59 protein-coding genes and 1 riboswitch (2 of these 60 cut by a window edge) are annotated in these 57671 nt (G+C 49.8%); of the genes, 33 read left to right on the top strand and 26 right to left on the bottom strand.

Annotated elements, in window-relative coordinates; genetic code table 11:
• The 3 genes from Undi14_RS05080 to Undi14_RS05070 form a co-directional block, all read left to right on the top strand.
• Window positions 1–507: the 3' end of a DUF748 domain-containing protein gene (locus tag Undi14_RS05080; protein ID WP_200178442.1), read on the top strand. 3207 nt of this gene lie to the left of the window's left edge; only the last 507 of its 3714 coding nucleotides appear in the window; its start codon lies off the left edge, out of view; its stop codon occupies window positions 505–507.
• Between the two features lie 150 nt (window positions 508–657).
• The gene (locus Undi14_RS05075; RefSeq protein WP_186883241.1) at window positions 658–1050 is read left to right on the top strand and encodes a response regulator; all 393 of its coding nucleotides are present in this window, start codon (window positions 658–660) and stop codon (window positions 1048–1050) included.
• Window positions 1051–2703 (top strand): diguanylate cyclase, encoded by a 1653-nt coding sequence (locus Undi14_RS05070; protein WP_200178440.1) that lies wholly within the window; start codon window positions 1051–1053, stop codon window positions 2701–2703.
• Between the two features lie 122 nt (window positions 2704–2825).
• On the opposite strand, the gene parC is transcribed toward Undi14_RS05070, so the two are convergent.
• Together parC and Undi14_RS05060 are read right to left on the bottom strand one after the other, a co-directional pair.
• Entirely contained in the window at window positions 2826–5141 is a 2316-nt protein-coding gene (parC, locus tag Undi14_RS05065; RefSeq protein WP_200178437.1) for a DNA topoisomerase IV subunit A, read from the bottom strand.
• Window positions 5142–5305: 164 nt separating this feature from the next.
• Window positions 5306–7297, bottom strand: coding sequence for a DNA topoisomerase IV subunit B (locus Undi14_RS05060; protein WP_200178436.1), 1992 nt, complete (start codon window positions 7295–7297; stop codon window positions 5306–5308).
• A gap of 135 nt (window positions 7298–7432) precedes the next feature.
• On the opposite strand from Undi14_RS05060, the gene Undi14_RS05055 reads away from it, so the two are divergent.
• Window positions 7433–8266 (top strand): PleD family two-component system response regulator, encoded by an 834-nt coding sequence (locus Undi14_RS05055; protein WP_200178433.1) that lies wholly within the window; start codon window positions 7433–7435, stop codon window positions 8264–8266.
• 9 nt (window positions 8267–8275) lie between these two features.
• Here Undi14_RS05055 and Undi14_RS05050 read toward each other — a convergent pair whose 3' ends face one another.
• Together Undi14_RS05050 and Undi14_RS05045 are read right to left on the bottom strand one after the other, a co-directional pair.
• The gene (locus Undi14_RS05050; protein ID WP_200178431.1) at window positions 8276–9445 is read right to left on the bottom strand and encodes a VWA domain-containing protein; all 1170 of its coding nucleotides are present in this window, start codon (window positions 9443–9445) and stop codon (window positions 8276–8278) included.
• 11 nt (window positions 9446–9456) lie between these two features.
• Entirely contained in the window at window positions 9457–10050 is a 594-nt protein-coding gene (locus tag Undi14_RS05045; RefSeq protein WP_370589913.1) for a GNAT family N-acetyltransferase, read from the bottom strand.
• Window positions 10051–10293: 243 nt separating this feature from the next.
• Here Undi14_RS05045 and rpsT point away from each other — a divergent pair, with 243 nt between their 5' ends.
• Window positions 10294–10557 (top strand): 30S ribosomal protein S20, encoded by a 264-nt coding sequence (gene rpsT / locus Undi14_RS05040; RefSeq protein WP_186883248.1) that lies wholly within the window; start codon window positions 10294–10296, stop codon window positions 10555–10557.
• Window positions 10558–10689: 132 nt separating this feature from the next.
• On the opposite strand, the gene Undi14_RS05035 is transcribed toward rpsT, so the two are convergent.
• From Undi14_RS05035 to Undi14_RS05025, 3 genes are all read right to left on the bottom strand, one after another.
• Complete coding sequence (locus Undi14_RS05035; RefSeq protein WP_223826993.1) at window positions 10690–11079, bottom strand: DUF192 domain-containing protein; 390 nt, start codon at window positions 11077–11079, stop codon at window positions 10690–10692.
• 172 nt (window positions 11080–11251) lie between these two features.
• Window positions 11252–11452, bottom strand: a complete 201-nt coding sequence (locus tag Undi14_RS05030) for a hypothetical protein (protein ID WP_186896672.1) — start codon at window positions 11450–11452, stop codon at window positions 11252–11254.
• Window positions 11453–11596: 144 nt separating this feature from the next.
• Window positions 11597–12142, bottom strand: coding sequence for a pseudouridine synthase (locus tag Undi14_RS05025; RefSeq protein ID WP_190479569.1), 546 nt, complete (start codon window positions 12140–12142; stop codon window positions 11597–11599).
• 182 nt (window positions 12143–12324) lie between these two features.
• Between Undi14_RS05025 and icd the strand changes: the two genes are divergently transcribed.
• Window positions 12325–13578: an NADP-dependent isocitrate dehydrogenase gene (icd, locus tag Undi14_RS05020; RefSeq protein WP_200178426.1), complete on the top strand. Its 1254-nt coding sequence runs from the start codon at window positions 12325–12327 to the stop codon at window positions 13576–13578.
• Window positions 13579–13662: 84 nt separating this feature from the next.
• On the opposite strand, the gene Undi14_RS05015 is transcribed toward icd, so the two are convergent.
• The 3 genes from Undi14_RS05015 to Undi14_RS05005 all read right to left on the bottom strand — a co-directional run bounded on the left by Undi14_RS05015 (window position 13663) and on the right by Undi14_RS05005 (window position 15967).
• Window positions 13663–14283, bottom strand: coding sequence for a response regulator transcription factor (locus tag Undi14_RS05015; protein WP_200179203.1), 621 nt, complete (start codon window positions 14281–14283; stop codon window positions 13663–13665).
• Window positions 14283–15647, bottom strand: a complete 1365-nt coding sequence (locus Undi14_RS05010) for a cache domain-containing protein (RefSeq protein WP_200178421.1) — start codon at window positions 15645–15647, stop codon at window positions 14283–14285. The genes Undi14_RS05015 and Undi14_RS05010 overlap by 1 nt, the downstream gene beginning before the upstream one ends.
• 116 nt (window positions 15648–15763) lie before the next feature.
• Window positions 15764–15967, bottom strand: coding sequence for a cold-shock protein (locus tag Undi14_RS05005; RefSeq protein WP_186883254.1), 204 nt, complete (start codon window positions 15965–15967; stop codon window positions 15764–15766).
• Between the two features lie 386 nt (window positions 15968–16353).
• Here Undi14_RS05005 and clpS point away from each other — a divergent pair, with 386 nt between their 5' ends.
• The 3 genes from clpS (at window position 16354) to Undi14_RS04990 (ending at window position 19314) form a co-directional block, all read left to right on the top strand.
• Entirely contained in the window at window positions 16354–16662 is a 309-nt protein-coding gene (clpS, locus tag Undi14_RS05000) for an ATP-dependent Clp protease adapter ClpS (RefSeq protein WP_200178418.1), read from the top strand.
• Complete coding sequence (clpA, locus tag Undi14_RS04995) at window positions 16659–18959, top strand: ATP-dependent Clp protease ATP-binding subunit ClpA (protein WP_186896669.1); 2301 nt, start codon at window positions 16659–16661, stop codon at window positions 18957–18959. The genes clpS and clpA overlap by 4 nt, the downstream gene beginning before the upstream one ends.
• A 76-nt stretch (window positions 18960–19035) precedes the next feature.
• Window positions 19036–19314 (top strand): hypothetical protein, encoded by a 279-nt coding sequence (locus Undi14_RS04990; RefSeq protein ID WP_186883257.1) that lies wholly within the window; start codon window positions 19036–19038, stop codon window positions 19312–19314.
• 200 nt (window positions 19315–19514) lie between these two features.
• On the opposite strand, the gene dut is transcribed toward Undi14_RS04990, so the two are convergent.
• From dut to Undi14_RS04950, 9 genes are all read right to left on the bottom strand, one after another.
• Window positions 19515–19964: a dUTP diphosphatase gene (dut, locus tag Undi14_RS04985; RefSeq protein ID WP_200178417.1), complete on the bottom strand. Its 450-nt coding sequence runs from the start codon at window positions 19962–19964 to the stop codon at window positions 19515–19517.
• A gap of 47 nt (window positions 19965–20011) precedes the next feature.
• Entirely contained in the window at window positions 20012–21214 is a 1203-nt protein-coding gene (gene coaBC, locus Undi14_RS04980) for a bifunctional phosphopantothenoylcysteine decarboxylase/phosphopantothenate--cysteine ligase CoaBC (protein ID WP_200179202.1), read from the bottom strand.
• An 18-nt stretch (window positions 21215–21232) separates the two neighbouring features.
• Window positions 21233–21751 (bottom strand): signal peptidase II, encoded by a 519-nt coding sequence (gene lspA / locus Undi14_RS04975; RefSeq protein ID WP_200178416.1) that lies wholly within the window; start codon window positions 21749–21751, stop codon window positions 21233–21235.
• Between the two features lie 53 nt (window positions 21752–21804).
• On the bottom strand, window positions 21805–21936 hold the full coding sequence (locus tag Undi14_RS18380) for a hypothetical protein (RefSeq protein WP_255520370.1): 132 nt from the start codon (window positions 21934–21936) through the stop codon (window positions 21805–21807).
• Between the two features lie 55 nt (window positions 21937–21991).
• The gene (ileS, locus tag Undi14_RS04970) at window positions 21992–24865 is read right to left on the bottom strand and encodes an isoleucine--tRNA ligase (protein ID WP_200178414.1); all 2874 of its coding nucleotides are present in this window, start codon (window positions 24863–24865) and stop codon (window positions 21992–21994) included.
• A 52-nt stretch (window positions 24866–24917) separates the two neighbouring features.
• On the bottom strand, window positions 24918–25898 hold the full coding sequence (locus Undi14_RS04965) for a bifunctional riboflavin kinase/FAD synthetase (protein ID WP_200178410.1): 981 nt from the start codon (window positions 25896–25898) through the stop codon (window positions 24918–24920).
• A gap of 205 nt (window positions 25899–26103) precedes the next feature.
• Window positions 26104–26316, bottom strand: a complete 213-nt coding sequence (locus Undi14_RS04960; protein WP_200178408.1) for a hypothetical protein — start codon at window positions 26314–26316, stop codon at window positions 26104–26106.
• 109 nt (window positions 26317–26425) lie between these two features.
• Window positions 26426–27562, bottom strand: a complete 1137-nt coding sequence (locus Undi14_RS04955) for a class I SAM-dependent methyltransferase (RefSeq protein WP_200178406.1) — start codon at window positions 27560–27562, stop codon at window positions 26426–26428.
• A 416-nt stretch (window positions 27563–27978) separates the two neighbouring features.
• Window positions 27979–28632, bottom strand: a complete 654-nt coding sequence (locus Undi14_RS04950) for a DUF5610 domain-containing protein (RefSeq protein WP_234030428.1) — start codon at window positions 28630–28632, stop codon at window positions 27979–27981.
• A gap of 286 nt (window positions 28633–28918) precedes the next feature.
• Between Undi14_RS04950 and Undi14_RS04945 the strand changes: the two genes are divergently transcribed.
• Window positions 28919–29161: a DUF3079 domain-containing protein gene (locus Undi14_RS04945; RefSeq protein WP_200178405.1), complete on the top strand. Its 243-nt coding sequence runs from the start codon at window positions 28919–28921 to the stop codon at window positions 29159–29161.
• A gap of 54 nt (window positions 29162–29215) precedes the next feature.
• Here Undi14_RS04945 and Undi14_RS04940 read toward each other — a convergent pair whose 3' ends face one another.
• From Undi14_RS04940 to speE, 5 genes are read right to left on the bottom strand one after another with little or no spacing between them, the layout of a single operon-like run.
• Window positions 29216–29941 (bottom strand): 16S rRNA (uracil(1498)-N(3))-methyltransferase, encoded by a 726-nt coding sequence (locus tag Undi14_RS04940; protein ID WP_200178404.1) that lies wholly within the window; start codon window positions 29939–29941, stop codon window positions 29216–29218.
• Between the two features lie 24 nt (window positions 29942–29965).
• Window positions 29966–30373, bottom strand: a complete 408-nt coding sequence (locus Undi14_RS04935) for a DUF350 domain-containing protein (RefSeq protein ID WP_200178402.1) — start codon at window positions 30371–30373, stop codon at window positions 29966–29968.
• Window positions 30374–30377: 4 nt separating this feature from the next.
• Window positions 30378–31511: a glutathionylspermidine synthase family protein gene (locus Undi14_RS04930; protein ID WP_200178400.1), complete on the bottom strand. Its 1134-nt coding sequence runs from the start codon at window positions 31509–31511 to the stop codon at window positions 30378–30380.
• Entirely contained in the window at window positions 31511–31978 is a 468-nt protein-coding gene (locus Undi14_RS04925) for a hypothetical protein (protein ID WP_200178394.1), read from the bottom strand. The genes Undi14_RS04930 and Undi14_RS04925 overlap by 1 nt, the downstream gene beginning before the upstream one ends.
• Window positions 31979–31991: 13 nt before the next feature.
• Window positions 31992–33251 carry a polyamine aminopropyltransferase gene (gene speE, locus Undi14_RS04920; protein WP_200178393.1) on the bottom strand — a complete coding sequence of 420 codons (1260 nt, stop codon included), beginning with the start codon at window positions 33249–33251 and terminating at the stop codon, window positions 31992–31994.
• Window positions 33252–33398: 147 nt separating this feature from the next.
• Between speE and tkt the strand changes: the two genes are divergently transcribed.
• The 5 genes from tkt (at window position 33399) to Undi14_RS04895 (ending at window position 38671) form a co-directional block, all read left to right on the top strand.
• Window positions 33399–35408, top strand: coding sequence for a transketolase (tkt, locus tag Undi14_RS04915; protein ID WP_370589912.1), 2010 nt, complete (start codon window positions 33399–33401; stop codon window positions 35406–35408).
• Window positions 35409–35413: 5 nt separating this feature from the next.
• Window positions 35414–36022 carry a GNAT family N-acetyltransferase gene (locus Undi14_RS04910; RefSeq protein ID WP_200178391.1) on the top strand — a complete coding sequence of 203 codons (609 nt, stop codon included), beginning with the start codon at window positions 35414–35416 and terminating at the stop codon, window positions 36020–36022.
• 67 nt (window positions 36023–36089) lie between these two features.
• Complete coding sequence (gene gap, locus Undi14_RS04905) at window positions 36090–37106, top strand: type I glyceraldehyde-3-phosphate dehydrogenase (protein WP_186883268.1); 1017 nt, start codon at window positions 36090–36092, stop codon at window positions 37104–37106.
• 179 nt (window positions 37107–37285) lie between these two features.
• The gene (gene lepB / locus Undi14_RS04900; RefSeq protein ID WP_200178389.1) at window positions 37286–37969 is read left to right on the top strand and encodes a signal peptidase I; all 684 of its coding nucleotides are present in this window, start codon (window positions 37286–37288) and stop codon (window positions 37967–37969) included.
• Between the two features lie 243 nt (window positions 37970–38212).
• Complete coding sequence (locus tag Undi14_RS04895; protein WP_186883270.1) at window positions 38213–38671, top strand: cache domain-containing protein; 459 nt, start codon at window positions 38213–38215, stop codon at window positions 38669–38671.
• A gap of 106 nt (window positions 38672–38777) precedes the next feature.
• On the opposite strand, the gene Undi14_RS04890 is transcribed toward Undi14_RS04895, so the two are convergent.
• A complete protein-coding gene (locus Undi14_RS04890; RefSeq protein WP_186883271.1) occupies window positions 38778–39557 on the bottom strand; it encodes an IclR family transcriptional regulator in 780 nt (259 codons plus the stop codon).
• A gap of 316 nt (window positions 39558–39873) precedes the next feature.
• Between Undi14_RS04890 and Undi14_RS04885 the strand changes: the two genes are divergently transcribed.
• The 18 genes from Undi14_RS04885 (at window position 39874) to Undi14_RS04800 (ending at window position 57164) form a co-directional block, all read left to right on the top strand.
• Window positions 39874–40272 carry a diacylglycerol kinase gene (locus tag Undi14_RS04885; RefSeq protein ID WP_186883272.1) on the top strand — a complete coding sequence of 133 codons (399 nt, stop codon included), beginning with the start codon at window positions 39874–39876 and terminating at the stop codon, window positions 40270–40272.
• A gap of 7 nt (window positions 40273–40279) precedes the next feature.
• Window positions 40280–41314, top strand: a complete 1035-nt coding sequence (gene cobT, locus Undi14_RS04880) for a nicotinate-nucleotide--dimethylbenzimidazole phosphoribosyltransferase (protein ID WP_200178387.1) — start codon at window positions 40280–40282, stop codon at window positions 41312–41314.
• Window positions 41314–42114, top strand: coding sequence for an adenosylcobinamide-GDP ribazoletransferase (locus Undi14_RS04875; RefSeq protein ID WP_200178385.1), 801 nt, complete (start codon window positions 41314–41316; stop codon window positions 42112–42114). Before cobT ends, Undi14_RS04875 begins: the two co-directional genes overlap by 1 nt.
• Before the next feature lie 21 nt (window positions 42115–42135).
• Window positions 42136–42681 (top strand): histidine phosphatase family protein, encoded by a 546-nt coding sequence (locus tag Undi14_RS04870; RefSeq protein ID WP_234030473.1) that lies wholly within the window; start codon window positions 42136–42138, stop codon window positions 42679–42681.
• Window positions 42682–42691: 10 nt separating this feature from the next.
• Window positions 42692–43102 (top strand): PilZ domain-containing protein, encoded by a 411-nt coding sequence (locus Undi14_RS04865; protein WP_200178381.1) that lies wholly within the window; start codon window positions 42692–42694, stop codon window positions 43100–43102.
• 67 nt (window positions 43103–43169) lie between these two features.
• Window positions 43170–43502, top strand: a riboswitch (cobalamin riboswitch).
• A 109-nt stretch (window positions 43503–43611) separates the two neighbouring features.
• The gene (locus tag Undi14_RS04860) at window positions 43612–45468 is read left to right on the top strand and encodes a TonB-dependent receptor domain-containing protein (RefSeq protein WP_200178379.1); all 1857 of its coding nucleotides are present in this window, start codon (window positions 43612–43614) and stop codon (window positions 45466–45468) included.
• Window positions 45469–45730: 262 nt separating this feature from the next.
• Window positions 45731–46750, top strand: a complete 1020-nt coding sequence (locus tag Undi14_RS04855) for an iron ABC transporter permease (RefSeq protein ID WP_200178378.1) — start codon at window positions 45731–45733, stop codon at window positions 46748–46750.
• A 19-nt stretch (window positions 46751–46769) separates the two neighbouring features.
• Window positions 46770–47531, top strand: a complete 762-nt coding sequence (locus Undi14_RS04850; RefSeq protein WP_200178377.1) for an ABC transporter ATP-binding protein — start codon at window positions 46770–46772, stop codon at window positions 47529–47531.
• 6 nt (window positions 47532–47537) lie between these two features.
• Window positions 47538–48182 (top strand): cob(I)yrinic acid a,c-diamide adenosyltransferase, encoded by a 645-nt coding sequence (cobO, locus tag Undi14_RS04845; RefSeq protein ID WP_200178376.1) that lies wholly within the window; start codon window positions 47538–47540, stop codon window positions 48180–48182.
• Complete coding sequence (locus Undi14_RS04840) at window positions 48176–49477, top strand: cobyrinate a,c-diamide synthase (RefSeq protein ID WP_200178375.1); 1302 nt, start codon at window positions 48176–48178, stop codon at window positions 49475–49477. The genes cobO and Undi14_RS04840 overlap by 7 nt, the downstream gene beginning before the upstream one ends.
• Window position 49478: 1 nt before the next feature.
• Window positions 49479–50048 (top strand): bifunctional adenosylcobinamide kinase/adenosylcobinamide-phosphate guanylyltransferase, encoded by a 570-nt coding sequence (gene cobU / locus Undi14_RS04835; RefSeq protein ID WP_200178370.1) that lies wholly within the window; start codon window positions 49479–49481, stop codon window positions 50046–50048.
• Window positions 50048–50995: an adenosylcobinamide-phosphate synthase CbiB gene (gene cbiB, locus Undi14_RS04830; RefSeq protein WP_200179199.1), complete on the top strand. Its 948-nt coding sequence runs from the start codon at window positions 50048–50050 to the stop codon at window positions 50993–50995. Before cobU ends, cbiB begins: the two co-directional genes overlap by 1 nt.
• A complete protein-coding gene (gene cobD / locus Undi14_RS04825) occupies window positions 50988–51998 on the top strand; it encodes a threonine-phosphate decarboxylase CobD (RefSeq protein ID WP_200178368.1) in 1011 nt (336 codons plus the stop codon). Before cbiB ends, cobD begins: the two co-directional genes overlap by 8 nt.
• Window positions 51995–52993: a cobalamin-binding protein gene (locus Undi14_RS04820; RefSeq protein WP_200178364.1), complete on the top strand. Its 999-nt coding sequence runs from the start codon at window positions 51995–51997 to the stop codon at window positions 52991–52993. The genes cobD and Undi14_RS04820 overlap by 4 nt, the downstream gene beginning before the upstream one ends.
• Window positions 52990–53838, top strand: coding sequence for a cobalamin-binding protein (locus Undi14_RS04815; protein ID WP_200178363.1), 849 nt, complete (start codon window positions 52990–52992; stop codon window positions 53836–53838). The genes Undi14_RS04820 and Undi14_RS04815 overlap by 4 nt, the downstream gene beginning before the upstream one ends.
• An 83-nt stretch (window positions 53839–53921) precedes the next feature.
• Window positions 53922–55373, top strand: a complete 1452-nt coding sequence (locus tag Undi14_RS04810; RefSeq protein ID WP_234030427.1) for a cobyric acid synthase — start codon at window positions 53922–53924, stop codon at window positions 55371–55373.
• Window positions 55374–55529: 156 nt separating this feature from the next.
• Complete coding sequence (gene budA / locus Undi14_RS04805; RefSeq protein ID WP_200178362.1) at window positions 55530–56309, top strand: acetolactate decarboxylase; 780 nt, start codon at window positions 55530–55532, stop codon at window positions 56307–56309.
• Window positions 56310–56426: 117 nt separating this feature from the next.
• Window positions 56427–57164, top strand: coding sequence for a hypothetical protein (locus Undi14_RS04800; protein ID WP_200178361.1), 738 nt, complete (start codon window positions 56427–56429; stop codon window positions 57162–57164).
• Window positions 57165–57308: 144 nt separating this feature from the next.
• Here the strand turns inward: Undi14_RS04800 and Undi14_RS04795 are convergent, their stop codons facing one another.
• On the bottom strand, window positions 57309–57671 hold the 3' portion of the coding sequence (locus Undi14_RS04795) for a tetratricopeptide repeat protein (RefSeq protein WP_200178360.1). It continues 348 nt past the right edge of the window; the window shows 363 of its 711 coding nt (coding positions 349–711); the start codon falls outside the window, past its right edge — the gene reads right to left on this strand; it ends in the stop codon at window positions 57309–57311.

Below are 57671 nucleotides of genomic sequence, written 5' to 3'. Positions count from 1 at the left end.
ACAGAAAAACTCGATAGTTTGGCGAAAGCATTGAAGGAACGCGCCAGTCTGCAGCTGGATATTACAGGTCGTGTGGACGTCAAGAGCGATACTGAAGGTGTGCGGCGTGAAATGCTGGAGAGCCGGTTGCGCGAAGCTAAATGGCGTGAACTTGGCCGGAAAAATCGCGGTATCAAAGCGGAGTCGCTGACATTGACGGCAGACGAACGACATAAATTTCTGCAATCCTTATACGATGCTGCAAAATTCAATAAGCCACGGAATGTGCTGGGGCTGGCTAAAACACTGCCAGACGCAGAGGCGGAACAATTGTTATTGCAAAATCTGACGGTGGATACCGATGATTTACGGGACTTGGCACAAAGACGCGCAGATACTGTGCGCGATTATCTCGAAGATGTGGCGCTGGTGAGTCGCGAACGCATGTTCCTGATCGCCCCTAAACTGAATGCGGACGGCATCAAAGATAAGGGCGCTCCTAACCGCGTCGATTTTTCATTGAAGTAATCTGATCTCAGGCGCAGATTTATAACTACGATGATGCTGCGATTAAAGTCCTGCAGAACCGGATATTGTTCTTTGCTGACGGATTGTTTTGAGCATCATCTTGATTTATGCTGATCTGACGGGCGTAACAATTTTGTTTAAGGAGTGAGAATGACATCTGCAAACCTGGTCAACATTTTGTATGTTGAGGACGACTCCGATATACAGACGGTGGCGCAGATTGCCCTTGAAGTTGTTGGCGGCTTTGTTCTGAAGACCTGCAGCTCAGGCAGTCAGGCACTGTCAGAGGTAAAGGCAGGTTTTGTGCCGGATTTGCTGTTGCTCGATGTTATGATGCCCAATATGGACGGACCAACGACATTGGCAGAGTTACGTCAATTGCCAGTGACGGCGACGACGCCGGTGGTTTTTATGACGGCGAAAGTGCAGACCTCAGAATTGGAACTGTATTATTCTTTAGGTGCCATCGGCGTGATCGCTAAACCTTTTGATCCTATGGAATTGTCCGCACAGGTCGCTAAACTCTGGCAGGAAAGAAAATAGATGTCAGAAAAAATGGATAACCTGCAAGAAAAACTGCGTAAGCTGGAAGCGCTTTTTTTGCAGAAATTACCCTCCCGGTTTGACGAGATCACTGGTGCATTAGGGCAGTATTTGCACAACCCGCAGGACAAAGAGTCACTGACGGCTTTGCATCGTCATCTGCATACGATGGCCGGTTCCGCAGGCACTTTCGGCTTTGAAGAGTTGGGTGTGCAGGCGCGGGTGTTTGAGTCGCGTCTGAAGCCATTATTAAGCGGCACAGAGTGGAGTCAGACTGAGCTGGACGATTACGCCCGTGATATTCGCGATTACTTTGCTGCCGCACTCAACAATCTCAACAAGGAACATGCGCCGGGTGATATCGCATCCGCAGACGCGAGCGAAGCGGCTTCGCCCGATAATCAGTCGCGGCTGATTTATCTGGTCAATCAGGATTGTCGGCAAAATCAGGAAATTACGACCCAACTTGAGCATTTTGGTTACGAGACCGTCAGCGTGGAACAGTCGAAAAATCTGGCTTTGGCGGTGGCGCGACGACGCCCGGATGTCATTGTGATCGATATGGGGTCTGCCGAAGATGGCACTGGCGGGGTCGAAGAAATAAAGAAAGTAGAACAACTGCAACGCTTGCGTATTCCAACGATTTTTATTTCGAAGTCGAGTAGTTTTGATTCTCGCCTGATGGCAGTGCACGCCAAGGGCGATGGCTATTTTACGAAGCCAGTCGATGTCGTCGAGCTGACTGAAAGAATCGATACCATCTTGCAGCGTGATGAGACGAAAGGCTACCGGATACTGATCGTCGATGATGATGTGGTGACGGCGAATTATTACGGTGCGATTTTGCGCAATGCCGGCATGATCGTGCAATTGCTGAATGAGCCAACCCGGATATTGTCTGTCATGACAGATTTCCGCCCTGAGCTGTTGCTGCTCGATGTCTACATGCCGTTGTGCAGTGGCATTGAATTGTCGCATCTGATTCGTCAGGACAATTCGTACGTGGATGTGCCTATCGTATTTTTATCCAGCGAGGCTGACCCACAGAAACAGCTGGAAGCCGTGCGTGCTGGTGCGGATGATTTCATTACCAAACCGGTGGCGCCGGATTATCTGATCTCTTCGCTGGCAACGCGGGCCGAGCGCTATCGTTCTTTGCGTGCGCTCATTATGCGCGATGGTCTGACTGGCTTGTATAACCACACTGCGATCAAAGAACATCTTGCCGCCGAGATTTTGCAGGCGCATCGCAATGCGACGCCACTGGCATTGGCGATGATTGATCTCGATTATTTCAAGCAGGTGAATGACCAGCATGGGCACGCTGCCGGCGACCATGTATTACGTATGTTGGCGCGTTTGTTGCGCCAGCGTCTGCGCCGTACCGATATCGTCGGGCGTTATGGTGGTGAAGAGTTTGCTGTTATTTTTCCGCATACCGATGCGAGTACCGCACGCCGGGTGCTGGATCAGGTCCGCATCGCATTTGCGAAGATTCTTCAGCATTCAGAAAACAGGGAGTTTTCTTCAACGTTTTCTGCTGGTATTGCAGATCTGGAGTTATCTGGCGATGTCGATACCTTGTTTGATGCGGCCGATGCGGCGATGTATGTTTCCAAACAAAGCGGACGCAATTGCATTACGATCGCCTGAGGTCTGAGGTTTGTTCTATAGCTGCCAGTCTTGCTAAGGAAAACGACTTCTTAAAATAAAAAAGCCTGAACATCGTTCAGGCTTTTTTTATCGGTATCAGCTTAGCTTAGCTCAGACTTAACTTAGCCCAGCTTTTGCAAGCTGCTGGCCTTGATTTTCGCTTCCAGCGGCTTGCCTTTGCGGGCGCGTTTGTTGATATGAACAGACAGGGCATTGGCGCTCAGATTCACTTCCTGCACTTTGCCGCCGCGTCCGGTTCCCGTTACCCTGACGCCTTTCTGGCTGATTGCCTGCGCCGCCAGCAGGGCTTCTTTTTCTTCGAGTTCCATCAGAATTACGCCGCGTCCACCACTCGACAATTGCTTGATTTCATTCAGACCGAAGACCAGCAAACGGCCATTTTCAGACAAGCAGGCAATCGCGCTGGCATCTTCGTTGATGACTGCTGGCGGCAGTGGCAAATCGTTTTCTTCCAGCGTCATAAAGGCTTTGCCAGCCTTCATACGACCAACCATGTCACCCACTTTCGCGGTGAAGCCATAACCGGCATCCGATGCCAGTAATAAACCGGTTTCATTGCTGCCTGCGAAGTAATGCAGAATTTTTGTACCGGCAGCGAGATCGATCAGCGTTGTAATCGGGACGCCGTCGCCACGCGCGCCGGGCAGGGCTGCAACCGCTACAGAATAGACCCGGCCATTCGAGCCAAAGACCAGTAAATGATCAACCGTGCGGCATTCAAACGTACCATACAGACTGTCACCCGCCTTGAACGTGAACTGGCTGGCTTCATGTCCGTGACCAGTGCGGGCGCGCACCCAGCCTTTATCCGAGATGACGACCGTGACTGGCTCATCGACCACTTTTTGCTCTACCGATGCGCGTACCGCTTCTTCTATCAGCGTTCGGCGTGCATCGCCAAATTGCTTCGCATCGGCTTCGATTTCTTTAATCAGGGTTTTCTTCATCGACGCAGGATTGTCGAGCAAGTCATGCAGGCCCGCTTTTTCTTTACGCAGCTCTGCCAACTCTTGCTGAATTTTAATGGCTTCCAGCCTTGCTAACTGACGCAAGCGAATTTCCAGGATATCTTCTGCCTGCCGGTCGGATAAGCGGAAAGCCTGTATCAGCGCGGGTTTCGGCTCATCCGACTCGCGGATGATGCGGATCACTTCATCGATATTCAGTAAAACTGCTTCGCGACCTTCGAGAATATGGATGCGGTCATCGACTTTTTTCAGACGAAATTGGGTGCGACGTGTGACGGTCGTGAAACGGAATGCAATCCACTCGCTGATGATATCGAGCAAGCCTTTCTGGCGTGGGCGACCATCGCCACCGATCATCACCAGATTGATCGATGCCGAACTTTCCAGCGAGGTATGGGCGAGCAACATCTGCATGAACTCGGCCTGATCCTGATTTTTCGATTTCGGTTCCAGCACCAGACGCACAGGCGCATCTTTGCCCGATTCATCACGCACCGTATCGAGTACCGACAAGATCACTTGCTTTAACGCGACCTGTTCTGGCGACAGTGTTTTTTTACCGGTTTTGATTTTCGGATTGGTCAGTTCTTCGATTTCTTCCAATACCTTTTGCGACGACACTCCTGGCGGTAATTCGGTCACCACCGCTTGCCACTGACCGCGCGCCATGTCTTCTATCTTCCAGCGGGCGCGCACTTTCATGCTGCCGCGACCACTGGCATACATCTCGGCAATCGCCGATGCCGGTGTGATGATTTGTCCGCCGCCGGGGAAATCCGGGCCGGGAATATATTCCATCAACTCCGCCTGTTTCATTGCGGGGTTACGGATCAGCGCCACGGCAGCTTTGGCGACTTCGGTCAGATTATGCGAAGGAATCTCCGTCGCCAGACCGACCGCGATACCAGAGGCACCGTTCAGCAACACCATAGGCAAACGCGCAGGCAGCAGCTTGGGTTCTTCGGTGGTGCCGTCATAATTCGGTTGGAAATCGACGGTGCCCTGATCAATTTCATCCATCAGTAATTTAGCAATCGGTGTCAGGCGCGCTTCGGTGTAACGCATCGCGGCGGCACCATCGCCATCGCGTGAACCGAAGTTACCCTGACCATCGATCAGCGGATAACGCAGCGAAAAATCCTGCGCCATCCGTACCAGCGCGTCATACACAGACTGATCGCCATGCGGATGCAGCTTACCGAGCACATCACCGACCACCGCAGCCGATTTACGCGGTTTGGCCGACGAATTCAGACCGAGTTCGTTCATCGCAAACAGGATGCGGCGCTGCACCGGTTTCTGACCATCGCAGACGTCCGGCAAGGCGCGTCCTTTGACGACGGAAATTGCATAATCAAGATAAGCACGTTCGGCGAAACTCGCCAGCGTCAGTGCTTCGCCATCGCCTGGCGGCGGTGTCTGTTCAAATAAATTCGCTTGTTCGCTCATAGTTTTTTATTCTTTGTTGCATCCGGCAAAATGCCACTTTGTTTGCCGATATTCGTAATTTTTGGGGAGTATGTCTGAAAATACACCTTATGTCCGCATATTCATTGGGGTGTTTACATATACTGGGGGGGAGTATTTTCAGACCTTAAAAAGCATTCAGCGCCTTAAATATCGGCCTCGACAGCATTACCGTGTTCTTCTATCCAGGCACGACGGGCCGCAGCTTCGCCTTTTCCCATCAGCATGTTGAAGCGCCCCTCGGAAAAATCCTGATCGAATTCACCCAGGCTGACCGGCAGCAAGCGGCGGGTGTCTGGATTCATCGTGGTTTCCCATAACTGTTCTGCATTCATTTCACCCAGACCTTTGAAGCGGGAAATATTCCATGCGCCGTCCTTGACGCCTTCCTTGCGTAACTTGTCTTCTATCGACGTCAGCTCGGCACTGTCCAGCGCATAGATTTTTTGTGCCTGTTTTTTGCCACGTGCCGGCGCATCAACGCGGAACAGTGGCGGCCGCGCAACGCAGATATGGCCGCGGGCAATCAGTTGGGGGAAATGTTTGAAAAACAGTGTCAGCAACAGCACCTGAATGTGTGAACCATCGACGTCCGCATCAGACAAAATACAGATCTTGCCGTAACGCAGATTCGAGAGATCGACATTATCGTTAGCTCCATGCGGATCGACACCGATAGCGACCGAAATATCGTGAATTTCATTGTTCGCAAACAGGCGGTCACGTTCCGATTCCCAGGTGTTCAGCACCTTGCCGCGTAAAGGCAGGATCGCCTGAAATTCTTTGTCGCGCCCCATTTTTGCTGAGCCACCAGCGGAATCCCCTTCGACTAAAAATAATTCATTACGGGTAATGTCGCTGGATTCGCAGTCGGTCAGTTTGCCCGGTAAAACGGCAACGCCAGAGGATTTTTTCTTTTCCACTTTTTGCGCAGAACGCAAGCGTGATTGCGCTTGTTTGATCACCAGTTCAGCGAGTTTTTTACCGTAATCCACGTGCGAGTTGAGCCACAATTCCAGCGGTGGTTTGGTGAATGAAGACACCAGCCGCACCGCATCGCGCGAATTCAGACGCTCTTTAATCTGCCCCTGAAATTGCGGGTCCAGCACTTTAGCTGACAGCACAAATGAGACGCGCGCAAACACATCTTCTGGCAATAGTTTCACGCCTTTCGGTAGCAGCGAATGCATTTCGGCAAAGCTCTTGACCGCGCCGAATAAGCCTTCGCGCAGGCCGGATTCATGCGTACCACCAGCTGGCGTCGGAATCAGATTCACATACGATTCACGCACTACATTGCCTTCTTCGGTCCAGGCCACGACCCACGATGCGCCTTCGCCTTCGGCAAAACCTTCGGTGTCCGCGCTGGCGAATTGCTCACCTTCGAACAGCGGAATCAGTGGTTCACCATGCGAATACTGGGCCAGCGCTTCGGTCAGATAACCACGCAAGCCCTGATCGTATTGCCAGGTTTGCGATTCACCGGTTTTGGCATTGCTCAGCGTGACTTTCACGCCCGGCAGCAAGACCGCTTTTGAGCGCAGCAAACGCTGTAACTCACCTTGCGGTATATTCGCGGAATCGAAATATTTTGCATCGGGCCAGATACTGACGCGGGTGCCGCTCTTTTTATCGCCACGGGGAATAGGCTGGCTGCGCAGTGGTTCAATGACATCGCCATCAGCAAAGGTCAGCTGATGTAAGCCAGCTTCACGCCAGACGGTAATTTCCAGGCGTTTGGATAGCGCGTTTGTGACAGAGACCCCAACGCCGTGCAGACCGCCGGAAAACGCATAGGCTCCGCCGGAACCTTTGTCGAATTTACCGCCGGCGTGCAAACGTGTGAATACAATTTCGACAGTGGGAACACCTTCGTCCGGATGTAGTCCAACCGGAATGCCGCGGCCATCATCCTCAACGCTGATGCTGCCGTCGGTGTTCAGAGTGACTTGTATATGTTTGCAATGACCGCCCAAAGCTTCATCGGACGCATTGTCGATGACTTCCTGGATAATGTGCAGCGGGTTTTCGGTGCGGGTATACATGCCCGGTCTTTGTTTAACCGGTTCCAGCCCTTTGAGGACGCGGATGGATGATTCGCTATAGTCGGACGGAGTCGTATTTTTTTTAGTGGCCATGCAAATAGAAATCTGTTGTTTTGGTTAAAGTGCAATAATATTTTGCAATTTTTAAATACGGAATACATGATTTTAGATGTATTCTTGCATACGTTTTGGCAGCTATTGTAGCTGTAATAGGTAGATGGATAAACGATGTCAATAAAAACTCCAACGATCGCGATCCGACTGCTTGGATTTTCCGCCAAAGAGGAAGAAACTTTTTCTGCAGTACTCGCGGTAGCACGCGAGACTGGTTACAGCTATACGTGTCTGAGGACGGGGTGCGTCCAGGATCCGGACATGTATATCGTCAATGCCAGCAATATCAAAGCGATTGCAACACTTTCCGACCTTAATCCCGGCGATGCGATGCCGGTGTTGTTAATTGGTAAAACCGATATTGATTTACCTTATCAGGTGATGCCAAAGCCTATCCGCTGGCGCAATATTTTCGGCATTCTTGATGAGCTGATCAATAAACGTGAACTGTTACTACATACTTTAGCTGCGCACACCATCAATTTAACCGTGCATGAGCGGCGCGCCCATAAACGCATAGATTTTGATCTTACCGATCCACAGGTGTATCAAAAAATGCGTGATACGCCGATGGCGAAGGGCGGCATTCTGGTCGTTGATAAGGACACGCAATTCCGTGAATACGTGGCGGCCATTATGGATCATTACGGCATTACTGTTACGCTGGCGGCCGATGAGCGCAGCGCCCTGATGCTGGATCGGAACAACCAGCATGCGCTGACCTTAATCAATACATCAACCCCGAATGTCGATCCTTATCAATTATGTGATGGGCTGAAAAAACAAAATCACGGTTTAAAGACTTCCGTGATTTTTTTAATCGATCAATCTTTTGATTACAAACTCGGGCTGGCGGAGCGGGTGCGTTGCGACGGTTTTCTGGTAAAACCATTGTCCCGTCGTGTTCTGCTCAGTACGATCAGAAAATACTTACACTTATTTAAATAAGCCCGGCGCTTACTTGCTCAGTAATCGCATTCCCCGTTCCAGTCCTTCTATGGTGACCGGAAACATGCGGTTGCTCATGACCTGACGAATAACCGAAATAGACTGCCGGTATTGCCACAAGCCTTCCGGTTCGGGATTGAGCCAGATATATTTGGGAAATGTCGTTGCAAAACGTTGTAGCCAGACAGCACCAGCTTCTTCGTTGTTGTATTCGACTGAGCCGCCCGGTTGCAGAATTTCATACGGACTCATAGTGGCATCGCCAACGAAGATGAGCTTGGTATCCGGTGGATATTTGCGCAAAACATCCCAGGTCGGAAATTTTTCCGCATGACGGCGACGGTTATTTTTCCAAAGATAGTCGTACACGCAATTATGGAAATAGAAGAATTCCATATTTTTGAATTCGGTTTTTGCTGCTGAAAATAATTCTTCCGTTTGCTGTATGTGATCATCCATCGTGCCACCGACGTCCAGCAACATGAGCACTTTGATATTGTTTTTACGCTCGGGTTGCATCTTGATATCAAGATAACCGGCATTGTTGGCCGTTGCTTTGATGGTGGCGTCCAGCGCCAGTTCTTCCTCTGCACCCTGACGGGCGAATTTACGCAAGCGGCGCAGCGCGACTTTGATGTTGCGTGTGCCAAGTTCACGTTCAGCGTCGTAATCTTTGAATGCACGCTCCTCCCATACTTTGACGGCACTGCGGCTGCCACCCTTGCCGCCGATGCGTATTCCCTCGGGATTCGTGCCGCCATTACCGAAAGGAGAGGTGCCACCCGTGCCTATCCATTTACTGCCACCTTCATGCCGTTCTTTTTGTTCGTTCAGCAGCTCTTTGAGTCTGTCCATGAGTTTGTCGTAGCCAAACTTTTCGATCGCCGCTTTTTGCTCGTCGCTCAGTTCGCGTTCCAGTCGCTTGGTCAGCCAATTGAGAGGGATGTCAGGGCGTTGCTCAAAGATCGTGTCTATCCCCTTGAAATACATGCCGAACGCTTTATCGAATTTGTCGTAATGCGCTTCATCCTTCACCATGATCGTACGCGACAGGAAATAAAAATCGTCGAGTGACATGTTGATCAGACCTTTATCCAATGCTTCTAGCAGCATCAGAAATTCTTTGATCGAGACAGGAATTTTGGCGTCTTTTAACGTAAAGAAAAAATCAATCAGCACTTGTTTATCTCTCAGTATTTATTTTGCATATATTGCAAATTCTTTTTTAAGCCCGGCCATTCATTTTGCAGAATGCTGTACACAACCGTATCACGGATACGTCCGTCGGGTAATATCATGTGATTGCGCAAAACCCCGTCACGTTTGGCACCAAGCCGCTCGATCGCAGCTTGCGAACGTCGGTTAAACCAGTCGGTACGGAATTCTACCGCGATGCAGTTCAGCACTTCAAATGCATGGGTCAGCAGTAATAATTTACATTCCGTGTTGATTGCCGAGCGTTGCACCGATTGCGAATACCAGGTGTAACCGATCTCCAGCCGCTGGTGTTGGTGATCTATATTGCAAAAGCGGGTAGATCCTACAATTTTGCCTCCTGATTTCTCGCGGACGACAAACGGAATTGCCTTTTGCTGGGACTGCATGGTGAGCGCTGTATCAAGCCACTGTTGTGTTTGTTCCGGCGCGGGTACCGAAGTAAAGAATAGTTTCCACAGTTCACCATCGGCAGCCGCATTGCGGATATCCGCAATATGTGCCTGCTCTAAAGGCTCCAGACTGACGCTTGTTCCCTGCAAATGTAGTGGCTGACATTCCATACTGATTCCTCGCGGTAGTTATTTTTTAAGACTGTTGCACAAAAAGTCTGTGAATATCAGTAACAATAATGAAAAATTGGGTGAGTGAAGATGGTTTCACGGGTTATAATCTTCTATTCACTCAAAACAACAGCAATGCTTGCTAACGAAAATAAAAGCCGTTATACTGCAAAGCTGTATAGAATTTTGCGGCGTGGCATTTAATCAAATGTTTTGACCTCGTCGCTTTGACCACGTTTAGGAAATCTCATGGCAAATACCGCACAAGCACGCAAACGTGCTCGTCAAGCAGTAAAACAAAACGCACACAATTCCAGCCAACGCTCGACTCTGCGTACAGCAATCAAAGCTGTTCGTAAAGCAATCGAAGCTGGTGATAAAGCTGCTGCTGCAACAATTTTTCAAGCTTCCGTATCGACTATCGATCGCATCGCTGACAAGAAAATTATTCACAAGAACAAGGCAGCACGTCATAAAAGCCGCCTGGCTTCCGCTCTGAAAGCTTTAGCTTAATTGCTATTCTGCCTGCAGATAAGTGCAGGCAATTTCAGATGTAAAAAAAACCGCATTTTTTGCGGTTTTTTTGTTTTCTTCTTCAGATTTCATCAGATACACAGGTTTGTTGGGTACCTGATGCGAAATTGCTTAGCGCAGTGGCAGGCCTTCAATTTTGCTGCCTGGTTTAATATTTTTTTGTTTGAACCAACCCTGATTCATTTCCAGTGCGTAGCGCACCGTCTTTTTCGCACAGTGAGAGTCGGTCGTTTCTGGCTGCATATCTTCAATGTTGACGATTTTCCCTTCGCCGTCGATAAATGCGACAGACAATGGGATCAGTGTGTTTTTCATCCACATACAAACGCCGGCCGGAGCGCCAAAATCAAATACCATGCCTTCGTTGATCCCCATTTTGGTTCTCAGCATCAGACCCTGTTCCCGATCGGCATCACTGGCAGCCACTTCTGCTTGAATGACGTAAATGCCAGCAGAGAGTTGTTTGACAGGCAGTTTTCTTTCAGCATGAGCAAGAGGCATCAGCACGCTGAGTAGAACAATACTTGCCGCTTTCAGTTTGATATTCGGGAAAAGGTTCATCATGGTTGGAATCAGGTTGAAAAAAATAACAACAGGTATGCTACCGCAAATAAAAAAGGCAGGAATACATCCTGCCTTTTTTATTTGCGATCAGGTAATTAATTTGCAGTAATTACTTTGTCGCAGATGCGGATGCTGCAGCTTCTGCAGCAGCTTTTTTCGCTTTCTTCGTTTTTTTAACTTTTTTAGCTGGTTTAGCAACTTCAGCCGAAGCGGAAGCAGATGCCGGAGTGGAAGCTGCCGGTGCAGGGGCTTGTGCGAAAGCGGCTGAAGCAAACAGACCAGCAATCAGAGTGGCGATCAATTTTTTCATGTTAACTTCCTTTGCGTGAGTAATTTGGGAGGGTGATTCAATAGGAATCATCTGGATAACGCACTCAAACCCAGATAAGTTGACATGATATTGCAGCACATAGGGGAAATCGCAATTAATTGTGCTGCAAGGCAATAAAGCAACTCAAACGCCCACTTCTTGCCATTCTCCTGGCAATAAGGGATGTGTTTCTAATGAGAATCCTCCAATTGCAGTACGTATCAAGCGCAAAGTGGGAAGCCCGACTGCTGCCGTCATTCTTCGAACCTGGCGGTTTTTTCCTTCCGACAGAATAATGCACAGCCAACTGGTCGGAATATTGTTCCGGTGCCGAATTGGTGGCGTTCGTTCCCATAACCATTCAGGTGTTTGTACGTGCATGACAGTGCATGCCTGAGTCACAAAATCCCCCAGATCTAAAGGATTGCGCAAACGCTCCAGCGTTTCTTTATCAGGTATGCCTTCTACTTGCACCAGATAGGTTTTCGCTTGTTTGTGATCTGGATGACTGATGCGATTCTGAAGTTTGCCGTCATCTGTCAGTAAAATTAAGCCCTCACTATCTGCATCAAGACGTCCCGCCGGGTATATATTAGGGATGTGCAAATAGTCCGCCAGAGTTGGTCTGTCCGGATGAGCGGAAAACTGGCACATGACGTTGAATGGTTTGTTAAATAGGATGAGTTTCATGGCAATATGGTAACCGCAATTTTGTAAACAGATGGCATCCAGTAAAATACTAGTGCATAATACGAAATGAAGGTCTTGTGTCTTATAGAAGAGTTAATAGCGATATTGACCGCTATGTTAGCAAGCAAGGCATATTACGAGAAAAGCGTGACCCGCTTGATCGCCTAACTACGGAGAAAACGATGTATCAACATATTAAAGTACCTGCTGAAGGTAAAAAAATTACCGTCAATGCTGACTTTTCATTGAATGTTCCTGATAATCCTATCATTCCTTTTATCGAAGGCGATGGTACTGGTGTTGATATCAGCCCGGTCATGATCAAAGTCGTTGATGCGGCCGTAGCAAAAGCCTACGCAGGCAAACGCAAAATCAGCTGGATGGAAATCTATGCTGGTGAAAAATCCACGAAAGTATATGGCCCAGATGTCTGGTTGCCAGAAGAAACACTGAAAGTATTGAAAGACTACGTAGTTTCTATTAAAGGTCCATTGACAACGCCAGTTGGTGGCGGCATTCGCTCCCTGAACGTGGCTCTGCGTCAGGAACTTGATCTGTATGTCTGCCTGCGTCCTGTGCGTTATTTCAAAGGCGTACCATCCCCAGTACGTGAACCAGAAAAAACAGACATGGTGATCTTCCGTGAAAACTCTGAAGACATCTATGCCGGTATCGAATTCGCGCAAGGTTCCGATCAGGTTAAAAAATTGATTAAGTTCCTGCAAGACGAAATGGGCGTGAAAAAAATCCGCTTCCCTGAAACTTCAGGCATTGGTATCAAACCAGTTTCTATCGAAGGTACTGAGCGTCTGGTTCGCAAAGCGATTCAATACGCGATCGACAATGACAAGCCATCTGTGACTATCGTTCACAAAGGTAACATCATGAAGTTCACCGAAGGCGGCTTCCGTGACTGGGCTTATGCATTGGCGCAAAAAGAATTCGGAGCAGAACTGATCGATGGCGGCCCATGGTGCAAATTCAAAAATCCAAAAACAGGTAAAGAAATTACTGTTAAGGATTCGATTGCTGATGCATTCCTGCAGCAAATTTTGTTGCGTCCGAATGAGTACAGCGTTATTGCTACACTGAACCTGAACGGCGACTATATTTCTGATGCGCTGGCGGCTCAGGTTGGTGGTATCGGTATCGCTCCTGGTGCTAACTTGTCTGATTCAGTTGCTATGTTCGAGGCAACACACGGTACAGCACCTAAATACGCTGGTAAAGATTATGTGAACCCAGGTTCATTGATTTTGTCGGCTGAAATGATGTTGCGTCACATGGGTTGGACTGAAGCTGCTGATTTGTTGATTTCTTCAACAGAAAAAGCAATTACGGTGAAAAAAGTCACTTATGACTTTGCCCGTCTGATGGAAGGTGCGACTCAAGTATCTTGCTCAGGTTTCGGTGACGTTATGATTGAGAACATGTAATTCACATGTGAATGTCTCGTACAGAGTCTCAGAAAAGCCAGCAGAAATGCTGGCTTTTTTTATGTTTTTTGATATTTTTTTGTGTTACTGATTGATGTTGTTCAGTGCGTAGCGGATGAGATCTGCCTGACCTTCAATATTCAGCTTGCGCTTGATATTGAGTCTGTGGGTTTCGACCGTCCTGACACTTAAACCCAAATCCAGAGCAATATGTTTGTTCGATTTACCTGTCGCAATGCTGTTCAGAACACACTGTTCCCGCTGAGTCAGTATCTGTGTCGCGTTGTTTGTATTGTTTTGCTTGAGGCCTGAACTGAAATACACCCCGCCAGCCCTCACGGTTTCTATCGCGTTGATAATATCTTCTGCTGGTGCATCCTTCAGCACGTACGCGCGAGCACCTGCTTGTATCGCCTGGCTCACATACTCGGCCTTATCGTGCATAGAGAGCATGATGATCGCGATCTGTGGGTAATCCTGTGTGAATTTTGCGGTCAGATTGATGCCATTGGTACCGCCCAGATTAATGTCCATCAAAATCAGATCGGTTGCGTGAAGCGCCACCATTTTGAGCGCATCTGCTGCGTTACCAGCCTCGCCAACGATGTGAAAATGGGGAATGGTTTCCAGCCTGGCTCTTAATCCATCTCTGACCAGAGGGTGGTCGTCGACTAATAGCAGATTGATTGTCTTTTTATCTGTCATCATATTTCTCCATTCGGAATTTTTGCTATCACACTGGTGCCGCCTGCGCCTGAGAGTATATCCAGACTACCATTCACAGTGGCCATGCGCTCGTGCATATTACTGAGTCCTATCCCGCGTTTGGGGTGATTCTCTATGCCTTGAATATCAAAGCCGGTTCCGTCGTCTTCGATTGTCAAGGTGATGATTTCTCCACTCTCAACGAGTTGTATATCCACGTGACTGACGTTGTGCGCATGTTTATGGGTGTTGGTCAGCGCTTCCTGCGCAATCCTGAACAGAACTGTATTACTGATTTCTGACAATTTGCTGAAATTTCCTGTTGCCGTGACTCGTACCGGTAAGCCGCAGGCATTTTCAAATTCGCCAGCAAGATGTTCAAATGCTGCGACTAAGCCGAGATCATCCAGCATGGCAGGGCGCAGATCATGTGAAATTCTGCGTACTTCATTGAGCGCTTCATTGAGTTGTTGTGTTGCGCGGTGAAATGGCAATCTGCTTGTCTCCTGCGCCTTTTGGGTGTTATCCAGCTTTGCCAGGCCAGACTCTATCTGCAGCTTAATCGAGACCAGTAACTGACTTAATCCATCGTGTAAGTCACGTGATAAGCGGGCGCGCTCGTCCTCCTGAGAGCGAACGACACTCCTTGCCAGAACTTTCAGTTTGGCTTCGGCGATTCTGGATTCGCTGATATTCAACACCAAGCCCGACAGCGCAATCAATAGCGCACAAACCAGAGCGATGACGGCGATCCATATTAAGGTGCCACGTATATTCTTTTCTACCTGTACATCAATTTTATTCAGCGCTGCATCGACATCGTCGAGATAAATGCCGGTGCCAAGCATCCAACCCCAGCGATCAAGCAGAACGACGTATCCGAGTTTTGGCGCAATCTGACCGCTGGACGGCTTTTCCCACAAATAGCGTACCGCGCCACCACCGGCTTTGGCTTTGTTGATCAGATTCTGAATCGTAAAATTTCCTTGCGGATCCTTCAGGTGCCACAAATTTTGCCCCATCAGCTCTGGTTGCCGTGGGTGCATCAGATTATTGCCGTTCATGTCGTAAACGTAAAAATAGCCATCATCACCAAAATCTAAGGTGGATAGCATCTTCTTGGCATTTTCCTGATTTTGAACTATGTCCTTACCATTGTTGTAAAAATGCTGAATTGCTGCATTTCCCAGACTGACATAGTGCTTCAGCTCCGCCTCCTTACTTGCCAGATACGCTTGCTCGACCGTGTTTCGCTGTTGCTTTGCCAAATTTGTCGCCTGATAGAAAACTGCCGCAGAAATACCTGCAAGCGAAAGCAAAAGAGGGATGATGGCCAGCAATATAAATTTATAGCGAAGTTTCATTTCGTCGTTGCGTCTTATGGAATGGGCGGTCTGCTATCTTGTCTTTATACAGTTATTCCAGAAAAATAAAAAACCCCGCAAAAGCGGGGTTTTTCAGAAAGTCCTAAATCCGGAAATTAAGGATTTTGGATGTTAGAAGCTTGCTTGCCTTTAGGGCCTTGCGTGACTTCGAACGCTACTTTTTGACCTTCTTTCAGTGTCTTAAAGCCGTTCATTTGGATTGCGGAAAAGTGGGCGAACAAATCCTCACCACCGTCGTCCGGAGTGATAAAGCCGAAGCCTTTGGAATCATTGAACCACTTGACGGTACCTGTTGCCATAATGCGTCTTTCAAATAAAAACTAATCACACGAGCCGTAAAAGCAAGAAACCTGACGATATGCCAGCCCCCCCTAAACTTGCCCACTTCATATTGACTAATTACTACTAATGCAGTCAATAAATGTCATTCTTGGCGGAAAAAAAACTAAAGTCAAGAAACTTTTATTTACTTGTATCCTATTGTTGTATTTTTAAGTAATGTCGGCAAATTCCTTTATACATTTAAGTGAAATGCCTGCTTTTCACTTAAAACTTGATCTGTGAGAAATGATCACCATCTGTGAGTTTGTCCGAAAGCAGGTAACATCTGTTCAGAGCAGAAATAAGGTAGTTTTACCTGTTTATTATTTGCCTTTGGAACGAATCAACGTACTAGAATAGACGCATGGGAAACAAGCAAGAAAACGGTACGATACTGGAGCGGCAGACACAACAGCTCAAACCGCCTTCAATGTATCAGGTAATATTATTGAACGACGACTATACCCCTATGGAATTCGTGGTGGTGGTCGTTCAGGAATACTTTCATAAAGACCGCGAGACGGCGATGCAGATCATGCTCAAAGTACATAGAGACGGTAAAGGAATTTGTGGCGTATATTCGAAAGATATTGCACTGACTAAAGTGGAACTCGTTTTGACACACGCTCGTAAGGCAGGACACCCCCTGCAATGTGTGATGGAGGAAGTATGATTGCGCAAGAATTAGAAGTCAGTTTGCATATGGCCTTTGTTGAGGCCAGACAAGCTCGTTATGAGTTCATCACAGTCGAGCATTTATTGCTGGCTCTGCTGGATAATCCTTCGGCAGCCGAGGTGATGCGCGCATGCGCGGTCAATATCGATGACTTACGCAAAACCCTGAGTAACTTCATCACTGATAACACGCCGACCGTGCCTGGCACGACAGAGGTTGATACGCAGCCGACCCTGGGTTTCCAGCGCGTGATTCAACGTGCGATCATGCATGTGCAGTCGTCGTCAAATGGCAAAAAAGAAGTCACCGGTGCGAATGTGCTGGTTGCTATTTTTGGCGAGAAAGACTCGCATGCCGTCTATTACCTGCATCAGCAAGGTGTCACCCGTCTGGATGTAGTGAATTTTATTTCTCATGGCGTCCGTAAAGATAATCTGAACGAGCCGCAAAAATCTCCTGAAGGTGGTGATGAGGGGCAGGCAGATGCGCAGGCGAAAGAAAATCCACTGGATCAGTTCACCCAAAATCTGAACAAGTCGGCAGCGGATGGCAAGATTGATCCCTTGATCGGGCGCGACAGTGAAGTCGAACGCGTGATACAGATTCTGTGCCGTCGTCGTAAAAACAACCCCTTACTGGTCGGTGAGGCGGGGGTCGGAAAAACAGCGATTGCCGAAGGCCTGGCGTTACGTATCGTCAAATCAGAAGTACCGGATATCTTACAAAATGCAGTGGTGTATTCACTCGATATGGGCGCATTACTGGCCGGAACGAAATATCGCGGTGATTTTGAGCAGCGTCTCAAAGGTGTGCTTAAACAGTTGAAAGAGACACCGAACGGCATTTTATTTATCGATGAGATTCATACCATTATCGGTGCCGGTTCGGCATCGGGTGGAACGCTGGACGCATCCAATCTGTTGAAACCGGCTTTGTCGAGTGGTCAACTGAAATGCATCGGTGCGACAACCTACACCGAATATCGCGGTGTATTTGAAAAAGATCATGCACTGTCACGCCGCTTCCAGAAAATTGATGTGAATGAGCCGACGGTTGAGCAAACTGTGCAGATTCTGCGCGGCCTGAAATCGAAGTTTGAAGAACATCACAATGTGAAGTATTCAGCGTCGGCATTGACGACAGCCGCGGAATTGTCTGCTCGCTTTATCAATGACCGCCATTTGCCGGATAAGGCGATTGATGTGATTGATGAGGCCGGTGCCGCGCAACGCATTCTGCCAAAATCGAAGCAAAAGAAAACGATAGGCAAAGCAGACATTGAGGAAATTATTTCCAAGATAGCCCGCATTCCGCCGCAAACTGTCAATCAGGATGATCGCAGCAAATTGCAGACCATCGATCGCGATCTGAAAAATGTCGTGTTTGGTCAGGAGCCTGCGATTGAAGCGCTGGCTTCCGCAATCAAAATGGCTCGTGCCGGTTTGGGTAAAACAGACAAGCCTATCGGTTCCTTCTTGTTTTCAGGTCCGACCGGTGTCGGTAAAACTGAGGTCGCGAAACAGCTTGCCTTCACTTTAGGTATAGAACTGATTCGTTTCGACATGTCGGAATACATGGAGCGTCATGCGGTCAGTCGTTTGATCGGTGCGCCGCCGGGGTATGTCGGTTTTGATCAGGGTGGCTTGCTGACGGAGGCGATTAACAAGAAGCCGCATGCAGTGTTGCTGCTGGATGAGATAGAAAAAGCGCACCCTGATGTCTTCAATATTCTGTTGCAAGTCATGGATCATGGTACGCTGACGGATAACAATGGCCGCAAAGCGGATTTCCGTAACGTGATCATTATCATGACCACGAATGCCGGTGCCGAGAGCTTGCAGAAACGCTCGATTGGCTTTAATGACAGTCGTGAAGCCGGTGATGAAATGGCGGATATCAAGCGCATGTTCACGCCAGAATTCCGCAATCGTCTTGACTCGATCATCAGTTTCCGTGCCTTGGATGAAGAAATTATTCTGCGCGTGGTTGATAAGTTCCTGATGCAACTGGAAGAACAATTGCATGAGAAAAAAGTGGAAGCGACTTTCACTGATCACTTGCGTAAGTTCCTCGCGAAGAAAGGTTTTGATCCATTGATGGGTGCACGTCCTATGGCTCGCCTGATTCAGGACATGATCCGCAAAGCACTGGCCGATGAGCTGTTGTTTGGTCGTCTGGTGTCTGGCGGGCGCGTCGTGGTCGATCTCGATGATAAGGATCAGATTACACTGGACTTCAGCGAAGGTGATGCGACGCCGCCAGAGGCTTCGCAGGAAATCGTTGAAGTGGAATAAATAAAAAAGTGCACAGTGATCGTACTGATCGCTGTGTGTATAACTGATGTGCGGTGTTCACACTCGGGAGATCATAATGGGTAGTTTTGTCGTACCATTGTATGTGTTGGATTACACAACTAAAACGATTAATGCTGTATTGTCGCCAGCTGCACTGGAAGGCAAAGAAGTAGAGGTCGATGTATATGACCGGCGTGACGCAGGGAAAAAATATACGGCAATCGGTCGCCGGATTAAAGGTGAAGATGACACATTTCTGATCTGTGTCACTTTGGATTCCGGGCCACATGAAGACTCCTGGAATTACACCTTACTGCGCGAATCCGCAGGTCGTAGCCGCAAAATGAAAAAATAAAAACCGGAGCTTGCTCCGGTTTTTATTTGCTCTGCCGCCGAGGGCAGGGACGCTGTTGATGTTGTTTACACGTTCAAAGCTTCGTATTTACCCATTTATATACTCCCGGGAGTATATTTCAGAGCCCTTATTTCCTGCGGGGATAAAGGCGAAAATATAAAAAACAGGGGGGAGTATATTTATTTCTGGCGTCCTGTTGCTTAATGTTTGCCGGTACTGCCAAAACCGCCGTCACCGCGTTCGCTGCCGCCAAACTCTTCCACGATGTTAAATCCGACCTGCACCACAGGAACGATAATTAATTGCGCCAGCCTATCCATAGGATTCAACGTGAACGCACTATGTCCACGATTCCAGGTCGAGACCATCAGCTGACCTTGATAGTCAGAGTCGATCAATCCCACCAGATTTCCCAGTACGATGCCATTTTTATGGCCCATGCCGCTGCGTGGCAGAATCATTGCGGCATAAGCCGGGTCCGCGATATGGATCGCCAGCCCGGTCGGAATCAATACTGTTTCACCCGGTTGTATCGTGACAGACTCGTCCAGACAGGCGCGTAAGTCCAGCCCTGCGCTGCCCGGTGTGCCATAACTCGGCAGCAAGTCTTTCATGCGGGGATCAAGAATTTTGAGATCGATATTTTTCATAAAAACTCAGAAAAAGAAAATGTAAGTGAGGCGAACAGTTTGTTTAATTAATGTGGCAAGCGTCGCGCGATTTCAGCCAGCAACTGAATTGCCAGCGTTTGCTTGTCAGCACGTGGCAGCGCGGTGTGACCGTGCTCGTCAAATAAGACAAGTTCATTGTCGTCTTTGCCGAACGTGTGGTGACCGATGTTGCCCACCAACAGCGGTATATTTTTCTTGATACGTTTCGCGGCACCGTATTCCAGCAGATTTTCTGACTCTGCTGCAAAGCCGACGCAGTAAGGCGCGCCGGGCATCGCGGCAACGGTGGCCAGAATGTCCGGGTTTTGTGCAAACACCAGTTGTGGCGTGTCATCGTGCTGCGTTTTTTTCAGTTTGTGCTCACTTGCATTGGCAACGCGCCAATCGGCCACGGCCGCGACGGCAACAAAAATATCCTGCTTGTGTTGTGCGAGGCTTTTCAGCACGGCATCATGCATTTGCAGCGCGGTCTGTACGTGGATGCGGCGCACGCCATGCGGCGCTTCGAGAGCGGTCGGGCCTGATATCAAGGTCACATGTGCACCGGCTTCCCAGGCAGCAAGCGCAATCGCGTAACCCATTTTTCCGGAAGATAAATTGGTGATGCCACGCACCGGGTCGATAGGTTCGAAGGTTGGGCCTGCTGTGATGAGCAGGTGCTTACCAGCCAGTATTTTCGGCTGGAATGCCGCGATGATTTCCGTGAGTAATTGCTCAGGCTCCAGCATGCGTCCCATGCCGGTCTCGCCACAAGCCTGGTCGCCTGCAGCGGGCCCCAGAACCTGTATGCCGTCCTCTTCAATCTGAGCGACGTTACGTTGTGTCGCCGCGTTTTGCCACATCTCGACATTCATTGCCGGGGCGATCAGTAAAGGAACGTGACGAGGCCGGGCTATGCACAGCGTGGACAGCAAATCGTCACACGCACCATGGGCGAGCTTGAACATGAAATCGGTGCTGCAGGGGGCAATGATGATCGCGTCGGCATCGCGCGTCAGATCAATATGCGGCATATTGTTATGAATGCGCGCATCCCACTGATCGGTAAACACGGTATTGCCTGACAAGGCTTGCATCGTCACAGGTGTGATGAACTGTGTTGCGGCCTGCGTCATCACGACTTGTACATGAGCGCCTGCTTTACCTAATGCCCTTGTTAATTCAGCGACCTTGTAGCAGGCGACGCCACCGGTCATGCCAAGCACAATTTTTTTTCCAGCCAGTCGCAGACCCATGTTCAGCACTCCTTATTTTTTGACGCGACGCAATTCATCCAGAATGAACAGGGCTGCGCCGACCACAATCGCGCTATCGGCAATATTGAAAGCTGGGAAGTGATAAATCTCCTGGTAATGGAAATCCAGAAAATCAATCACATGACCATACAACAGGCGGTCAATCACATTTCCCAGCGCACCGCCCATAATCATCGCCAGTGCAGCACAAAACAGTTTTTGCGTTGAGTGACGTTTCAGAAGATAGGTAATGTACGCCGCTGCAATCAGCCCTATCGCGGTAAAGAAGTAGCGTTGCCAGCCAGATTCCGCAGCCAGAAAGCTGAACGCCGCGCCTTTGTTATAGACCAGCGTCAGATTAAAAAACGAGGTAATGCTCAGCGATTCAGCATACGCGAATAATTTGGTGATGGTGATTTTACTGACCTGATCAAACAGAATAATGATCGTCGCCAGGCCCAGCCAGGGTATCAGGGAGGAACCTGAAGTAGCTGAGCCAGCAGAGAAATTCGAACGTTTTTTGGTAGCCATGGATAGTCTGAAAAGAAGAGAATGGGCGTAACCTTACCTGAAAGCAGGCGATATCAGAAAATTAAAGCAGTTTCATTTGCCGACTTACGCAACATCGCCGCGCTCGCACGATGGCGCGTTGTCACATCAGGTGTGACGCCTGCGTCACCATGCATCGCCGGAACAATTTTGCGTCTGTCCTTCATTTAAACAAGACGGGCAGATGATGTTCAAACCCATCTTGTTTCTCTGTATTGAAAATTACGCGAAACGACGCGTTTCACCGGCACCAAACAAATTGCTGACGCAGCGGCCACACAAGCCAGGGTGTTCTGGATTGCTGCCAACGTCAGCACGATAATGCCAGCAACGCTCGCATTTTTCATATTTGGACGGCGTCACGACGACTGTTTCTTCTGCCTCTGTCGCGACTTGCTCAACTGTGGCAGCAGAGGTGATCAGGGTAAATTTCAAATCGTCTTCCAGACTACTCAGTACCGCAAATTTGTCGCCTGCAGCTTTGATTGCGACTTCTGCTTGCAATGACGAGCCGATCGCACCAGATACACGTACTTCTTCCAGTTGTTTGGTCACATCCGTACGCACTGCACGCAAGGTATTGAATTTGCCGAGCAAGGCTGCAGCATCGGCGATTTCCGGTAACTGGTAATAGGTTTGTGTGAAGATGGTTTCGTCGCTGTCTTTGTAGGCATCGGCTGCGGCAAAGAATTGCCATGCTTCTTCCGCAGTGAACGACAGCATCGGTGCCATCAGACGCAGCAACGATTGCGTGATATGCCAGATCGCTGTCTGTGCGGAACGACGCGCATGCGACGTTGTACCGCTGGTGTACAGACGATCTTTCAGAATGTCGAGGTAGAAACCACCGAGGTCTTCTGAGCAGAATGACTGCAATTTGCTGACCACAGGGTGAAATTCAAACGCATCAAAATGTGCCAGGATATCTTTCTGCAACGCTGCCATATTGGCGATTGCGTAGCGGTCGATTTCCAGCAGATCATTGATCGCGACTGCATCTTTTACGGCATCAAAATCCGACGTATTCGCCAGCAAGAAGCGCAAGGTATTGCGGATGCGGCGATAGGCTTCCGTCACACGTTTCAGGATTTCGTCAGAAATCGACAGTTCACCGGAATAATCAGACGACGCGACCCACAGGCGCAGGATGTCTGCACCGAGTGTGTCGGATATTTTTTGCGGTGCTAAGGTATTGCCCAAAGATTTGGACATTTTTTTACCTTCGCCATCGACAGTAAAACCGTGTGTCAGCAAGGCTTTGTAAGGCGCACGTCCATCCAGCATGGATGCAGTCAACAACGAGGAGTGGAACCAGCCGCGATGCTGATCCGAACCTTCGAGGTACAGGTCAGCAGGGAATTGCAATTGCTCTTTATGTGAACCACGTAAGACAGTTTGATGCGTTACGCCGGAATCAAACCAGACATCCAGCGTGTCGCGGTTTTTGACGTACATATCTGCTTCGTCGCCAAGCAAATCAGCGACTTCGATTTTTTGCCAGGCTTCGATACCTTCTTTTTCCATGCGCAGTGCGACCTGTTCCAGCAATTCTGGCGTGCGTGGATGCAGCTGGCCGGTTTCCTTATGCAGGAAGAACGCCATAGGCACGCCCCATTGACGCTGACGTGACAAGGTCCAGTCAGGGCGGTTGGCGATCATGCCATGTAAACGGGCCTTACCCCACGCGGGGAAGAATGCTGTTTCATCGATGGCTTTCAATGCGGTTTGACGCAGGCTGTCGCCGCCCGCTGCGGGCGTATTGTCCATGCTGGCAAACCATTGGGACGTGGCGCGATAGATGATCGGCGTTTTATGACGCCAGCAATGCATGTAGCTATGGTCAAACATTTTCAGCGAGAACAATGTGCCCGCTTCTTTCAGTTTTTCGCAGATAGGCTTGGACGCTTCCCAGATTGTCATACCAGCGAAGAAAGGCAGACTGGACGCGAATCTGCCATCACCCATCACAGGAGCGATGATGTCGTCGTCTTTCATGCCATGCGCTTTGCATGACTGGAAATCTTCTATACCGTAGGCTGGTGCAGAGTGAACCACGCCGGTACCGGTTTCGGTACTGACGTAATCACCCAGATAGACCGGAGAAAAACGGTCATAGCCCGCATCCATTGCCGCCAGCGGATGTTTAAATTTAATTTCGGATAAATCTGCACCCAGACAGGTGGCGACGATTTCGCAAGTCAGTCCGTAGTTAGTCAGGCAGGCTTCGACCAGGTCTTTTGCCAGGATCAGTAGGACGTCCTCACCGTCGCGCTGGGTCTTGACCAGTGCGTAAGTGATTTCCGGATGCATGTTCAATGCCTGGTTCGACGGGATGGTCCACGGTGTTGTGGTCCAGATCACGCAATAGCCTTTATCCAGTGGCAGCTTATCCAGTTTGAAGGCTGCAGCCAGTTTGTCGTTTTCTTCAGCCCCTGCAAACGGGAAACCGACATCGATGGATGGATCGCGTTTGTTTTCGTATTCGACTTCAGCTTCAGCCAGTGCAGAGCCGCAGTCAAAACACCAGTTGACTGGCTTCAGGCCGCGATAGACATAGCCTTTTTCCAGCAATTTGCCGAGCGCACGCAATTCATCGGCTTCATTGCCAAAGGCCATGGTCTTGTAGGGATTATCCCATTCACCCAGAACACCCAGCCGGATAAAGCCAGCCTTTTGTTTTTCTATCTGTTCATTCGCATATACACGCGCCTTGGCATGTACTTCGGCCACTGGCAGGTTTTTGCCAAACAGCTTTTCGACCTGAATTTCAATCGGCATACCGTGGCAATCCCAGCCAGGTACATAAGGAGCATCAAAGCCAGCCATAGTGCGGGCTTTGATGATCATGTCTTTCAATATCTTGTTGACGGCGTGACCCAGATGGATATCGCCATTGGCGTATGGTGGGCCGTCATGCAGGATGAATTTTGGACGACCGGCAGCAGCCTTGCGCACACGTTCATAGATTTTTTTGTCCTGCCATTCCTTGACCCATTTAGGTTCTCGCTTGGCGAGGTCGCCACGCATAGGGAAGGCGGTTTCGGTCATGTTGACCGGATATTTATTGGCAGATTTAGCCGCTTTGTTTTCAGACATGATGAATTTTCTTGTAAAGAGAGAGGGAGAAGAAAAACCGTGCGGTGTTTCTTCAAATTCGGTCAGTAGCGTTACTGGCGGGTATGCGTGTCGTTACTCCGAAATAAGCACGCGCCTGATCGGCGTCACGCTGAATCGCGGCTGTCAGCGTTTCCAGATCACTATATTTCTCTTCGTCACGCAGTTTCTGTAAAAACTCGATCTGTACGATGTTGCCGTAAGCATTGCCGCTGTAGTCGAACACATGCGTCTCCAACAGCACGCGGCCACTATCATCCACAGTCGGACGCACGCCCAGACTGGCGACGGCAGGCAGCGGCTGATCGGCGAGGCCATGCACTTGCACAATAAAGATACCGGTCAGGGCAGGGCGATGATGCGCGATGCGTAAATTCAGCGTCGGAAAGCCGATGGTACGGCCAAGTTTTTGCCCGTGTATCACATGACCAGAAATACGGTAAGGGTGGCCCAGCAATGCCTGGGCTTCGTCAAAGTCACCTTGCACCAACGCAGCACGGACGGCCGAGGAGGAAATTCTGACGCCTTTATTTTGCACCGAAGCTAAAGTCACGACCTCAAAGCCGTGGATTTTGCCTGCAGCTTCCAGCATCGCGATACTGCCGGCGCGTTTGGCACCGAAGCAGAAGTCTTCACCCACCATCAGCCATTTCACGTGCAAACCTTCGACCAGCACTTTTTCTATAAAGTCCTGCGGCGACAGTGAGGCAAAATGGGCATTGAAATGTTCGACGATCACGCGATCGACATTGGCGTTTTGTAGCGAAGTCAGGTTGTCACGCAGATTGGCAATTCGTGCAGGTGCTTTCGATAAATCGCCAGCAAGTTTGGCAAAGAATGCGCGGGGATGTGGTTCAAACGTCATCACTGCAGCCTCGATACCGAGACGGTCAGCGGCGTCGCGCAGGTGGGCAAGCAAAGTCTGATGACCAAGATGTACCCCATCAAAGTTACCTATCGCCAATGCACAAGCGGCACGGGAGGCTGCATTCGGAAGTCCGCGAAATACCTTCATTGTGTCCAGAAAACTGCTGCAAAGCGGTAGATTATAAATGCTTTCGCTCATAGCAGCCGTGTAAAACGCGAATTCCGGATGGATTCCGTGCGTTTCTGGACGCTTTCTTTGCATTCATCGCACATATTTCTCTAACGCTCATATTGATTCTTGCCTTGCAACGGCTGCTTGCGATGGAGGTGGGGCACGGAGGCTTTGTCCAATTTTAGTGGTGATGTGACCAGGTGACGTCGTTTGAACTCAGGTAAGAATCGACCGCCTCTTTGTTACCGGTTGCGTGCTTCATGACTTCGCCGCAGGTGCAGATGCCCTGATAGGGTTGTATGTGCGAGCAGGCGGAGACTTTTTGCAAAAATACCTGAACAGATTTACTGCATTTTTTACATTTGAAGGTCAGGATGCGGGCTGGTTTATTCATGATGGTGAGTTGTTGTGCGTACGAAATCAAAGTTAAGAATGATGCTTGTTAATGACTGATGGTGATTTACCGATGCAGAATTACCGACGTGTGATGACGATGTCACGGTTTATTTTAATTTCAGACGCCACAATGAAGTCACTTCTTTGACCCTTGCCGCATGCAAGGAGTCGCTGCTGTCGGTGGATTTAGGGTGACGTGGCTTGATATCCATTTTGCCTGCGACAACGAGATCGGCAGCTGTTATCCAGTCCCATAGGTCAGTCTGGGTGCGTAAGCCCAGATGTTCGGCAAAATCGGACATGATCAGCCAGGCTTCGCCATTGGCTTCCAGATGGTTGGCAACACCGGCCAGAAAGCCACGCAACATGCGGCTTTCCGGATCATAGATGGCGTGTTCGATAGCGGAATTCGGACGTGCTGGCAACCACGGCGGGTTACAGACAATTAATGGAGATTTACCGGCAGGGAATAAATCTGTCTGTTGCAATTCGACTTGTGTTGTTAGCCCAAGCCGCTCGAAATTGTCGCTGGCGCAACACAGGGCGCGCGGATCGAGGTCGGTCGCGACAATTTTTCTGATACCACGTTTTGCCAACAATGCCGAGACGACCCCGGTACCGGTGCCGATATCGAATGCCAGTTCGGTCGAGGGCAAAGGCGCTTTTGCCAACAGATCGAGATATTCACCGCGTACCGGAGAAAACACGCCGTAATGCGGTTGGATTTTTGCGCCCAGTGGCGCAATGTCCACGCCATTTTTACGCCATTCATGGGCGCCGATGATGCCGAGTAATTCACGTAATGAAGTAATAAACGCTCCGTCTGATGCGCCATAGGCTTCAGTGCAGGCAGTAACAACATCTGGCGCACGGCGCAGGGGAATGCGGTAATCCGCCTCGAATGGAATCAATACCATGGCCAGCACCCGCGCGCGCTGGGATTGCGCCTGGCGGTGCAAATGGAAGGCGTCGGCGGCAGTCGCTGCCACTTTTGTTTTTTTAGCTGCGGGTTTCTTGTCGATGCGACGGGCGAGCGCCTGTAATAATTGTTTGGCATTCTGAAAATCGCCGCGCCACAACAAGGCGGTTCCCTCGCACGCCAGCTTGTAGGCGACTTCTGTACTCATGCGGTCATCGGCGATCTGCACCCGCTTTGGTGGCGGTGTGCCATTCTCAGCATGCCAGCGACAACTGCGTATTTCGTCGTTTTCTGTCCATTGCAATTGTATAGAAGGTAAATTCATGCTGAGCCTGTTCTTTTTTGAATAGTGATGTTGCGCGCTGGGTCGCGTGCCGGGGGCGCGATTGTACCTGAGCCGGCAGTGTAGCAAACAAAGTGTCGCCTTCAGTGTATTCTCGTCAACAACGTAAGAGTGATGCGACCGCACGGAAGCTGGATACGGCGATACTGTCGGTAGTTTTTATTGGGGGGGAGTATATTTTAATGACCCCTATTTTAATGGGACAATCAGCCTGTTTTTAAAGATACTCCCTCCCAGTATATGGAAACAGAAATAAGGAGATTGCAGGCAGCCTTGCGAAGCATTTGGCATGTTCAACGTCAATCTCTGCATGAGGCTGTGTTGACATAGCAAAAGAAAGAATAAAAAAAGCCGCTGCCATCATCTCGACGGCAGCGGCTTTTTTTATGTAATGAATGCTATTTTTTAATGTCCGACGATGCTTGCGTCGGGGACGATAAACTGACCGTATCGCCAGTCGGTAAGCCTTGTGATTGCCAGCGATCAAATTCTGCGCGAACTGCTTTTAAAGTCTGCTGACTGATGTCTGGCAGGCTGCCGCCAAGGATATCGGCGGCTTCTTTGAAGCCCTTTTCTACGGCATCGCGAATTTTCTGCAATTTCGCCGGATCGCCACCGATGGCGGCTTTGGCAAAGGTCAGAATGCGCTCTGCGGTTTTTTGTGCACTGAACTCACCGCCGTCGGCAATCGCTGCCTGCGCCGCCTTGATGTCGTCGGCCGACGCAGTGATTTTTTGTTCGCCGCTGACAACTTTGGATAATTGTAAACCTTGCTGCTGCACTGCAGATTTAATTAAATCCGTGATTTGTTGCGCCTTGCGATTGGCTTCTTCGACTGCAGCGGCTACATCCGAGCTTGAGGATGTCTTGGTTCTCGGATCTGCATAGACCGGCGAGTCTTTTGCGGCGGAACTGGAATCGAGGCTGACTTTGTCGCTCGCGACGGCATTGCTGGCATTCTCGCCATTACTATCTGCTCGTTTGACGGTCGTTGATGGTTTTGCAGATACTGTCGGCGTACTTGTGTTGACGCCCGATACACTCAGATCCATTTTGCGCTCCTCAGAATAAGTTCAGAGACGAATACCTCTGTCTTTGCTTAACGACAGAAAACGCCGTTTCTATAACTTTCTTGTGACTTATTTTTAAGCAACTTTGTGCTGTGTCAACGTGGATCGTCTCCGTATTACCTCTTGCGCATGGAAGCTCACGTTTCCCCGATTGCTAAGGTGTTTGTTGTGACCAGATGGTGGAGTCTTGCCAAAACTAGTCCTGGATCAAGGAAGTGTCTTGCCGGACAGGGTAAGATGCAACTAAGGCATTGAAACGGTGGCGACGATGGCAAAAAAGTTTCCTGTGCAACCCAAGAATCCTGAGCGTATCTGCTGGGGTTGTGATGAGTACTGCCCAGCCGATGCTATGCGTTGCGGAAATGGTGCCGATCGCACTGCACATCTTGCTGAATTATTTGGCGACGACTGGCAGGCGTGGGAACCGAAGGTGGTGATCGAGATTGTTCCTGTGGACAAGATCGATAACCCCGATGCCACTGTGAATACCGATATCCACACACGCGTTTAACAATAACAATAGCAATAAAAATAGCACTAGCTGGTATTGCTCACATTTTTGAGGTTACATTCCGCCCCATGCTGCATTGATCGCCGCGATGGCCGCCAGACCGGCAGTTTCTGTGCGTAGAATTCGTGGTCCCATTGACAATGCGATTACACCTTGTCTGGTCGCCATGTCTTCTTCCTCTTCAGTAAATCCGCCCTCAGGACCTATCAGTAAGCTGACCGCCTGCGGAGCGCGATGTTTTGTCCATTCGGCCAGCGATTGATCGGCACGCGGGGAAAGCATGATCCGTTGATGTATATCCTGTTGCCCCAGCCATTTTCCCAGATCCAGCGGTGCCGAAAGATGCGCAAGTCGATTACGACCGGATTGCTCGGCAGCGGCGACGATGATGCCTTCCCAGTGACTGAGTTTTTTTTCTGCCCGTTCTGCCGACAAGCGCACGACGCAGCGTTGTGAAGCGAGCGGTTGAATCGACGAGATTCCTAACTCCATCGCTTTTTCTATGATCCAATCCATCTTGCTGCCTTCCGGTAAGGCTTGCGCCAGCGTCAGGCTGTAAGGCAGTTCAACTTCTTCGGGTAAAAATACTTTCAGTTCTGCACTTGCCCTTTTCTTCGCGATATCGGCGATGCTGGCAACATAGCAGCCGCCCTCGCCGTTAAACAGTTGTATGGTGTCTCCGGTTTGCAGACGTAAAACAAAAACATGATGTGCTACCGTTTCCGGCAAATCAATCACGCTACCAATGGAAAGAGGCGCAGGGCAGAAAAAACGTGGCATAACTTTAAAGACCGATTGAGTTCATTAATATGTCAGAGAGGCTGCATTGAGTAAGCCCATGCTCAGACTGATAGCGCCAAGAAAAATACCTGAGGCGACTTTATTTTCCGGTATGTCCAGGACTAGTCCGGGTAACATGACTCTGGCAGCGAAATACGCTAACAGTTGTACTAGTAAAGCAATACAACCCCAGATCAGCATATCTTGCAGATTCACACTATTGGCAATTGCTGATGCGAGGGCGATGCTATAACCAAGCATTGAACCGGATAAACTGGCGGCGGCAGCCATGTTACCAGAGCGTATCAGCGTGATTTCTTTGTAAGGGGTTATCCTGATATAAATTGTGACAAATAGCAGCAATAAAATAATGGATGAAATAAAGTGGCTGATAAATGCGGGCAGGGCGTAAGTCAGTAAATGTTCGCTCATGGTGTCAGTCGATAAAGTAGTGAGGGATGAAACGGCTGGTGTTTTTGGTGATTAATGTTTCGTCTTCCCGGATGCCTATACCGGCGGCTTCATCACCGACGACCCATGCGCCTATGGAGGTATAAGCGGGTGTGATGCCGTCGTCAAATTTTGGTTGCGGCGCATATGCCTGATAGACATACCCCTCCGCACCATATTCCCCGGTAGTATGTAGAACTTCACCGTCGGCGTAAATCGAGATATTTTCACCTTCACGTGAATACAAAGGTTTTTTGACGTGATTGCCGCTGATGCGCCATGCATCAAAATAGGCGGGCAGCAGATTTGGGTGATGCGGAAACAGTTCCCACAAAACTGGCAAAATGGCTTTGTTCGACAAAATCATTTTCCAGGCGGGCTCAATGATGGTCATTGGGCGGGTTAGTAAGTGCGCTGCAAATTCTTCACGACACAGCCATTCCCAAGGATAAAGTTTAAATAAATTCTGGATGCTGATATCAGCGTCATCCACAAATACACCTTGTTTCTGATCCCAGCCCAACTGCTCAATTGCACATTGTTTCGTTGCAAAACCCGCCTGGATAGCGGTGTCACGAAGATAGGAAAGGTTACCTTCATCCTCTTCATTTTCCGCTGCACAGGTGAAGTGGAGTAAGCCTTTGCCGGAGAATTTTTTCCATTGAGTAATCAGTTTTTCATGTAAAGAGTTGAACTGGTCTGCATCAGGAAAGACATCTTGCAACCAGTACCATTGCGCGACACTGGATTCGACCAGCCCGGTGGGAGTGTCTGCGTTGTACTCCAGCATCTTAGGTGCGCCGGAACCATCCCAGCTCAGGTCAAACCGGCCATAAAGTGAAAACTCCTTTTCACGCCAGCTTTCTTCAACGAGCGACCAGAATTGCGCCGGAATCGCGAAACGATCTTGCATGCCGTGCCGCATAACATGATCCACCGCTTGCAGCGACATCTGATGTAAATCCAGTGTTGCCTGCTCCAGTACGTCGATTTGTTCAGAGTTAAAGCAGTAGGCATAGCGTTCGTCCCAATACAAACCATCAATCGAGTGATAGCTGAACCCCAGACTATCAAATTGTTGTTGCCAGCCTGCTCTTGGCGTCAGTGAGGTGCGTATCATTATCCGCCTCCTGAGTGACCATGAGCCGTTCCACCGAAGCCGCCACGACTGACGCCGCGGCTTACACTTCGCCCCACTGCGTGATCAGGTTGTGCACCTTGCGAGTTGTGTACGCCGAAATTTCGTTGCGCTGTTTCGCGGTTTCCCGGTGTGTAGTGAGGGCCGTAATATGTACCATAACCCATACTATGATAGCCACCCGCGGAACCTCCACCCGTATAGTGCGCTGCGCTTGAGCCTGTGTCGCTGATGTGGTTCAGGTTAGTGTTTGTTGTCTCTTCACATGCGTTTCTTTCGCGCCAGTCTTTGCGACAATCTTCAAGGCTTTGATATTGATCGCGAATGGTTGTTAATTCCTGTGGACGATTGTCACTGCATGCCGTCAGACTGGCCGACGTTGCCAGTAATAAAGGTAATGCATGGCCGACTCTTTTTTTACGGGGTGGCTTTCTTATTCCTGCGCTCACTTTTTCTCCTGTTTCAGCTCGTGGTTGGCATCAGTTTGCGCATGAAATTTGGCAATACAAACAGCGCATGATGTACTTCATCATTGTAATATTTTAGCAATTTAAGTTGGCGGTGTTCGATTCTTTGCTTTACCGTTGACGCGCCCAGTGCTGTTGGATCGATACTCTTGCTCGCAATTGCCATTCCCCATAATGCCCCGTATAAAGGTATGAACACTGAATAAGGTCTCACGACCGGAAAGCTGACGAACAGTTTTCGTAAGGTGTCGCAATAACGTTGTGGGTGGTAGTAGGGGCTGCCGAGATGCATCACCAACATGCCGTTATCTTTCAATTTAGCCGCGCATGTTTGAAAGAATTCTTCCGTAATACAAGTCGCCGCGAGTGTGCTGCCATCAGGTGCCTGTGGGTCGGTGAGGTCGAGGAAAATCAAATCATACAGTTCGCCGCATTCTCGTATGTAAGTAAAACCGTCTGCGTGAATGTGTCTGACCTTGACGTGATCAAGACTTCCCTGATGAATTTCAGGCAAATACTCTCTCGATATGCTGACGACAGCGGGGTCAATTTCACATAGGGTCAACGTTTCCAGGCTGGGATGTTTTAGCAGCTCTCTGCATGAACCACCGTCGCCGCCACCGATAATCAGTGCAGTTCTGGGGGCTGGGTGCGTAATCGCAGCCGGATGGATGAGGCTCTCATGATAAAAAAATTCATCTTTTTCAGAAGTCATCATTGCGCCGTCAATCCGCATGAGTTTACCGAAGTCGGCGCTATCAGCGATTTCTATCTGTTGAAACTGACTGCGGGTTTGCAGTAATGGTGTGGTTCGTGTGCTGTAAAAAGTGGATGAACTTAGTCGCTCAGTTGAAAGTGTCTCTGTTCCTGATGTTGCCGAGGTCATTTGTCCGCGGGTAATCTGCTGGCGAGATACTGTATCCGGTTGAAAATGTCGTATCAGGCTATCGACGATGTATCTGGCTTTTTCGGAGTTGTCCTGATGGAAGTTGCAGACATAGACATCAAGCGTCACGGCATTTTTTTCCGGCCAGGTGTGAATGGCGACGTGCGATTCGGCCAGTAATAAAGTCCCGGTCACGCCGGCTGCACCGCCATCTGGATTGCTGAATGAGTGATATTTTTGTCCGACGATGGTCAGTCCTGCTTCTATTGTTATCTTTGTCAGTAATTTGCTTAATTGTTCCTGACACAGAAAAAACTCGGTATCTGCTTTGCAATCAAAGCAATCGGCGGTCAGATGTAAGCCTTCCATGGTTTCAGCGTGTAATGTAAAAGTCGCAATTGTATTGTGTGACGCCGTGCTCTGGTAAAATAACGGGCTTTGCAGAGCCTTGAATGTCGTTTATTCAAAGACGCTCGCTAACATGCTCACTGACCAGTTTCCTCATCTATACCTTCTATCGCCATGATTTCATCTCTCCAGCCAGCAATAATCACTAAGATGGCAAGCGCAATTCGTGCCTTGTCTATGGATGCAGTACAAAAAGCTAATTCCGGTCATCCGGGCGCGCCTATGGGCATGGCAGATATTGCTGTGGCATTGTGGAAAGGCCATTACCGTCATAATCCATCGAATCCGCAATGGATTAACCGCGACCGTTTTGTGCTATCGAATGGACATGGTTCGATGCTGCATTACTCCTTGCTGCATCTGACAGGCTACGACCTGTCTATGGATGAAATCAAAAATTTCCGTCAATTACATTCGAAAACAGCCGGTCACCCGGAAGTGCATGTCACGCCGGGTGTGGAGACAACGACGGGCCCGTTGGGACAGGGCATTACCAATGCAGTCGGTATGGCGCTGGCTGAAAAATTATTGGCAGCCGAATTCAATCAGGGTGATCTGAAGATTGTTGATCATTACACTTACGCTTTTATGGGCGATGGCTGCCTGATGGAAGGTATCTCACACGAAGCTTGCTCACTGGCCGGCACGCTGCAATTGAATAAACTGATCGCGTTCTGGGATGACAATGGCATTTCGATTGATGGTCACGTAGAAGGCTGGTTCACCGACGATACGCCAAAACGTTTTGAAGCGTATGGCTGGAACGTCATCCGTGCGGTTGATGGTCACGATGCAAAAGCGGTGGATGCTGCGATTACATCCGCAAAAACATCGGCCAAACCAACGCTGATTTGCTGCAAAACCGTGATCGGTAAAGGCTCTCCTAACATGGAAGGCACGCACAATGTGCATGGCGCAGCGTTGGGCGATAAAGAAATTGCTGCAGTACGCGCTAACATTGGTTGGGAATATCCTCCATTTGAAATACCGGCAGACGTTTACGCCGCTTGGGATGCGAAAGCAGACGGCGCCAAAGCTGAAGCTGACTGGAATACACAATTTGCAGCTTACTCTGCACAGTTCCCGCACAAAGCAGCTGAACTGACACGCCGTATGAAGGGTGATTTGCCAGCGAATTTTGATGAGGTCGTGGCAAATGCCATCGCCGCCTGCGTCGAGAAAAAAGAAAATATCGCTACCCGTAAAGCGAGCCAGAATGCAATTCAGGCGTTTGCTCCATCGCTGCCAGAATTCCTCGGCGGCTCTGCCGATTTGACCGGTTCTAACCTGACTAACTGGAAAGAATGCGTCGCGGTACGTGGTAATCAGGCCGGTAATCATATCAATTACGGTGTGCGCGAATTCGGCATGAGCGCGATCATGAATGGTATCGCCTTGCATGGCGGTTATATTCCTTTCGGCGCGACTTTCCTGACTTTCTCAGATTACAGCCGCAATGCGATTCGCATGGCAGCGCTGATGAAAATCCGTACGCTGTTTGTGTTCACGCATGATTCTATCGGTCTCGGTGAAGATGGCCCTACCCATCAATCCGTTGAGCACGTTTCCAGTATGCGTTTGATCCCGAATCTGGATAACTGGCGTCCGTGCGATACCGTGGAATCTGCTGCGGCCTGGGCGCATGCGGTTAAACGCAATGACGGCCCATCGACCTTGATTTTCTCGCGTCAGAATTTGCCGTATCAGGAGCGTACAGCACAACAGATCGCTGACATTCAGCGTGGTGGCTATGTTCTGCAAGATGCAGCAGATGCGAAAGCGGTGCTGATCGCAACCGGTTCTGAAATCGAGCTGGCCGTTAAATCCGCAGCCGCATTGGCAGAACAGGGTATTGCAGTGCGTGTGGTGTCTATTCCATCGACAGATGTATTTGATCGTCAGGATGCTGCGTACAAGACTGCAGTGTTGGGCAAGGGTTTGCCACGTATTGCGATTGAGGCTGGCGTAACGGACTTCTGGTACAAATATGTTGGTCTGGAAGGTGCTGTCGTCGGTATCGACACGTTTGGGGAATCCGCTCCGGCAGGTGTCTTGTTTAAGTATTTTGGCTTTACAGTTGAAAATGTGGTCGCCAAGGTCAAGGCGACGCTGGCTTGAGTACGATGACAGATTTAGTTGACAGCACTGTGAGCCTTATCAAAGAAGTCAGTCTGCGTCGTGCTACTGTGGCGGACGCAGAAGCAATCGCCGCCGTGCGTGTGGAAAGCTGGCAAACCACCTACCGCGGCATGATTCCGGACACGTATCTGGATCAGATGCGTATTGAAGATAGCTTCCTGCATTGGAAGCAGATACTGGAAGCCTTGCCTGCTGCAGGTGACCGCGTGTGCGTGTACGTTGCTGAAAGCGAAGGGCACATTATCGGATTCGCGTCTGGTATGTTGTTGCCAGAGCCTAAGTTGGGAATGCGCGCAGAATTGACCGCAATTTATCTGCGTCCGGTCTGGCAGCGTTCTGGCATTGGTCGTCGTCTGCTGCAAAAGGTCGCCCGTACATTGCAAGCGCAGGGCGCTGATAATTTGCTGGTCTGGGTGATTTCAGGTAATGCCATTGCCCGCAATTTTTACGAAGATCTGGGTGCTACTTTACTGCATGAACAGGCATTTACCTGGGATGGCATCGATTTGAAAGAAGTCGGTTACGGCTGGCGCGATTTATCGGTGCTGATGGCATCGGTGCATGCGATGCCGACATCGAGTGCAGTACACTGAGATTTTTGCAAAATAGTTTGATTTTTATTGTTCTTTTATTGTTGTTTAGTCCTTTGGAGATAAAACCATGACGATTCGCGTCGCAATCAACGGCTATGGCCGTATCGGCCGCAACATCCTTCGCGCTCACTATGAAGGTGGTAAGTTCAAGAACGAGATCCAGATCGTCGCGATCAACGACCTCGGTAATGCAGAATCCAATGCTCACCTGACACGCTATGACACAGCCCACGGTAAGTTCCCTGGCACCGTCGTGGTTGAAGGCGACTCCATGATCGTCAATGGCGACAAGATCAAAGTATTTGCAGAGCGCAATCCTGCGAACATTCCTTGGGGTGAGTTGAATGTTGACGTCGTGCTGGAATGTACCGGCTTCTTCACAACCAAAGAAAAAGCCTCTGCCCATCTGGCTGGCGGCGCAAAGAAAGTCATCATCTCCGCACCAGGCGGTAAAGATGTTGATGCAACCGTTGTTTATGGCGTGAACCATGGCGTGTTGAAATCCACAGACACTGTGATCTCCAATGCATCCTGCACAACGAATTGCCTCGCACCATTGGCAAAACCATTGAACGACGCGATCGGTATCGAAAGCGGTTTGATGACAACCATCCATGCTTACACCAATGACCAGGTATTGACAGATGTGATGCATGAAGATCTGCGTCGTGCACGTTCTGCAACGATGAGCATGATTCCAACCAAAACAGGTGCAGCCGCTGCAGTTGGTTTGGTATTGCCAGAGTTGAACGGCAAACTGGATGGTTACGCAATGCGCGTTCCAACCATCAATGTTTCTGTGGTTGATCTGACTTTCATCGCAAAACGCGATACGACAGTAGAAGAAATCAATAAAGTCTTGAAAGACGCATCCGAAGGCGCCTTGAAAGGTATCCTGGACTACAACAAAGCACCACTGGTGTCGGTTGATTTCAACCACAACCCAGCATCTTCCACTTACGACGAAACATTGACGAAAGTAAACGGCGGCCGTTTGGTAAAAGTATCGAGCTGGTATGACAACGAGTGGGGCTTCTCCAACCGTATGCTCGACACGACTGTTGCACTGATGAGCGCAAAATAATTCTGCGTTTTGATTTCAAAAAATACCCCGAACTTTCGGGGTATTTTTTTGTCCAACGAATTCAGAATACTTGAATTTGTCAAAGTTCAATGCAAGATGACAGGAGCAGCCTTGTGTAACTACTGCCTACTCTGTAGAAATGCGACACATCACAGCAATCATTACATAACAGGAGCCGTATGATGAAATTGAAGAAATTGTTTTCACAGAATAAAGGCTTTATCGTTTTCATGTTAGGGATGGCGCTGGTACGTGGTGCTCTTGCTGATTATTACCTTGTGCCGTCAAGCTCCATGTATCCGACCCTGCTTGAGGGCGACAGAGTGATTTGTGACCGCATCGCTTACGATATCAAGTTGCCTTTAACTGATGTCATTCTCAAGCATGTGTCTGATCCACAGCGTGGCGATGTCGTGACTTTTTCATCCCCGGAAGATGGTACCCGGCTGGTGAAGCGCCTGATCGCAATCCCGGGCGATGTGGTTGAAATGCGTGATGAGCATTTACTCATTAACGGTCAGGCAGCCAATTATGAGCCGACAAAACTTGCAACTGCCGATCACCTGACACCACAACGCGAATATGGCGGGCTGCAGCAAGTGTATAAAGAGCAGCTTGGCAGCCTCAATCATCACATCATTGTGATGCCTGAACGCGCATCTATGCGTAACTTTGGCCCGGTTCGCGTGCCTGATGGCGAGTACCTGATGCTTGGAGATAATCGTGATAACAGCAAAGATTCGCGCTACATCGGTTTTGTTAAACGTGAACTGATTACCGGCCAGGTGAGGCGTTTAATGTTTTCTCTGAATGGCGATGATTATTACTTGCCTCGTATCGAGCGATTTGGCGCAAAACTGTAGAAGAGGTCTGAAGTCTGGTATTGACTGTAATGCCCGATTTCCGGATTCACTGCTGACGTTGTGCATTGGCCGTTCTTTTTGGAATGTATATTTTTGTGAAAACAATCAAAAGTACGACAGATTTATTGCGCTGCACAGTGACTAATACTGGACTGCAAGCAACAACTCATTAATCATTTGAACGGTAAGGCAACATAACAACCATGCATCGGCATCAGGTCGGGCGTCATCAGGAGATAAGACATGAAATTAATGAGTAAGCTATTTTTGTTGGCCGTAATGGGCTTTTTTATGACCACAGCCATGGCAAAAGATGAGCGTGGCTCGACGGCGGAGGCGCAGGCCTTAGTCAAAAAAGGAATTGCTCACATCAAGAAGGTTGGAAAAGAAAAAGCGTTTGCCGATTTTAATGATGCGTCCAACAAAGATTTCCACGACCGGGATCTGTATCTGTTTGTCTACGATATGAACGGCATCAGTCTGTCACATGGCGCTAATCCAAAGATGATCGGCAAAAATTTGCTGGATTTGAAGGTTGAGGGAAAACCGATTATCAAGGAAATGATTGCGGCTCTTAAAACGAAGAATGACGGCTGGATTGATTATCAGTGGCCGAATCCTGTAACCAAGGGCTTGGAAACAAAATCCAGTTATTTTGAAAAAAATGACGATTACTTTCTTGGATGCGGTGCGTATAAATAAGTCATAGCATCGGCGATTCTTCTGTTCGCCATCAATAAAAAACAGCGCTGGATCAGCGCTGTTTTTTTTATTCTATTGTTGTTCTTTAATGCTGATCTGACATTGCTCAGCGTGGACCTTTATATCCCAGCGCAGCAGAAATCTGGTGCGCAGTTTCCATTAAATTGTTTTTCCAGTCTTCTTGCAAACGATCGGCTGGTGCTGAAATCGACAGACCAGCGATCATTTTTCCGCTGTCGTCGTGAATGCCGGCAGCCATGCAGCGCACACCCAATTCCAGTTCTTCGTTATCTTTGGCATAACCGGTTTGACGAACTTCTGCAAGTTCCTTTTCCAGTTTGGAAAGATCCGTAATGGAGTTTTTATTGTGGCCAGATAGCCCGGTACGTGTTGCGTAAGCCCGTATCGCTTTCGGCTCATCCAGAGATAAAAATAATTTGCCGGTTGATGTCAGATGTAATGGCGCACGGCCACCGATGGCTCTGACAACTTGCATGCCGGAGCGTTCAGAGAAAGCACGGTCGATATAAACGATATCATCCCCCTGACGCACAGACAGATTGATCGTCTGATTTGTCTGCCGGTGCAAGGTACGCATAAATTCCAGCGCGGTTTCTCGCACGTTCAGATGACTTTTGACGATATTGCCAAGTTCAAGCAAACGCATACCTAACTGGTAATAACCTGTATCGGCGCGATCAACGAAGCGCGTTTTGACCAGATCGTTCAAAATCCGGTGAGCGGTAGACGGATGCAAGCCCGTTTCAGATGCCAGCTCTTTCAAACTGACCGGATCTTGATAATGCGCAAGCGCATCAAGCAGAGAAACCATGCGTTCTATAACTTGTATGGAGGTTTTTTCTGAAGCTGGAGCGTCGTTTTTCATAATCTCGGTGGTGCAGTGCAATATTTAAGTTATACCACAATGTGAAAAAATCGTCATTGACTCGACAATGAAAAGACAAGCTGAGCCGCAAATTTAGTAAAAAACGATGCAAATTCGCTGCAAACGATATGATTGGGGTGTCGAAAAAATAATCTTTTGGGCTTGAACAGGCTCGCATGTTTATTTCAAACCATGCCGCAGAAAAGTGATTTTCGTCATCATTTTGAAATGGAGTGTGAAGCTTTGTCATGTAAAATCCGGCGGCAAGGTGGGAGCAGGATATGGCTCCTCCGTTTTTTTCTCACAAGGGATAACGATGTCAGATCAGGAACAACCGATCAGCGAGTTCAAAAGTAAAAGTGGTTTGCGACGCATTTTTTCGGCATTTTTTTATTCGATTGATGGTTTTCGTTCAGCCTGGATCAACGAACATGCATTCCGTCAGGAATTGGTACTGGTTATTGTCGGTGTCATTGTCGCGTTGAGTCTGCCAGTAACGGCAATTGAGAAATTGATGATGATTTCGGTGTTATTACTGATACTCGTTGTTGAATTATTGAATTCCGCCGTCGAAGCGGTGGTGGACAGGGTTTCCCTTGAGCGGCATACCTTGTCAAAAAATGCCAAGGATTTTGGCAGTGCCGCCGTATTACTGACATTTTTTATCGCAGTCGGTACCTGGGCTGTCATTTTAGTGAATCGCTTTTACCCATAAGAAAAACATGTTACCTACAATTTTAACGACGAACGACGCCACGCTTGCCAGCACACTCAGCGATGCAATCAATAACAAAACCAAACCGTTGGGAAGTCTGGGGCGCCTTGAGCAACTGGCTTTACAAATAGGCTTAATACAGCAAACCACGGCACCAGTTTTGTATGACCCGGCCATTATTGTGTTTGCCGCCGATCACGGTGTTGTTGCAGAGGGAATTTCAGCCTTTCCGCAAGATGTCACCTGGCAGATGGTCGAAAATTTTCTCAGCGGCGGTGCGGCAATTAACGTGTTTGCCAGACAAAATAATATTGCGCTGCAGATTGTCGATGGGGGCGTGAATCATGAGTTTGGTGAGAGAAATGGTTTGATTCACCGTAAAGTCGCCTCTGGCACACGTAATTTTGCACAGCAGCCAGCGATGACACCGGAGCAATGTCAGCTGGCTATACAGAATGGGCGGGAACTGGTTGCAGCCTTATCCGGTAACGTGCTTGGCTTTGGTGAAATGGGTATCGGCAACACGACGGCGGCGGCAGCGTTGATGCATAAACTGACGGCGCTGCCGGTAGCTGATTGTGTGGGGGCGGGTACTGGATTATCTGCTGATGGCATACGGCATAAACAAAAGGTCATTGAAGCTGCTGTTGCGCTGCACACAGGTGTGACCGAACCTCTTGACGTCTTAGCTTGTTTTGGTGGTTTCGAAATTGCGACGATGGCTGGGGCTATGCTGGAAGCGGCTGCACGCCGTAAGGTCTTGCTGATCGACGGTTTCATTGTCAGCAGTGCTTTGCTCGTCGCGGCACGACTGCAACCGGATATTCTCGATTACTGCGTGTTTTCCCATCAATCTGACGAAAGTGGTCATTCTCGTTTATTGGAAGCGCTGAAGGTTGATCCTGTACTGAAACTCGATCTGCGTTTAGGCGAGGGCACCGGTGCGGCACTGGTCTATCCTATGGTGCAGGCGGCAGTTAACTTCCTGAATCAGATGGCGACATTTGGTTCTGCGCAAGTCAGTGAAAAGAGTGCTGACTGATGACGCTGTTAGGACAGCACGTGCTGCATCAGTTGCGCTTGTTTTTTATTGCGCTGCAGTTTTTTACGCGCATTCCTATTCCGGGCTGGGTGGGCTTTGATCCTGCCTGGCTGCACCATGCTTCTCGTTATTTTCCTGCGGTCGGTTGGGTAGTTGGTGCGGTTGCGGCCAGTACCTATGCGATTGCATCGTTGTGGTGGCCAGCCGCTGTCGCAATCCTGATGTCCATGGTGGCAAGTATTTTATTGACAGGTGCATTTCACGAAGACGGGTTTGCCGACGTCTGCGATGGGTTTTGCGGTGGGATGACACCGGTACGGGTGCTGGAGATCATGAAGGACTCACGCATAGGCGCGTATGGTGCGATTGGCATGTGTCTGATGTTGTTGTGTAAATTTATCGTGCTGGTGAGCTTGCCGACAGTGCTGGTCTTGCCCTCCTTGTTGTTGGCACATCCGTTGTCGCGCTTATTTTCCTGCAGTCTGATCTGGCTGCTCAGTTACGCGAGACAGGAAGGGAAGGCGAAGCCGCTGGCGCAACAGATGACGTCGAATGAGTTCGGTATCGCTTGTCTCACAGTCTTGTTGCCTGCAGGAGTCATCTTGCTTTGGCACCCTTTGATGATAGATCGTCTTTTACCTGCGCTAATTTTAATGCTGCTGGCGAGTTTCTGGCTTGCACGCGTATTTTTCAAAAAAATCGGCGGATATACCGGCGATTGTCTGGGGGCCGTGCAACAACTGTCGGAACTTGCATTTTATCTTGGTGTACTGGCACGCGTTGTCAGTGTAAATACATAGCGACGTGGAAGCGTGGATACGATGCTCTTGCATTTGATACGTCATACGAGACCCCTCATCGCACCTGGTATTTGCTATGGTCAGTCAGACGTTGCCGTTACTTCATCGGACTGCAGCTCTCTGGCTGCCAGGTTGAAACCATGCTGGCCAGCGCATATTCCCGTATATTCCAGTCCTTTGCAACGTTGCACACGGTTGGCAGACTTGTTGCATCCGACACCGCTTATAGACCCTCGTATCATGGAGCTGAATTTCGGTCATTGGGAAATGCAGGCTTGGGAACAGATTTCCCGTTCAGAAATTGATGCCTGGGCTGCTGATGTCGTTCATTATCGTCCCGGGCAACAGGAAAACCTTGTGCAGATGGCTGGGAGGGTGAGTGCGTTTCTGGGCGATTTACATGCGACAGCGGAGCCTGAGGCGGTGATTGTTTGCCACGCTGGCGTCATTAAAATGATTGCCGCGTGGGAGAATGCTCTTGGAAGTGTCGGCATCGCGCAACGGGCGGTGCAGAGTAAGGATGAATTTTCATATGGTTGTTGCATTGATATTAATATTGTCATGTAGGATATGAAGGTTGGTTTTCCGTTCTGAGCTAAGTGCGGAAACCTATGGCGCGCTAACCGGTGACATTATTCTCATGATAGAACTCAGACGAGCCCCGCGTATCAATGTGAGCTGGCGTTGCGGCATCAGAATGCCGGATGGTCATTTGTTGTTGTGCCGGGCCGTGAATATTTCCGGTGAGGGCGTGTTAGTGCAGTGCCCTGAAAGTTTGCAACTCACACAAATCTACCCGATGATGATAGAAATCCCCGGTATCGCGAACAGCGATGACATTTTCCGCGTTGCATGCAAAGGATCTGTCCGGCATATCATTCTCAGTGGCGATCACTATCATGCCGGTATGCATCTGACCAATATGTCTGATTTACATTCAGAACTGGTCAATGCCTGGATTTCCAGAGCGAATAAGTTCGCTTCTTGATAAGATTATCTTGCTGTTGTCGCAATGTTGTTTTCATCCCCATCCTTGCCCGACTTGTCATCTGCCGATAGAATGACGGAGTTTTGGTGCTCGCGGACATGCTCATGTCTGCAGTTAAACGGGAAACACGATGTAATTCCGGAAATATCCAGAGATCTGCGTGCGCAATCGGCACGATAAAAGACAGATCACCGGATTTCAAGATGAAAAGCAAGAGTGTGCTGCCCCCGCAACGGTGTACAAGTTGCTGTATTTCTTTCTGTTGATTGTCACGACCTTGTTACGATAAATACGATTGATACAGCCAGCCATTTTCCAATACCACTGTGCGTTGATGCATGGGAAGGTCAGATGGTGATATTTGTCAGCCCGGATACCGGCCAGAATAAGTGAAGTGATACGGCAGGCATTTTCTGCGACGGCTACGCTGTGCAGAAATATTTGACGTTCGCTTTGTTGAATACAGCCTGCGGGGACGTTGGCTGTATGCCTCGCTTATTTTCTACATCATGAACTCTGTATTCAAACCTCTTGCCCTCGGTCTTGCCGTGGCCGCCGCATTTCCCGCATCTTCTGCATTTGCCCAGTCGATTTCTGTTTCGACCGCATCCAGCGTGATTATCACCGCGGGTCGTCAACCACAGGCCGCGATTGATGTTCTCGCCGACAATGTCGTGATCACTGCTGAGCAAATTCAACAATCAGGCGCGGCATCCGTCGTCGATCTGCTGCAACAACAACGCGGCATAGAAATCAGTCGCAATGGCGGTCCTGGTAATAATTCTTCTGTATTTATGCGTGGTGGTAACAACACGCAAAATTTGGTGTTGATCGATGGTGTCCGTGTTGGTTCTTCAACTACCGGCGGTGCGACCTGGGCGACTATCCCATTGAGTCAGATCGACCATATTGAAATCGTTTATGGTCCTTTGTCCAGCCTGTATGGTGCAGATGCCATGAGTGGCGTGATTCATATTTTTACTAAAAAAACGTCGGGTGTGTTGAATACAACGGCTTCGCTTGGTGCCGGCAGTTACGGTACGCGTAAAGTACAGGCCGGAGTTTCCGGATCTGTCAGCAGTAATCTGAGTCTGGCGCTGAATGTCGCGCATGATGAAGATGAAGGCTTTTCTGCAACCAAACCAGGCGCGGGCATCTATTCCTACAATCCCGATAAAGATGGCTACAAACTTGACAGTGTCAGCTTGCGTGCTGATTACGAAGTCAGTAAGGATCTGGAGTTTGGAGGCAAGTTTTTACAAAGCCGTTTGAATGCCCAGTTTGATTCCGGCCTTGGATATAACGATTACAGCGTACAGAACTTAGAAACCATTTCTGCTTTTGGTAAGGCACGCATTAACGATATCTGGACTGCCTCTTTGCAGTTTGCACAATCAACCGACAGAACCTTTACTGATGCCTCTTATGGCAAGAGTCAGATTGATACGGTGCAGAATCTGATCACTTTTCAGAACGATATCCGCATCGGTAAAGACGTATTGCAATTATTGGCGGAACGTCGTGAAGAAACAGTGGATACGAATACTGCGGCGCTGAATGGTGAGCGCAAGACGGATTCTCTGGCGGCATCCTATGTCTTGAAACATCAGGCTCATCTGGCGAGTGCGAGTGTGCGCTATGACCGCAGCTCGGTCTACGGTTCTCATACCACGGGCAGTGTTGCTTATGGTTATAAGCTGAATGACTCGTGGCGTGTGAACGCCAGTTATGGCAGCAGCTTCCGTGCGCCGACGTTTAACGAGTTGTATTACCCGGGTTATGGCGTTGCCTCGAATAAGCCCGAGCAAGCAAAAAATGCCGAAGCAGGCATTTATTATGAGCTTGGCGATACGCAACTCAGCGCTGTTTATTATCAGAACAAGGCAACAGACTTGCTCGTCAGCACCAATACCTGCCCTGTGGATGTAAAAGGTCATCCTTACGGTTGTGCTTACAACGTGAATAAAGCCACGATGTCTGGTCTGACTGTGGGGGCGAACACTCGTTTGGGTGACTGGAATCTGCGTGGTTCCGTCGATATTCAGGACCCGAAAGATGATACGACTGGCTTGCGTCTTGCTCGTCGCTCCAAAAAACATGGTTCCCTGGCGGCAGAATACACAATAGCGAAAGCAAAAATCGGCGTAGAAACCGTCTTTTCCGGCAATCGTTTTGATGATGTCGCAAACAAAAAGACCTTGGCTGGATACGGCTTGCTGAATATTTACGGCACGTATGAAATCATGAAAAATCTGTCATTGATTGGCCGCTGGAATAATGCGCTGAATAAAGACTATGAGCTTGCCAAAGGCTATGCAACGGCGGGATCAAATATCTTTGTTGGATTGAATTACGGTTTTAAATAATCAAAGCAAAAATTGAATCGCGAATTAAAGCGGTATTCAACATGAAGAAGAATCTGTGTCCGAATGCGGGCACAGATTTTATTTATAGAACTTACTCAAAACCGCCCCAGCGGTGTTATGGCGCCTAGTCGTACTATTCGTACTGTCTTCGTCGCCATGCCTTGCTGGGACAATTTTGCGTCAGTCCTAATTTAAATTGATCGGGCTGTACATGCGCAACAAGTTTCTTTTTTTCAGCTCGCCGCCGACGCAGGATGGTTTAATGCCTGCAAGTCGGGCGAAGCGACATGCCAGTCTGATATTTGGTTTTCTGCTGTTTTTCACCTTCGCCAGCATTATATTTGCTGGCCTCACAGGTTCTGTCGCGCTGAGTTTTTCCGAGCTGGCTGATGCTGCTATGGAATTGATGCGCGGCCCCGCCAATTCTCTTGCCGCGAGTTTGCTTGAATTGCGACTTTCGCGTGCATTCACAGGATTCATCACCGGTGCCACGCTTGCCTTGTCCGGCGTCATGATGCAGGCCTTGTTGCGTAATCCCCTCGCAGACCCTTATGTACTGGGCATTTCCGGCGGAGCATCTGTCGGCGCGCTGGCCACAATCTTATTCTATGGCGCGTTCTGGATGGTTGATCTGGCTGCGTTCGGCGGGGCGCTTGCGGTTGCCTTGCTCTTATTCGGCCTCGCCTACCGTGATTTCCGTGGCAGTGGCAGCAGCGATGGCAGCGCGCCCGTGTTATTGCTGACCGGCGTGATAGTCGCGTCCGGTTGCGGTGCATTGATTACCTTGATGTTGTCGGTAGCACCCGATAGCCGTTTGCGCGGCATGGTGTTCTGGATGATAGGAGATTTATCCGGGGCGCAGTCGCGCTATTTGCCATGGGTGGTCGGCGCTGGCGTATTTTTGTTTGCGATGCGAAATGCGCGTGCGATCAATATTGCAGCGATGCATGCGGATGTCGCCAGTACGCTGGGCGTGAATATCGGACGTTTGCGTCAGCTCTTATTTTTATGTTCGGCCTTACTGACGGCCAGTGCGGTCAGCACAGCGGGCAGCATAGGATTTGTCGGCCTGATTATGCCGCATGCATGTCGCTTTGCTTTGGGGCCAGACCACCGTTTATTGATCCCAGCTGCAACGCTGGCGGGTGGCAGTTTTCTGGTCCTTGCCGACACGATTGCGCGTACCGTGGTGGCACCACAGCAGTTGCCGGTGGGGGTAATTACCGCCGTCATCGGCGTGCCGGTGTTTTTGTTGCAGTTGCATCAGTTGCGCCGCCGCTAACGAGAATGGGACGATAACGATGAAAACCCATCATTTGAATTTAACTGCTGGCAAACGCCTGCTGGTGCAAGAGTTGAACTGGCAGGTAAACGCGGGCGAATGCTGGTGCATTATTGGCCGCAACGGTGCCGGTAAAAGTACCTTGTTACGCACACTGGCAGGCTTGCGTCCGGTGGAATCCGGAGACATTTTTTTAGACGGAAAATCGCTGTCGACATGGCCACTGGCAGAGCTTGCGCGTGAACGTGCTTTTTTATCGCAATCCCGCACCGATGCATTCGGTTATTCGGCCATCGAGACGGTATTGAGCGCACGCCATCCCTATCATGATGCCCATTACTGGGAATCCGGCGATGACATGCAGATTGCCTTAGATGCGATGCGCGAACTGGACGTTGCTGATCTGGCACAACGCGATGTCCGCAGCTTGTCTGGCGGCGAGCGTCAGCGTGTTGCAATTGCCGCCTTGCTGGCGCAGGATGCGCAACTCATGCTGCTGGATGAACCTGCAAACGCACTCGATCTCGCGCATCAGGTGAGTGTCATGCAATTGCTGTCGCGTTGTTGTCGCGAAAAAAATAAGTCCGTCATTATGGTCAGTCATGACCTGAATCTTGCTCAACGCATTGCCAGTCACGCCTTGTTGTTAATGGGCGATGGTCAATGGCTGGCTGGCAGCGCTGAAGACATGCTGACTGCCGCACAATTGGGCGCTTGTCTTGGTTATCCGATAGAGCGCTTTGAGCATCACGGTCAGATACTTTTTATACCGAAAAATTAAATAATTATGAGCGACCTTCCTTCTGCACCGATTGCTTCATCTATCGATAGCGACAATATCAACACCCGCCATCAGCGCCGCATGGAACGCAAGAAAGCGCTGATGGATGAAAAAATTCAGCAAGCCCAGCGCACGACAGGTGTATTGCTGATCCATACCGGTAATGGCAAGGGAAAAAGTTCCAGTGCATTTGGTATGGTGATGCGCGCATTAGGGCATGGCATGAAAGTCGGTGTTGTGCAATTTATCAAAGGGGCGATGTCAACCGGAGAAGAAATTTTCCTGCGTCGTTTTCCTGATGAAGTCGAGTTCTACGCGATGGGCGAAGGTTATACCTGGGAGACGCAGAATCGTGATCGTGATATTGAAAAAGCGACGGTCGCATGGGCGCAGGCAAAGAAGTTTCTGAGTGATCCCAGCATCGGCCTGGTGGTGTTTGATGAACTCAATATTGCGCTGAAATACCATTATCTGGATCTCGATACGGTGATTGCCGATCTGGACGCCCGTCCTGAAATGCAGCACGTGGTTGTCACTGGCCGCGGTGCATTGCCGGAGTTGATTGCGATAGCAGATACCGTGACAGAAATGAATGTCGTAAAACATGCATTCAAAGATGGCATCGTGGCGCAGGTAGGAGTTGAATGGTGATAGCTCAGGCCAAAGTGGTGTTGGTATCTGCGATCGCGTCCGGACAAGGAAAAACAACGACAACGGCGGCGCTTGCCCGCAAGTTGCGTGGGCAAGGTAAGATCGTCAGAATCTTTAAAACCGGGCCGGATTTTATCGACCCGATGATCCTCGAACGTGCTGGTGGCTCCCCCGTCTATTCGCTCGATTTATGGATGGTCGGGCAATCAGCATCGCAGGCCATGCTGGCGCAGGCGGCGCTGGAAGCGGATGTGATTCTGATAGAAGGCGTGATGGGGTTGTACGATGGCAGACCATCTTCCGCCGATCTGGCGCGTGCTTTTGGTGTGCCGGTACTTGCGGTGTTGGATGTTGCTGCTATGGCGCAGACTGTGGGCGCGCTGGCGCTGGGCTTGCGGGACTTCGGGCCGGTTCATCTGGCCGGCGTGATCGCTAACCGTGTTGCCTCTGCTGGGCATGGAAAAATGGTGGCAGCCGCGATGCGGGACATTCCTTTGCTCGGATACCTGCCACGCCAGGTCGAAGTGCTGCCTGAGCGACATCTGGGGCTGGTATTGCCGGAGGAAGTAGGACAAATTGATACCATGCTTGATACCATGGCAGAGCAGCTCGATCTCGATATGCAGGCATGGGACGCCTTACCTGAAACACAGTTTGCGCTTGCTGCCACTGCCGCGATTCCTCGCTTGTTGGAAGGGAAAAAAATTGCAGTTGCCCGTGATGCCGCATTTGCTTTTATCTATGCCGCAAATCTGGATACTCTGCGCATGCTGGGTGCAGAATTGCTGTTCTTTTCTCCGCTTGCCGATCAGCCTGTTCCTGCCCAAGCCGATGCCCTGTATCTGCCTGGCGGTTATCCCGAATTGCACGCGGCGACCTTGAGCACTGCGCAACAATGGATAGCGTCGGTCAACGTGGCACATGCTGCCGGTATGCCGATATTGGCCGAGTGTGGCGGCATGATGGCGCTGACGGAAGGATTGGTTGATCACGATGGAAAATATTGGCCTATGGCTGGTTTGCTGAGCGGTGAAGTGCACATGCAGAAAAAACTTGCAGCACTCGGCGCGCAGGCATGGCATTTTTCTGACGGAGATTTACGCGGTCATACTTTTCACTATTCGCGCTTCGACACATCGCTGCATCCAGTTGTTCATACGATCAAAAATGCGCATTACTCCGACAGCGATCAAGGCGAAGCGATTTATCAGTGCGGGCACTTGCATGCCTCGTATTTTCATGCCTATTTTGCGTCGAACCCGATAGCCGCAGCGCGCTTATTTTTAAGGACTTGAAATGAGTCGCAGCTTGATTTTCGGTGGTGCCCGCTCAGGTAAAAGTGCGTATGCAGAACAACTGGCGCTTCGTCTTTCTGCGGAAGGTAGCAAGCAGGTGATTTACCTCGCAACGGCAGCAGCGGCAGACAGTGAAATGCAGCAACGCATCGTTCATCACCAAAGTCGCCGCCCGGCAGATTGGCAAACCATAGAGCAAACAACCGCACTGGGCGCAGCGATACAGGAATACAGTCAGCCCGGAACAGTCTTGCTGATTGATTGCCTGACCGTCTGGCTGTCGAATTTATTATTTTCAGAAAATGTGGAATTTCCTGAGGTCGGTCAGATTACGCCGCCAGCATTATTCGCTGAACAACGGAGCGAAATGCTGAACGCGCTTGAACAGGCAAAGGGCGATGTCATTCTGGTGTCGAACGAAGTAGGCATGGGGATCGTCCCGATGGGGGCGATTTCACGCTGGTTTGTGGATGAAGCCGGGCGTTTGAATCAGGCAGTGGCCGCCAGTTGCGACAAGGTCGTCTGGGTTGCGGCGGGCTTACCTTTATTTTTAAAGGGCGCACCATGCTGATGATGACGGGTTTGACTACTGCCTTGTGTTTACTGTTCGGTGTCGTGCTGGATATGGCATTCGGCGAAGTCAGAAAATGGCATCCGCTGGTGGGTTTTGGTCATCTGGCAAATCGGGTCGAACAAGGCCTGAACCGCGCATCGGCAAGCCGCTGGACAGGGGCTATTGCCTGGCTGCTGGTCGTGCTGCCGTTCGTATTGCTCGCGATACTGGGTTTGTGGTTTGCCCATCATTACACGACCTGGCTGGCACCTGTATTGCATGGCATTTTGCTGTATTTCTGCCTCGGCTTACGCAGCTTACGCGACCACAATTTACCGATACAGCAAGCGCTGCTTGACGGCGATCTCGCGACGGCACAAAGGCTGACATCGTATATCGTCAGTCGCGATACCGATGATGCGGATGAAGAATATCTGGCCAAAGCCAGCGTTGAATCGGTGTTGGAAAACGGTTGTGATGCGGTATTCGGCACCTTGTTCTGGTTTATGTTGTTGGGTGGTGCCGGTGCTGTTTTATATCGTCTGGCAAATACCCTGGACGCCATGTGGGGTTATCGTTCCAGCCGGTTTTTACGTTTTGGCTGCGTGGCGGCGCGTATTGACGATGGCTTGAATTGGCTGCCTGCACGCCTGACAGCGCTGACTTATGCCGTTCTCGGCAACACGCGTCTGGCCTTGCAGTGCTGGCAGCATCAGGCACCACGCTGGCCCAGTCCGAATGCGGGTCCTGTCATGGCAGCGGGAGCCGGTGCGCTGAATCTGACCTTGGGCGGTAATGCCCGCTACGATGGTGAGAATGAAAACCGTCCGCTGTTAGGCAAAGGCAAGTTAGCGGTGGCATCGGATATTCAGCGTGCATGGCAACTGGTTTTTAGCGGCACCCTGTTGTGGACTGGCATCATCGTCCTGGCAGCGTTGTTTTTAAGCGGGATTTTATATGCTTAAACACGGCGGCAATTTACGTGATGCAGCAAAGATGTTTTCTCGTCCGCTCGATGACTGGCTGGATTTATCGACCGGCATTAGCCCTCATTTCTATCCTGCGCCTGCGCTTGCACCAAACGCCTGGCACCGGTTGCCTGAGTATTCCGATGATTTAATCCATGCCGCGCAGACCTTTTACGGCGCACCGCACATGCTCGCGGTGGCTGGCAGTCAGGCGGCAATTCAAGCATTGCCACGTTTGCGTTCGCTTTCGCGGGTGGTGGTATCTGCACCGTCTTATGCCGAACATGCGTATCAATGGCGGCAGGCCGGACATGCGGTGAGTGAAACCCGTTATGAGGATTTGCACGACGCAGTGGCAAATTCCGATGTGGTGGTGTTGTGTAATCCAAATAATCCTACCGGTGAGGTGATCGCCCCGGCGCAACTTCTGCAATGGGCTGAACAACTGGCGCAGCGCGGCGGTTGGCTGATCGTGGACGAGGCGTTTGCCGATACCTTGCCGGAGATCAGTGTCGCAGCGCACACCCAGCGTGAGGGATTAATCGTCTTGCGTTCAGTCGGCAAATTTTTTGGTCTGGCTGGCATTCGGCTTGGTTTCGTCGCTGCCAGCAGCGCCTTACTGGATCGCCTTGCAAATTACCTAGGACCATGGACTATCAGCGGACCGGCACAACAAATTGCCATCTCTGCTTTGTCGGATACGAGCTGGCAACAGCATCAACGACTGCTTTTACAGCGAGAAGGTGAACGCTTGCGCTGTCTGTTGATACAGCAAAACTGGCAATGTTCCGGCACGGATTTATTTCAATGGATCAGTGACCACCACTTACAACAGCAAAGTCAAGCGCTATGCCATTTCATGGCAGAACGCGGCATCTGGTTGCGCTGGTTTGAAGAAGGGGCGTACAGGCCGCATGGCGTGCGTTTTGGCTTGCCTGCAAATGAAGCCGGGTGGCAGCGTTTGCAACTGGCCTGTGCTGAATGGACGAGCCAGATATGAGCGTCAATGTCAGTCGCAACAATGAGAGCAAAAAAGAGAGTAAAAAAGAGAGTAAAAAAGAGGATAACTACGTGAACTTATTTTTCTGTCATTTTTTCGTATTGGGTATCGTCACTCTGTTGTTGTCAGCATCGGCGCAGGCGGCGATCAGTGTGACGGATGACCTTGGTCATACCGTCAGTTTAGCCAAGCCGGCACAACGCGTGATCAGCCTGTCACCGCATGTGACGGAATTGATTTTTGCTGCTGGTGCCGGTGACAAAATTATCGGCACAGTCAAATACAGTGATTATCCTGCGGCGGCAAAGGATATTCCACGCATAGGCGATAACCGACAGTTTGATCTGGAACGCATTATGGCGATGAAACCTGATTTGCTGGTGATCTGGATGCACGGTGCTTTTGAGCGCCAGTTGGAAGTGTTGAAGCAATCGGGCGTGCCATTTTTTTTCAGCGATCCGCAAAAGCTGGAGCAGATTCCTGACACCATCCTCAAACTCGGGAGTTTGCTTGGTACCGAAAAAGCCGCCCAACTTTCAGCGAACGATTTCCGCCAGCAGTTGCAGCAACTGCGTGCGCAGTATCAGGGAAAAGCGAAAGTGCGTACGTTTTATCAGGTATGGCACAAGCCTTTGTATACGCTCAATGATAAGCATATTGTCAGCGATGCGATACGTGTCTGCGGCGGTGAAAATATTTTTGGCAAACTGAATGTGACCGCACCTGTCGTCAGCGTTGAAGCCGTGTTGCAGGAAAATCCGGAAGTGTTAATCAGTGCGGAAAGCCGCAATCAGGCTTCAAATGGTATCGACCAATGGAAAAGCATGACATCGTTGCTGGCCGCAAAAAACAATAATCTGGTACTGATTGATGGCGATCTGGTGAACCGATCCGGCCCGCGGATTATTGATGGCGCTAAAGCGATATGTGAAGCGCTGGAGCAAGCGCGGCAAAAACGCGAGAAATCTGCGACTTCATCACAAGGAAAAAAATGAATACCACCCCTTTGTTTGAGCGTATCGCCTGCTTATCTACCGAAGCTGTGGAAGTTTTATATGCGCTAGGCGCAGAAGATTGCATCGCAGGTATTTCCGGCTACACCACAAGACCAGCGCGTGCCCGTGATGAGAAACCCAAGGTCAGTGGTTTTTCCTCTGCTCAGATTGAGCGGATACTGGCGGTGAAGCCCGATCTGGTGATTGCCTATTCCAATATGCAATCCGAGATTGTGCGCGAATTGATCAGCGCTGGTATTGAAGTCCATGCGTTCAATCAGCATCATGTTGCAGGTATTCTGCACATGATCAAAGTGTTAGCTGCACTGGTAGGGAAACAGGAGCAGGGTGCGCAGTTGATCGCAGAACTGCAGGCGCAAATCGATGTTATCCGCCATCAGGCGGCACAGTGGACGCACCGACCGAAGGTTTATTTTGAAGAGTGGAATGAGCCGCTGATGTCTGGTATCGGCTGGGTATCTGAGTTGATACAGATTGCCGGTGGTGACGATGTGTTTGCTGATCTGGCTGGTTTTCATAGCGCCAGACAGCGCATCATCGCAGACCCGGCCGAAGTGGTTCGACGCGCGCCGGATATCATTATCGGCTCATGGTGCGGAAAAAAATTCCGGCCGGACAGTGTGGTTACACGCGAAGGCTGGGATGCGATTCCGGCTGTTCGTCATGGGCGGGTATTGGAAATCAAATCGGCAGACATACTCTCGCCGGGGCCTTCGGCAATCCAGCACGGACTTCTGCAATTGCATGTACTGATTGCGGAGTGGCAGGCCTCGCAACCTTTGTCTGTAAAACGTTCGTCAGTCGCCCCGGAAGTCGCGGCTTAATTCCGTGGAAATCAACAGGACAGTTTTTTCCTTTTTTTATTTGCCCCGGTGTTTGCCGGAACCTTTTAAGAAAGCGTAGTCGCATGCAGATTTCTACTTTAATGGTACAGGGCACGACGTCGGATGCGGGCAAAAGTACGGTGGTTGCAGCGCTCTGTCGCTTGTTGCAGCGAGACGGTGTGAGGGTGGCGCCGATGAAGCCGCAGAACATGGCGCTCAATAGCGCCGTGACGATTGATGGCGGCGAGATCGGGCGTGCCCAGGCTTTACAGGCCATCGCCGCCGGTGTGCCTGCTCATACTGATATGAATCCTGTATTGTTGAAACCCTCGTCCGATACCGGGGCGCAAGTCATCATTCATGGCAAGGTGCGTGCAGATATGGATGCGCGCGATTACCACCAGTACAAAACCATTGCGATGGGGGCTGTGCTGGAATCGTATCAGCGTCTGCAACATCAATACGACGCGATTATTGTTGAAGGCGCAGGCAGCCCCGCCGAGGTGAATCTGCGTGATCGTGATATTGCCAATATGGGTTTTGCGGAAGCGGTCGATTGTCCGGTGATACTGGTGGCGGATATTGATCGCGGCGGTGTCTTTGCCCATTTCATTGGTACGCTGGCGTGTTTATCTGAATCCGAGCAACAGCGCATTGTCGGCTTTGTGATTAATCGTTTTCGTGGCGATATCCGCTTGCTGGAACCAGGGCTGGAATGGCTGGAACAAAAGACTGGTAAACCTGTGCTCGCAGTTTTGCCGTATCTGCATGGCTTACAGCTGGACGCCGAAGATGCGATACAACCAGCACAACAAAGTAGCGGAAAATTCCGCATCATCGTACCTGCGATACCGCGTATTTCCAATCACACGGATTTTGATGCCTTGCGTGCGCATCCCGATGTTGATTTACAGTTTATCGGCCCTGATCATGCGATCCCGCCTGCTGATCTGATTATTTTGCCCGGCAGTAAAAATACCCGTGCCGATCTGGCATTTCTGCAGCACCAGGGATGGCAGCAAGCGTTGGAAAAACATCTGCGCTACGGCGGCAAAGTGATAGGCATTTGCGGTGGCTATCAGATGTTGGGACAGATCATCAGTGACCCGTATGGCGTCGAAGGTACCGCAGGTGATTCGGATGGTTTAGGTTTGCTGGATATCACAACCGAGCTGACGCAGGAAAAACGTCTGCAACAGGTCAGTGGTTACTGTGCTTTCGGATTTGCCGCAGATGGTGCACCGGCGGCAGTGCAGGGCTATGAAATTCACATGGGGTTGACATACGCCAGCAATGAAACCTTGCCCGCATTTCACCTGAATGGCGAGGACGAAGGCGCCCGCTCACCGGATGATCTGATACTCGGCACTTATCTGCATGGATTATTTGATCACCCTGAAGCTTGCAGCGCCTTACTTGCATGGGCGGGTCTGCAAAGTGACGCGGTCGTTGATTTGTCTGCATTACGCGAACAGAGCATTGATCGCGTGGCAGATGCCTGCATACCGCTACTCGACGCTTTGCGCGCCTTATAGCCGGAAGGAGTGACGACCACAGCTGGTGAAAGTGATTGTGAGTTTGTTGTCTTCATGCGCATAATGAACATCTTACCTGTCGGTATTTATGTCGGCGGCATGCTCGCTTTTGCCAACACTTAATGACTTCTCACTCTACTACTCGCTCTCACTATCATGCCTTTACGATTACTGCGTCCACTTGTTCTGGCTTTACTTTTTTCGTCATCTGTCGCGCATGCTGCTGATGCCCGGCTGTTTCAGTATTCAACAATCGATGCTTTGCTTGCCGGTGCGTATGACGGCAATATTTCCGTGGCTGAATTAGCCAGACACGGTGATTTCGGAATAGGTACATATAACCGTGTCGATGGCGAGATGATACTGATTGACGGCGTGTTCTACAAAGCAAAGGGCAACGGCAAAGTCGAAACCGTGTCGCCGCAAGAACTTTCTCCGCTGGCGATCGTTACTTATTTTCAGCCGACGAAAGAAATCAACCTTGCAGGTGTGGCGACGCTGGCCGAACTGGAAGCGCAACTCGATGTCAGTCTGAGTAATAAAAACGCTTTCTATGCGATACGCATTCAAGGAAATTTTGCGGAGATGACCACGCGCGCCATCGATCCGCAAAAGAAACCTTACAAACCTTTGGCTGAAGTCACTAAGACTCAATCAGTTTTTAAACTTGGCAGCACCTCAGGGCAATTGATAGGATTTCGCAGTCCCGCATTTGTCAAAGGCTTTAATGTGCCGGGTTATCACTGGCATTATTTGTCTGATGATGTCAGTCATGGCGGTCATGTGCTGTCGTTGCAACTGACGGCAGGCAAGGTAAACATCGCCACGATTTCTACGGTTGAATTGCAGGTGCCGGATACTGAAGGTTTCATTCATGCCGATCAGTCAAAAGACCGGGCGCAGGAATTACACGCAGTCGAAAAAATCCGGGAGTAAAACATCGTGTTTTGATCTGACGATACCTTTGGGTGCAAAAGTTAATACCTTGTGTTTCATGCAATGGATCAGACGGAATTGCATTACACTCATTTTTTCTTTTGCCCGGGGTAAGCAATGCGTAAATTATCTGTATGGATGACGGGAGTCTGTGTCGCGTCTGTCATAGCGTCGGCACAGGCGTCGGAGCCTGCGACAAATCCTGATGAAGTTGCGGCATCATCGGTGCAGATTTCAGCAACCCGCGACCCGGAATTGAAATCTTACCGGCAATTACTCAAGGGTTTAAACGCGTACGAATCTCACCTGTCAATAGCCCCCGGTTCTGTCTTTCGTTTCCAGTTAATTCCTCAGAAGCCGGATGTCAGTCTGCATGATGTCGGCTTGCGTATCGTCAGCGATGACAGTTCAATACCGATTCCCGTCGCGAAAGATGGCGGTTTCACCTTGCCGCGTGATAAAAAAGCGGAAGCCGATAATGCAGATTTACTGACGAATCAGAAGAAGGGGAGCTTTCGCTGGCGGCCGGAAGTTCGCAGCGCCGGATTAGCTGCCAACACGCGCCGCCTTGGTGACCTGCGTCTGGAGTGTGAAATACGCTGGGCAGTCGAATATGATGAGTTGCCATTCCTGCGGCGGAATATGTTTCGTGCGGCTGGCGGCCCATGTCATTCATCAATGATCACGGTCATTTATTTCTCACCATTTAAAAGCAGTGCTGTCACACTGGTGTCCGGCGAGCGCAAGATGGCACTGACATTGCTTGCTGATGGCCTGCGTTATTCACCACCATTGCATGAGCAGAGTTGGAATGATGACGCTGTAATTGTGTTTGAACCCGTCGCCCAGCAATGACCTGCCTTCAGACAGGTATAGGCGGCGTTGACGATCAAGGAACCGCTTCTTTTCTGTTTAATTAATCGGCGTAGCTGACGATGACGCTAAACTTTGCGAAGGAAAGATGGGCAGTCAGAGCATTGAATAAATTGCTGGCGGCGCTTACTTTTTAGCGCCGTCTTTTGGTTTCCAATCGTCCGCCAGCGCTTGTGCTTCCTCGATCTGATCTTTACTCATTTTTTTTGCGACGTAGTCGCGATAGAGCGCCGCGTCATCGTAGTCTCCGGCGAGCGTCAGCCATTTATAGGCTTCCGTCAGATCAATGCGAAGACCTTTTCCCTTGAAGTACATGAGGCCGAGCTGGTATTGTGCACTGGCATTATTCTGCTCGGCAGCGAGTTCAAACAGTTCGCGGGCTTTTGTGTAATTGAGCGGCGCGCCCTGGCCATTCACATATAAAACACCAAGGCTGTATTGTGCGTCGGCGTAACCGAGTTCTGCTGCTTTTGTGAACCAGATAACGGC

The sequence above is a fragment of the Undibacterium sp. 14-3-2 genome (genome assembly GCF_016595265.1).
Lineage (GTDB): Bacteria > Pseudomonadota > Gammaproteobacteria > Burkholderiales > Burkholderiaceae_D > Undibacterium > Undibacterium aquatile.
The sequence above is the reverse complement of the archived record's forward strand: the minus strand, read 5'-3'. Positions and strand labels throughout refer to the sequence as shown.

Bases quoted from the DNA above. Each gene is read 5' to 3' on its own strand.
- Undi14_RS05075 (WP_186883241.1), top strand. From the start codon at position 658: ATGACATCTGCAAACCTGGTCAACATTTTGTATGTTGAGGACGACTCC.
- Undi14_RS05070 (WP_200178440.1), top strand. From the start codon at position 1,051: ATGTCAGAAAAAATGGATAACCTGCAAGAAAAACTGCGTAAGCTGGAA.
- parC (WP_200178437.1), bottom strand. From the start codon at position 5,141: ATGAGCGAACAAGCGAATTTATTTGAACAGACACCGCCGCCAGGCGAT.
- Undi14_RS05060 (WP_200178436.1), bottom strand. From the start codon at position 7,297: ATGGCCACTAAAAAAAATACGACTCCGTCCGACTATAGCGAATCATCC.
- Undi14_RS05055 (WP_200178433.1), top strand. From the start codon at position 7,433: ATGTCAATAAAAACTCCAACGATCGCGATCCGACTGCTTGGATTTTCC.
- rpsT (WP_186883248.1), top strand. From the start codon at position 10,294: ATGGCAAATACCGCACAAGCACGCAAACGTGCTCGTCAAGCAGTAAAA.
- Undi14_RS05035 (WP_223826993.1), bottom strand. From the start codon at position 11,079: ATGCCTCTTGCTCATGCTGAAAGAAAACTGCCTGTCAAACAACTCTCT.
- Undi14_RS05030 (WP_186896672.1), bottom strand. From the start codon at position 11,452: ATGAAAAAATTGATCGCCACTCTGATTGCTGGTCTGTTTGCTTCAGCC.
- Undi14_RS05025 (WP_190479569.1), bottom strand. From the start codon at position 12,142: ATGAAACTCATCCTATTTAACAAACCATTCAACGTCATGTGCCAGTTT.
- icd (WP_200178426.1), top strand. From the start codon at position 12,325: ATGTATCAACATATTAAAGTACCTGCTGAAGGTAAAAAAATTACCGTC.
- Undi14_RS05015 (WP_200179203.1), bottom strand. From the start codon at position 14,283: ATGACAGATAAAAAGACAATCAATCTGCTATTAGTCGACGACCACCCT.
- Undi14_RS05010 (WP_200178421.1), bottom strand. From the start codon at position 15,647: ATGAAACTTCGCTATAAATTTATATTGCTGGCCATCATCCCTCTTTTG.
- Undi14_RS05005 (WP_186883254.1), bottom strand. From the start codon at position 15,967: ATGGCAACAGGTACCGTCAAGTGGTTCAATGATTCCAAAGGCTTCGGC.
- clpS (WP_200178418.1), top strand. From the start codon at position 16,354: ATGGGAAACAAGCAAGAAAACGGTACGATACTGGAGCGGCAGACACAA.
- clpA (WP_186896669.1), top strand. From the start codon at position 16,659: ATGATTGCGCAAGAATTAGAAGTCAGTTTGCATATGGCCTTTGTTGAG.
- Undi14_RS04990 (WP_186883257.1), top strand. From the start codon at position 19,036: ATGGGTAGTTTTGTCGTACCATTGTATGTGTTGGATTACACAACTAAA.
- dut (WP_200178417.1), bottom strand. From the start codon at position 19,964: ATGAAAAATATCGATCTCAAAATTCTTGATCCCCGCATGAAAGACTTG.
- lspA (WP_200178416.1), bottom strand. From the start codon at position 21,751: ATGGCTACCAAAAAACGTTCGAATTTCTCTGCTGGCTCAGCTACTTCA.
- Undi14_RS18380 (WP_255520370.1), bottom strand. From the start codon at position 21,936: ATGAAGGACAGACGCAAAATTGTTCCGGCGATGCATGGTGACGCAGGC.
- ileS (WP_200178414.1), bottom strand. From the start codon at position 24,865: ATGTCTGAAAACAAAGCGGCTAAATCTGCCAATAAATATCCGGTCAAC.
- Undi14_RS04965 (WP_200178410.1), bottom strand. From the start codon at position 25,898: ATGAAGGTATTTCGCGGACTTCCGAATGCAGCCTCCCGTGCCGCTTGT.
- Undi14_RS04960 (WP_200178408.1), bottom strand. From the start codon at position 26,316: ATGAATAAACCAGCCCGCATCCTGACCTTCAAATGTAAAAAATGCAGT.
- Undi14_RS04955 (WP_200178406.1), bottom strand. From the start codon at position 27,562: ATGAATTTACCTTCTATACAATTGCAATGGACAGAAAACGACGAAATA.
- Undi14_RS04950 (WP_234030428.1), bottom strand. From the start codon at position 28,632: ATGGATCTGAGTGTATCGGGCGTCAACACAAGTACGCCGACAGTATCT.
- Undi14_RS04945 (WP_200178405.1), top strand. From the start codon at position 28,919: ATGGCAAAAAAGTTTCCTGTGCAACCCAAGAATCCTGAGCGTATCTGC.
- Undi14_RS04940 (WP_200178404.1), bottom strand. From the start codon at position 29,941: ATGCCACGTTTTTTCTGCCCTGCGCCTCTTTCCATTGGTAGCGTGATT.
- Undi14_RS04935 (WP_200178402.1), bottom strand. From the start codon at position 30,373: ATGAGCGAACATTTACTGACTTACGCCCTGCCCGCATTTATCAGCCAC.
- Undi14_RS04930 (WP_200178400.1), bottom strand. From the start codon at position 31,511: ATGATACGCACCTCACTGACGCCAAGAGCAGGCTGGCAACAACAATTT.
- speE (WP_200178393.1), bottom strand. From the start codon at position 33,251: ATGGAAGGCTTACATCTGACCGCCGATTGCTTTGATTGCAAAGCAGAT.
- Undi14_RS04910 (WP_200178391.1), top strand. From the start codon at position 35,414: ATGACAGATTTAGTTGACAGCACTGTGAGCCTTATCAAAGAAGTCAGT.
- gap (WP_186883268.1), top strand. From the start codon at position 36,090: ATGACGATTCGCGTCGCAATCAACGGCTATGGCCGTATCGGCCGCAAC.
- lepB (WP_200178389.1), top strand. From the start codon at position 37,286: ATGATGAAATTGAAGAAATTGTTTTCACAGAATAAAGGCTTTATCGTT.
- Undi14_RS04895 (WP_186883270.1), top strand. From the start codon at position 38,213: ATGAAATTAATGAGTAAGCTATTTTTGTTGGCCGTAATGGGCTTTTTT.
- Undi14_RS04890 (WP_186883271.1), bottom strand. From the start codon at position 39,557: ATGAAAAACGACGCTCCAGCTTCAGAAAAAACCTCCATACAAGTTATA.
- Undi14_RS04885 (WP_186883272.1), top strand. From the start codon at position 39,874: ATGTCAGATCAGGAACAACCGATCAGCGAGTTCAAAAGTAAAAGTGGT.
- cobT (WP_200178387.1), top strand. From the start codon at position 40,280: ATGTTACCTACAATTTTAACGACGAACGACGCCACGCTTGCCAGCACA.
- Undi14_RS04875 (WP_200178385.1), top strand. From the start codon at position 41,314: ATGACGCTGTTAGGACAGCACGTGCTGCATCAGTTGCGCTTGTTTTTT.
- Undi14_RS04870 (WP_234030473.1), top strand. From the start codon at position 42,136: ATGCTCTTGCATTTGATACGTCATACGAGACCCCTCATCGCACCTGGT.
- Undi14_RS04860 (WP_200178379.1), top strand. From the start codon at position 43,612: ATGAACTCTGTATTCAAACCTCTTGCCCTCGGTCTTGCCGTGGCCGCC.
- Undi14_RS04855 (WP_200178378.1), top strand. From the start codon at position 45,731: ATGCCTGCAAGTCGGGCGAAGCGACATGCCAGTCTGATATTTGGTTTT.
- Undi14_RS04850 (WP_200178377.1), top strand. From the start codon at position 46,770: ATGAAAACCCATCATTTGAATTTAACTGCTGGCAAACGCCTGCTGGTG.
- cobO (WP_200178376.1), top strand. From the start codon at position 47,538: ATGAGCGACCTTCCTTCTGCACCGATTGCTTCATCTATCGATAGCGAC.
- Undi14_RS04840 (WP_200178375.1), top strand. From the start codon at position 48,176: ATGGTGATAGCTCAGGCCAAAGTGGTGTTGGTATCTGCGATCGCGTCC.
- cobU (WP_200178370.1), top strand. From the start codon at position 49,479: ATGAGTCGCAGCTTGATTTTCGGTGGTGCCCGCTCAGGTAAAAGTGCG.
- cbiB (WP_200179199.1), top strand. From the start codon at position 50,048: ATGATGACGGGTTTGACTACTGCCTTGTGTTTACTGTTCGGTGTCGTG.
- cobD (WP_200178368.1), top strand. From the start codon at position 50,988: ATGCTTAAACACGGCGGCAATTTACGTGATGCAGCAAAGATGTTTTCT.
- Undi14_RS04820 (WP_200178364.1), top strand. From the start codon at position 51,995: ATGAGCGTCAATGTCAGTCGCAACAATGAGAGCAAAAAAGAGAGTAAA.
- Undi14_RS04815 (WP_200178363.1), top strand. From the start codon at position 52,990: ATGAATACCACCCCTTTGTTTGAGCGTATCGCCTGCTTATCTACCGAA.
- Undi14_RS04810 (WP_234030427.1), top strand. From the start codon at position 53,922: ATGCAGATTTCTACTTTAATGGTACAGGGCACGACGTCGGATGCGGGC.
- budA (WP_200178362.1), top strand. From the start codon at position 55,530: ATGCCTTTACGATTACTGCGTCCACTTGTTCTGGCTTTACTTTTTTCG.
- Undi14_RS04800 (WP_200178361.1), top strand. From the start codon at position 56,427: ATGCGTAAATTATCTGTATGGATGACGGGAGTCTGTGTCGCGTCTGTC.